The organism is Sporomusa acidovorans, from assembly GCF_900101845.1.
Lineage (GTDB): Bacteria > Bacillota > Negativicutes > Sporomusales > Sporomusaceae > Sporomusa > Sporomusa acidovorans.
Genome location: NZ_FNAM01000001.1, coordinates 115,344 through 173,014, shown reverse-complemented (window position 1 = coordinate 173,014; position 57,671 = coordinate 115,344). Strand labels below are relative to the sequence as shown.

Annotated in this window: 62 protein-coding genes and 2 riboswitches (2 of these 64 cut by a window edge); of the genes, 6 read left to right on the top strand and 56 right to left on the bottom strand. The window is 42.7% G+C overall.

Annotated elements, in window-relative coordinates:
- The 7 genes from BLR65_RS00945 to BLR65_RS00915 all read right to left on the bottom strand — a co-directional run.
- Window positions 1-50 carry the 5' portion of a 7-carboxy-7-deazaguanine synthase QueE gene (locus BLR65_RS00945; RefSeq protein ID WP_093791534.1) on the bottom strand. 676 nt of this gene lie to the left of the window's left edge, so 50 of the gene's 726 nt are visible here — the first part of the coding sequence; its start codon is at window positions 48-50; the stop codon falls past the left edge of the window.
- 2 nt (window positions 51-52) lie between these two features.
- Window positions 53-430 (bottom strand): 6-carboxytetrahydropterin synthase QueD, encoded by a 378-nt coding sequence (gene queD, locus BLR65_RS00940; protein WP_093791532.1) that lies wholly within the window; start codon window positions 428-430, stop codon window positions 53-55.
- Window positions 431-634: 204 nt separating this feature from the next.
- A complete protein-coding gene (locus tag BLR65_RS00935; protein WP_093791530.1) occupies window positions 635-1,918 on the bottom strand; it encodes a glycosyltransferase family 2 protein in 1,284 nt (427 codons plus the stop codon).
- Window positions 1,919-2,068: 150 nt separating this feature from the next.
- Window positions 2,069-2,740 (bottom strand): CDP-diacylglycerol--serine O-phosphatidyltransferase, encoded by a 672-nt coding sequence (gene pssA / locus BLR65_RS00930; RefSeq protein ID WP_093791528.1) that lies wholly within the window; start codon window positions 2,738-2,740, stop codon window positions 2,069-2,071.
- Window positions 2,737-3,378 (bottom strand): phosphatidylserine decarboxylase family protein, encoded by a 642-nt coding sequence (locus tag BLR65_RS00925; RefSeq protein ID WP_093791526.1) that lies wholly within the window; start codon window positions 3,376-3,378, stop codon window positions 2,737-2,739. Before BLR65_RS00925 ends, pssA begins: the two co-directional genes overlap by 4 nt.
- Window positions 3,379-3,460: 82 nt before the next feature.
- Entirely contained in the window at window positions 3,461-4,189 is a 729-nt protein-coding gene (locus BLR65_RS00920; protein ID WP_373657723.1) for a WecB/TagA/CpsF family glycosyltransferase, read from the bottom strand.
- 56 nt (window positions 4,190-4,245) lie between these two features.
- Window positions 4,246-6,231 carry a transglycosylase domain-containing protein gene (locus tag BLR65_RS00915; protein ID WP_093791524.1) on the bottom strand — a complete coding sequence of 662 codons (1,986 nt, stop codon included), beginning with the start codon at window positions 6,229-6,231 and terminating at the stop codon, window positions 4,246-4,248.
- 128 nt (window positions 6,232-6,359) lie between these two features.
- On the opposite strand from BLR65_RS00915, the gene BLR65_RS00910 reads away from it, so the two are divergent.
- Window positions 6,360-7,289, top strand: a complete 930-nt coding sequence (locus BLR65_RS00910; protein ID WP_093791522.1) for a polysaccharide deacetylase family protein — start codon at window positions 6,360-6,362, stop codon at window positions 7,287-7,289.
- Window positions 7,290-7,344: 55 nt separating this feature from the next.
- Here BLR65_RS00910 and guaB read toward each other — a convergent pair whose 3' ends face one another.
- A complete protein-coding gene (guaB, locus tag BLR65_RS00905) occupies window positions 7,345-8,799 on the bottom strand; it encodes an IMP dehydrogenase (protein WP_093791520.1) in 1,455 nt (484 codons plus the stop codon).
- 150 nt (window positions 8,800-8,949) lie between these two features.
- Here guaB and BLR65_RS00900 point away from each other — a divergent pair, with 150 nt between their 5' ends.
- Together BLR65_RS00900 and BLR65_RS00895 are read left to right on the top strand one after the other, a co-directional pair.
- The gene (locus BLR65_RS00900; RefSeq protein ID WP_093791518.1) at window positions 8,950-10,326 is read left to right on the top strand and encodes an FAD-dependent oxidoreductase; all 1,377 of its coding nucleotides are present in this window, start codon (window positions 8,950-8,952) and stop codon (window positions 10,324-10,326) included.
- Window positions 10,326-10,610, top strand: coding sequence for a ferredoxin family protein (locus tag BLR65_RS00895; RefSeq protein WP_245692267.1), 285 nt, complete (start codon window positions 10,326-10,328; stop codon window positions 10,608-10,610). Before BLR65_RS00900 ends, BLR65_RS00895 begins: the two co-directional genes overlap by 1 nt.
- Here BLR65_RS00895 and BLR65_RS00890 read toward each other — a convergent pair.
- The 7 genes from BLR65_RS00890 to BLR65_RS00865 all read right to left on the bottom strand — a co-directional run bounded on the left by BLR65_RS00890 (window position 10,607) and on the right by BLR65_RS00865 (window position 14,808).
- Window positions 10,607-11,098 (bottom strand): hypothetical protein, encoded by a 492-nt coding sequence (locus tag BLR65_RS00890; RefSeq protein ID WP_093791514.1) that lies wholly within the window; start codon window positions 11,096-11,098, stop codon window positions 10,607-10,609. The two genes, BLR65_RS00895 and BLR65_RS00890, sit on opposite strands and share 4 nt — an antisense overlap.
- A gap of 56 nt (window positions 11,099-11,154) precedes the next feature.
- Entirely contained in the window at window positions 11,155-11,340 is a 186-nt protein-coding gene (locus BLR65_RS00885) for a 2-hydroxymuconate tautomerase (RefSeq protein WP_093791512.1), read from the bottom strand.
- A 15-nt stretch (window positions 11,341-11,355) separates the two neighbouring features.
- The gene (locus BLR65_RS28875; RefSeq protein WP_143122462.1) at window positions 11,356-11,574 is read right to left on the bottom strand and encodes a hypothetical protein; all 219 of its coding nucleotides are present in this window, start codon (window positions 11,572-11,574) and stop codon (window positions 11,356-11,358) included.
- Window positions 11,575-11,810: 236 nt separating this feature from the next.
- Window positions 11,811-11,966, bottom strand: coding sequence for a VTT domain-containing protein (locus BLR65_RS30690; protein WP_245692266.1), 156 nt, complete (start codon window positions 11,964-11,966; stop codon window positions 11,811-11,813).
- A gap of 77 nt (window positions 11,967-12,043) precedes the next feature.
- Window positions 12,044-12,244 carry a hypothetical protein gene (locus tag BLR65_RS00875; protein WP_093791511.1) on the bottom strand — a complete coding sequence of 67 codons (201 nt, stop codon included), beginning with the start codon at window positions 12,242-12,244 and terminating at the stop codon, window positions 12,044-12,046.
- 283 nt (window positions 12,245-12,527) lie between these two features.
- Complete coding sequence (gene recG, locus BLR65_RS00870) at window positions 12,528-14,618, bottom strand: ATP-dependent DNA helicase RecG (RefSeq protein WP_093791509.1); 2,091 nt, start codon at window positions 14,616-14,618, stop codon at window positions 12,528-12,530.
- Window positions 14,602-14,808, bottom strand: a complete 207-nt coding sequence (locus tag BLR65_RS00865; RefSeq protein WP_093791507.1) for a DUF1858 domain-containing protein — start codon at window positions 14,806-14,808, stop codon at window positions 14,602-14,604. Before BLR65_RS00865 ends, recG begins: the two co-directional genes overlap by 17 nt.
- Before the next feature lie 193 nt (window positions 14,809-15,001).
- Between BLR65_RS00865 and rpmB the strand changes: the two genes are divergently transcribed.
- On the top strand, window positions 15,002-15,193 hold the full coding sequence (gene rpmB / locus BLR65_RS00860; RefSeq protein WP_093791505.1) for a 50S ribosomal protein L28: 192 nt from the start codon (window positions 15,002-15,004) through the stop codon (window positions 15,191-15,193).
- Between the two features lie 166 nt (window positions 15,194-15,359).
- A complete protein-coding gene (locus tag BLR65_RS29365) occupies window positions 15,360-15,527 on the top strand; it encodes a hypothetical protein (RefSeq protein ID WP_176772659.1) in 168 nt (55 codons plus the stop codon).
- 368 nt (window positions 15,528-15,895) lie between these two features.
- On the opposite strand, the gene hslO is transcribed toward BLR65_RS29365, so the two are convergent.
- The 31 genes from hslO to BLR65_RS00705 all read right to left on the bottom strand — a co-directional run bounded on the left by hslO (window position 15,896) and on the right by BLR65_RS00705 (window position 46,604).
- Window positions 15,896-16,768: an Hsp33 family molecular chaperone HslO gene (hslO, locus tag BLR65_RS00850; RefSeq protein ID WP_093791501.1), complete on the bottom strand. Its 873-nt coding sequence runs from the start codon at window positions 16,766-16,768 to the stop codon at window positions 15,896-15,898.
- An 18-nt stretch (window positions 16,769-16,786) separates the two neighbouring features.
- The gene (gene yfcE, locus BLR65_RS00845) at window positions 16,787-17,344 is read right to left on the bottom strand and encodes a phosphodiesterase (RefSeq protein WP_093791499.1); all 558 of its coding nucleotides are present in this window, start codon (window positions 17,342-17,344) and stop codon (window positions 16,787-16,789) included.
- 18 nt (window positions 17,345-17,362) lie between these two features.
- Complete coding sequence (gene ribH, locus BLR65_RS00840; RefSeq protein WP_176772658.1) at window positions 17,363-17,833, bottom strand: 6,7-dimethyl-8-ribityllumazine synthase; 471 nt, start codon at window positions 17,831-17,833, stop codon at window positions 17,363-17,365.
- Complete coding sequence (locus BLR65_RS00835; protein ID WP_093791497.1) at window positions 17,833-19,047, bottom strand: bifunctional 3,4-dihydroxy-2-butanone-4-phosphate synthase/GTP cyclohydrolase II; 1,215 nt, start codon at window positions 19,045-19,047, stop codon at window positions 17,833-17,835. Before BLR65_RS00835 ends, ribH begins: the two co-directional genes overlap by 1 nt.
- Window positions 19,048-19,097: 50 nt before the next feature.
- Window positions 19,098-19,754, bottom strand: coding sequence for a riboflavin synthase (locus tag BLR65_RS00830; RefSeq protein WP_093791495.1), 657 nt, complete (start codon window positions 19,752-19,754; stop codon window positions 19,098-19,100).
- On the bottom strand, window positions 19,717-20,853 hold the full coding sequence (gene ribD / locus BLR65_RS00825; protein WP_093791493.1) for a bifunctional diaminohydroxyphosphoribosylaminopyrimidine deaminase/5-amino-6-(5-phosphoribosylamino)uracil reductase RibD: 1,137 nt from the start codon (window positions 20,851-20,853) through the stop codon (window positions 19,717-19,719). Before ribD ends, BLR65_RS00830 begins: the two co-directional genes overlap by 38 nt.
- A gap of 114 nt (window positions 20,854-20,967) precedes the next feature.
- A riboswitch (FMN riboswitch) is annotated at window positions 20,968-21,104 on the bottom strand.
- A gap of 59 nt (window positions 21,105-21,163) precedes the next feature.
- Window positions 21,164-21,823: a ribulose-phosphate 3-epimerase gene (gene rpe / locus BLR65_RS00820; protein WP_093791491.1), complete on the bottom strand. Its 660-nt coding sequence runs from the start codon at window positions 21,821-21,823 to the stop codon at window positions 21,164-21,166.
- Complete coding sequence (gene rsgA, locus BLR65_RS00815; RefSeq protein ID WP_093791489.1) at window positions 21,824-22,699, bottom strand: ribosome small subunit-dependent GTPase A; 876 nt, start codon at window positions 22,697-22,699, stop codon at window positions 21,824-21,826.
- A gap of 21 nt (window positions 22,700-22,720) precedes the next feature.
- Window positions 22,721-24,610 carry a Stk1 family PASTA domain-containing Ser/Thr kinase gene (gene pknB / locus BLR65_RS00810; RefSeq protein WP_093791487.1) on the bottom strand — a complete coding sequence of 630 codons (1,890 nt, stop codon included), beginning with the start codon at window positions 24,608-24,610 and terminating at the stop codon, window positions 22,721-22,723.
- Window positions 24,611-24,622: 12 nt separating this feature from the next.
- Entirely contained in the window at window positions 24,623-26,059 is a 1,437-nt protein-coding gene (locus BLR65_RS00805; RefSeq protein ID WP_093791485.1) for a peptidoglycan D,D-transpeptidase FtsI family protein, read from the bottom strand.
- Window positions 26,059-27,315 carry an FtsW/RodA/SpoVE family cell cycle protein gene (locus BLR65_RS00800; RefSeq protein ID WP_093791483.1) on the bottom strand — a complete coding sequence of 419 codons (1,257 nt, stop codon included), beginning with the start codon at window positions 27,313-27,315 and terminating at the stop codon, window positions 26,059-26,061. The genes BLR65_RS00805 and BLR65_RS00800 overlap by 1 nt, the downstream gene beginning before the upstream one ends.
- 1 nt (window position 27,316) lies before the next feature.
- On the bottom strand, window positions 27,317-28,030 hold the full coding sequence (locus BLR65_RS00795; protein WP_093791481.1) for a Stp1/IreP family PP2C-type Ser/Thr phosphatase: 714 nt from the start codon (window positions 28,028-28,030) through the stop codon (window positions 27,317-27,319).
- 5 nt (window positions 28,031-28,035) lie between these two features.
- Window positions 28,036-28,443 carry an FHA domain-containing protein gene (locus BLR65_RS00790; protein ID WP_281241469.1) on the bottom strand — a complete coding sequence of 136 codons (408 nt, stop codon included), beginning with the start codon at window positions 28,441-28,443 and terminating at the stop codon, window positions 28,036-28,038.
- Window positions 28,444-28,523: 80 nt separating this feature from the next.
- Window positions 28,524-29,285, bottom strand: a complete 762-nt coding sequence (locus tag BLR65_RS00785) for an FHA domain-containing protein (RefSeq protein WP_093791477.1) — start codon at window positions 29,283-29,285, stop codon at window positions 28,524-28,526.
- 96 nt (window positions 29,286-29,381) lie between these two features.
- Window positions 29,382-30,428, bottom strand: a complete 1,047-nt coding sequence (gene rlmN, locus BLR65_RS00780) for a dual-specificity RNA methyltransferase RlmN (protein WP_093791475.1) — start codon at window positions 30,426-30,428, stop codon at window positions 29,382-29,384.
- A gap of 13 nt (window positions 30,429-30,441) precedes the next feature.
- Window positions 30,442-31,788: a 16S rRNA (cytosine(967)-C(5))-methyltransferase RsmB gene (rsmB, locus tag BLR65_RS00775; RefSeq protein ID WP_093792009.1), complete on the bottom strand. Its 1,347-nt coding sequence runs from the start codon at window positions 31,786-31,788 to the stop codon at window positions 30,442-30,444.
- Between the two features lie 91 nt (window positions 31,789-31,879).
- Window positions 31,880-32,650, bottom strand: coding sequence for a DUF116 domain-containing protein (locus BLR65_RS00770; RefSeq protein ID WP_093791473.1), 771 nt, complete (start codon window positions 32,648-32,650; stop codon window positions 31,880-31,882).
- A gap of 13 nt (window positions 32,651-32,663) precedes the next feature.
- Window positions 32,664-33,605, bottom strand: coding sequence for a methionyl-tRNA formyltransferase (fmt, locus tag BLR65_RS00765; RefSeq protein ID WP_093791471.1), 942 nt, complete (start codon window positions 33,603-33,605; stop codon window positions 32,664-32,666).
- A gap of 5 nt (window positions 33,606-33,610) precedes the next feature.
- Window positions 33,611-34,063, bottom strand: a complete 453-nt coding sequence (gene def, locus BLR65_RS00760; RefSeq protein WP_093791469.1) for a peptide deformylase — start codon at window positions 34,061-34,063, stop codon at window positions 33,611-33,613.
- Between the two features lie 75 nt (window positions 34,064-34,138).
- Window positions 34,139-36,565, bottom strand: coding sequence for a primosomal protein N' (gene priA / locus BLR65_RS00755; protein WP_093791467.1), 2,427 nt, complete (start codon window positions 36,563-36,565; stop codon window positions 34,139-34,141).
- A 225-nt stretch (window positions 36,566-36,790) separates the two neighbouring features.
- Complete coding sequence (locus BLR65_RS31665; RefSeq protein WP_373657728.1) at window positions 36,791-36,919, bottom strand: hypothetical protein; 129 nt, start codon at window positions 36,917-36,919, stop codon at window positions 36,791-36,793.
- Window positions 36,920-36,923: 4 nt separating this feature from the next.
- Window positions 36,924-37,127, bottom strand: coding sequence for a heavy-metal-associated domain-containing protein (locus BLR65_RS31660; RefSeq protein WP_425441006.1), 204 nt, complete (start codon window positions 37,125-37,127; stop codon window positions 36,924-36,926).
- Window positions 37,128-37,283: 156 nt separating this feature from the next.
- Entirely contained in the window at window positions 37,284-38,474 is a 1,191-nt protein-coding gene (gene metK, locus BLR65_RS00745; protein WP_093791463.1) for a methionine adenosyltransferase, read from the bottom strand.
- Window positions 38,475-38,541: 67 nt separating this feature from the next.
- A riboswitch (SAM riboswitch) is annotated at window positions 38,542-38,651 on the bottom strand.
- A 52-nt stretch (window positions 38,652-38,703) separates the two neighbouring features.
- Window positions 38,704-39,906, bottom strand: a complete 1,203-nt coding sequence (coaBC, locus tag BLR65_RS00740; RefSeq protein ID WP_093791461.1) for a bifunctional phosphopantothenoylcysteine decarboxylase/phosphopantothenate--cysteine ligase CoaBC — start codon at window positions 39,904-39,906, stop codon at window positions 38,704-38,706.
- A 9-nt stretch (window positions 39,907-39,915) separates the two neighbouring features.
- Window positions 39,916-40,122 (bottom strand): DNA-directed RNA polymerase subunit omega, encoded by a 207-nt coding sequence (gene rpoZ / locus BLR65_RS00735; RefSeq protein WP_093791459.1) that lies wholly within the window; start codon window positions 40,120-40,122, stop codon window positions 39,916-39,918.
- 23 nt (window positions 40,123-40,145) lie between these two features.
- Complete coding sequence (gmk, locus tag BLR65_RS00730) at window positions 40,146-40,781, bottom strand: guanylate kinase (protein WP_093791457.1); 636 nt, start codon at window positions 40,779-40,781, stop codon at window positions 40,146-40,148.
- Window positions 40,782-40,800: 19 nt separating this feature from the next.
- Window positions 40,801-41,067: an extracellular matrix/biofilm regulator RemA gene (gene remA, locus BLR65_RS00725; protein WP_093791455.1), complete on the bottom strand. Its 267-nt coding sequence runs from the start codon at window positions 41,065-41,067 to the stop codon at window positions 40,801-40,803.
- 55 nt (window positions 41,068-41,122) lie between these two features.
- On the bottom strand, window positions 41,123-42,007 hold the full coding sequence (locus tag BLR65_RS00720; protein WP_093791453.1) for a YicC/YloC family endoribonuclease: 885 nt from the start codon (window positions 42,005-42,007) through the stop codon (window positions 41,123-41,125).
- A gap of 148 nt (window positions 42,008-42,155) precedes the next feature.
- Entirely contained in the window at window positions 42,156-42,758 is a 603-nt protein-coding gene (locus BLR65_RS00715) for a hypothetical protein (RefSeq protein ID WP_143122460.1), read from the bottom strand.
- Window positions 42,759-42,979: 221 nt separating this feature from the next.
- A complete protein-coding gene (dapF, locus tag BLR65_RS00710; protein ID WP_093791449.1) occupies window positions 42,980-43,813 on the bottom strand; it encodes a diaminopimelate epimerase in 834 nt (277 codons plus the stop codon).
- 34 nt (window positions 43,814-43,847) lie between these two features.
- Entirely contained in the window at window positions 43,848-46,604 is a 2,757-nt protein-coding gene (locus BLR65_RS00705; protein WP_093791447.1) for a calcium-translocating P-type ATPase, SERCA-type, read from the bottom strand.
- Between the two features lie 147 nt (window positions 46,605-46,751).
- Between BLR65_RS00705 and BLR65_RS00700 the strand changes: the two genes are divergently transcribed.
- Entirely contained in the window at window positions 46,752-48,515 is a 1,764-nt protein-coding gene (locus tag BLR65_RS00700; RefSeq protein ID WP_093791445.1) for an Rqc2 family fibronectin-binding protein, read from the top strand.
- On the opposite strand, the gene pyrR is transcribed toward BLR65_RS00700, so the two are convergent.
- The 10 genes from pyrR to proC all read right to left on the bottom strand — a co-directional run.
- The gene (gene pyrR, locus BLR65_RS00695) at window positions 48,493-49,056 is read right to left on the bottom strand and encodes a bifunctional pyr operon transcriptional regulator/uracil phosphoribosyltransferase PyrR (RefSeq protein WP_093791443.1); all 564 of its coding nucleotides are present in this window, start codon (window positions 49,054-49,056) and stop codon (window positions 48,493-48,495) included. The genes BLR65_RS00700 and pyrR overlap by 23 nt on opposite strands.
- A gap of 4 nt (window positions 49,057-49,060) precedes the next feature.
- Window positions 49,061-49,978 (bottom strand): RluA family pseudouridine synthase, encoded by a 918-nt coding sequence (locus BLR65_RS00690; RefSeq protein ID WP_425441005.1) that lies wholly within the window; start codon window positions 49,976-49,978, stop codon window positions 49,061-49,063.
- Between the two features lie 45 nt (window positions 49,979-50,023).
- The gene (gene lspA, locus BLR65_RS00685) at window positions 50,024-50,437 is read right to left on the bottom strand and encodes a signal peptidase II (RefSeq protein WP_245692265.1); all 414 of its coding nucleotides are present in this window, start codon (window positions 50,435-50,437) and stop codon (window positions 50,024-50,026) included.
- Between the two features lie 159 nt (window positions 50,438-50,596).
- A complete protein-coding gene (locus BLR65_RS00680) occupies window positions 50,597-51,427 on the bottom strand; it encodes a TVP38/TMEM64 family protein (protein ID WP_245692264.1) in 831 nt (276 codons plus the stop codon).
- A 224-nt stretch (window positions 51,428-51,651) separates the two neighbouring features.
- Window positions 51,652-52,179: a nitroreductase family protein gene (locus BLR65_RS00675; protein WP_093791439.1), complete on the bottom strand. Its 528-nt coding sequence runs from the start codon at window positions 52,177-52,179 to the stop codon at window positions 51,652-51,654.
- 24 nt (window positions 52,180-52,203) lie between these two features.
- Window positions 52,204-52,536 carry a DUF5665 domain-containing protein gene (locus BLR65_RS00670; RefSeq protein WP_245692263.1) on the bottom strand — a complete coding sequence of 111 codons (333 nt, stop codon included), beginning with the start codon at window positions 52,534-52,536 and terminating at the stop codon, window positions 52,204-52,206.
- A 76-nt stretch (window positions 52,537-52,612) separates the two neighbouring features.
- Window positions 52,613-55,414 carry an isoleucine--tRNA ligase gene (gene ileS, locus BLR65_RS00665; protein ID WP_281241472.1) on the bottom strand — a complete coding sequence of 934 codons (2,802 nt, stop codon included), beginning with the start codon at window positions 55,412-55,414 and terminating at the stop codon, window positions 52,613-52,615.
- A gap of 358 nt (window positions 55,415-55,772) precedes the next feature.
- Window positions 55,773-56,225 (bottom strand): DivIVA domain-containing protein, encoded by a 453-nt coding sequence (locus BLR65_RS00660; protein WP_093791435.1) that lies wholly within the window; start codon window positions 56,223-56,225, stop codon window positions 55,773-55,775.
- A gap of 20 nt (window positions 56,226-56,245) precedes the next feature.
- Window positions 56,246-57,040, bottom strand: coding sequence for a YlmH family RNA-binding protein (locus tag BLR65_RS00655; RefSeq protein ID WP_093791433.1), 795 nt, complete (start codon window positions 57,038-57,040; stop codon window positions 56,246-56,248).
- Window positions 57,040-57,671, bottom strand: partial view of a pyrroline-5-carboxylate reductase gene (gene proC / locus BLR65_RS00650; RefSeq protein ID WP_093791431.1) — the 3' portion only. The gene runs 181 nt beyond the window's last position; 632 of the gene's 813 nt are visible here — the last part of the coding sequence; its start codon lies beyond the right edge, outside the window; its stop codon occupies window positions 57,040-57,042. The genes BLR65_RS00655 and proC overlap by 1 nt, the downstream gene beginning before the upstream one ends.

Below are 57,671 nucleotides of genomic sequence, written 5' to 3'. Positions count from 1 at the left end.
TATAAGCCTTCACCTTGAATTGAGGAAAATACTTCTACAATGTTGATCATTTCTACTCCTGCGGGCAATACTTGACAGCTGACCGAGGGGATTCCCATACTTGAACACAGCGTATGCTAATACCCTGTTGAAAAACGGAGTTATTAGCGAGTGTATCATATATATATTTTGCTATATATTCTGCGGTGGGATTAGTAGATTTAAATGCCGGTAAATCATTGAGGTAATAGTGATCAAGAGTGTCAACTACTTTGCCAACCTCGGCCTTTAGGTCTTTAAAATCCATAACCATACCTAAATGATTGAGTTCCTGGCCGCAAACGGTTACTTCCACTTTCCAGTTGTGCCCGTGTAAACGGCTACATTTACCCGGATAGTCGGGTAATTGGTGAGCTGCTTCAAACTCAGTAATAATCGTTAATTCATACATAATAATGCCTCCTTAGTATACCAATTCTTATTTATAGAGGTATATAGATATACTTTGGCACTGTGTGTCAAAGTATTCATTATCATTGGAAAAGGACTTGGCTTATGCCAAGTCTTTTAGAACGCCGGCAGATGCCGTAGTCGTTTGCTCTAGGGTAAGAATACTTTCTGTCTGGACAAAAAAAGATGAGCATTAACTCACCTTTTATTTAATCACTTGCTTACTTAGGAGGTTTTCCTTAGAAAATTCGTCTGAATTGCTTAAGAGTATATCGTGATAACTCAGACTACGGGTATGCGCGGTATGGCTCCAGTCACGTTCATGGCGGTGTAGAAACCCTAGGAAAGTTATCGGTATCCAACTGTAAATAAACAATGGATAGAATAGAGAATAAAACCAAGTTTTCCAGTTTGCACGAATTTTTAAAAGGATAATCGCCGGAAAGATATATTGCCCAATGGCAATAACTGTCCACACTTCAACAGGCAGAACCATATATAGGATATTTGTATAGAATGGGGTCACATGATAAAGATAGCTTAATAGGACAAATGTTGTCGATAAAAGTAAGAAATGGGGTTGAACCAGATGAAGTACACCATCTAAAATTCTAATATCACGCCGTTTTATTCCTTCGGCTATAAGTTTTGGAATAAAACGGCCGGCGACATCAAAATGGCCTTGAGCCCAACGTTTCCGTTGGTTCCAGGCTTGCTTAAATGTAAGTGGCTTTTCGTCATATACAATGGCATCATGTGCCCAGGTGGTGCGAATGCCGATTAATAGTACTTTCATTGTAAATTCCATATCTTCTGTAAGGCAGGTAGCACCCCAGCCAAATCTTTTGAGAATATCTGTCGAAATACACATGCCGGTACCGCCTAACACACTGGATAAGCCTAAGTTATATTTAGCTAGGTGCCAAACATGATTAACTACCCAGAATGAAATGGCAAAGGTAGCAGAAATCCAGGTGTCATTAGGGTTTTTGGCGTCAAGATAGCCTTGAATAACTTTTTCACCTTTGCACAAGCGGTTATTCATTTCTAAAAGAAAATTCGTATCTACCAGATTGTCAGCGTCAAATACAACTACAGCGTCATATTGCTTTTTTTGGGAAAAAAGTTTTTCAAACATCCATTCCATTGCATAACCTTTACCCCGCTGTTCGAGGTTAAAACGCTCATATACGATAGCACCGGCATTTTTTGCAATTTGAGCTGTCTTATCTTTGCAATTATCGGCAATGACATAAATGTCATAAAGATTCCGTGGATAATTAAGTACATGCAGGTTTTCAACCAACTGACCAATGACCTGCTCCTCATTGTGGGCAGCTACAATAACTGCAAATGTATTTTTTGGTGTGAGAATTTTGTCTTCATGCCGTTTGCAAATGCCAAAAAATGCGATGACAAAGTAGTATAGTGTAAAAAATACAATAATGAGTTGCATAGGAATCATTATGTAATCAAATATATAATTCATGGACTATTCTCCTTACAAAATCCTGTGTTGAGATGCGCATGACTGACAGGATGTTAACGGTTTTCCTGAAACTTTTCATATACATCATATGCAAAGTTTTGGGGTAAATGATTATTTTGTTGCTGGCAGACCTGGCAGGATAAACAATGATTAACGGTGATCAAAGACACCAAACAATGTATTTAAAATGCCAAATAGCGCATAAGCAAAAAAAGGAACAAACAAAAAAGCATTAAGTGTTAAGAATAGTATATATACGCCTATTGCCACAGTTATAACAACCGGAATTAATCGAATTGGTTCTCCATCTTTGCCTTTAAAATCAGGATAACGGATAGTACTGATCATTAAATAGGCAAAAACTGCTACCAATAAAGGGAAAAACCAACCAGACGGTTTCATACCCAGCATGACAAAGGTTGCTATTACACAGCCGGCAGCAGGTATTGGCAACCCCATAAAAAAACCTTTTACTTTGCTGGTATTAACATTAAATCTAGCTAACCGCAATGCACCACAAGTTGCAAAAGCAGCAGCGATAAAAGCGCCTGGTAACCCGAAATCTTTAAGTAAAAAGGCATAGGCCAGCATTGCAGGAGCTACACCAAAGGAAACCAGATCGCAAAGTGAATCAAGTTCTTTGCCGAAGTCGCCGCTGACACCAAAATAACGGGCAACCCGGCCATCTAAGCCATCAGCAATCATAGCGGCAACAATAAAATATGCCGCCATAGTAAAATGGTTTTGAAACGTAAAAATAATGGCAAATACGCCAAATACCAGATTGGATGCAGTTAATATATTAGGAATAGCGTTTTTCACTCTTCCTTTACCCTCCCTATTACCGTTTTTCCGCCTTTTACCCTATCCCCCTTTTTTACCAGGATTTCAACTGTTGTTGGTACAACAAGCTCAGTACAAGATCCAAATTTGATAAGTCCATAACGTTCACCCTGTTTCAGAACAGTTCCTAATGTAACCCAGGATACTATACGCCTGGCTAATATCCCGGCGATTTGCGTAACTAAAATGCGCATTTTGTTATTTTCCAGACCAATAGCATGACGTTCATTTTCACAAGATGCCGATTCTTTATATGCGGGTTTAAATCTGCCGCAAGTATATTGTTGGTATTTAATTTCACCTTGTACAGGACTGCGATTTACATGAACATCAAATATAGATAAAAAGATAGTGACTTTTATGCCTTTATCATTTAGAAACTGGTCATCATACACTTCCGTAACACCCATTACTTTGCCGTCAGCAGGAGATACAATTAAATTATCATTATCAGGTATGTCGCGAGTGGGATTACGGAAAAAGAAGGTAACAAAGGCTGTCAGTACACCCGGAATAATAGCCCACAGGGCACCCAGGGTTAGCGCAGCAATACATGTGACCAGTCCCAGTATGGCGATATATAAATATCCTTCTTTAACTATAGGAGTTCTTATCATCCATCCACCCCCCTGCCCAAAAACTTGTAGTATTGAAAAAGCAAGTTCAATATATCAGTATAGTATAAGTAGTTTACTTTGTCTAATATTTTTTCTTCCCTATGATTTTTAGAGCAAACTTTGGTAAGACTAGCATTCTGATTACGCGTTGCGGTTGACAAAGCAGACGAAATAACCATTCAAGGCTGGTGCGCTGCATCCATAGTGGGGCCCGTCTGACTGCGCCGGCCATGACATCAAAAGTCCCCCCCACTCCCATACACACAGGAACATTAAGTTTTGTTAAATTTCTAGCCAGCCACTTTTCTTGTTTGGGAACGCCCAAGGCGGCTAATAATATGTCAGGTTTTGCGGCAGTAATCGTGTTAATAATGTCAGACTCGTCCTCAGAGGAAAAAAATCCGTGTCTTGTCCCGCATATACATAAGCCCGGATAACGTTCTAAAGCCGCAGCTTTGGCCTTGTTAATAATTTCAGGCTGACTACCAAACATGAAGACGCGATATCCTTTGCTTGCAGCTTCTGATAAAATATTTTGCGTTAAATCGTATCCGGCTACACGTTCAAGTATAGTATATCCTTGATATCTTGCTGCCCATACTACACCAGCTCCGTCCGGTACTACTAAATCACATTGTTCAAGAATACAGGCCAGTTCTAGATCTTTTTGTGCCAGCATAACCATTTCGGCATTGGCAGTTGCTACTAAGTGCGGTGTTTTTTCTCGAATATACTGTTCAAGTATAGCTACTGCTTCTGACATGGTAACAGTATCGATTGTCACGTTTAAGACGGTTGCTTTCTTACTCACAGAAAAATGTTAACTCCTTGTTATATTTTACTATCCTAGCACATTGTACCACAAGTTTAAAATGACGGCAATCTCGACCAGGGCCATTTCCAGAAAGGCTGCCTCTTTTGTTCTTGATCAGGTGCTTGCGGTTTAGTCTCATTGGGAGTTGTTCCCTGCTTAATCCAGTCTTCTATTCTCGGTGCCGTTGGCTGAGTTCCCTGAATAAAGGCACTATATTCGACCTCCTTGCAGCCGCTTGTAGCTAGTTTACCGGTATTTGTACAAATAGGGATACCGGCTACCACATTAGGAGGTATGGGAAAGTCAGTAGGTGGCGTATTGGCAATTATTTTAGAAACCATTTTACCCCACATTGCCGAGACCTCAGTACCTGAGATGCCTACTGGTTTGCGGTTGTCATTGCCAACATAGATTCCGACAACTACATCGGGAGTGTAGCCAATAAACCAGGCAGTTTCATAATTATCTGTAGTTCCTGTTTTACCGGCAGCCGGGCGGCCAAGATTAGCTGGCGTTGCTGTGCCGTCTTGTAAGACTCCTTTGAGCATATCTGTTAAAATATAAGCTGTTTCAGGTTTAAGAGCCGCTTGTTGTTCTAGTTTAGCTTCCTCAAGAATTTGCCCATTTTCATCAAGAACCTTAACGATTGCTATTGGTTTGGATAAGATGCCGTTATTAGCAAAAGCGGTATACGCTGCTGTCAATTCCCATAGATTTACTCCTTTGGTGAGTCCGCCTAGCGCCGAAGCCAGATTGTTATCTTCAGGTGCCAAAGTAGTAATTCCCAGGTTTTGTGCAAGACTTAACGCTTGGCCGATGCCAATTTGTTGCCCGAGCTTTACTGCAGCTACATTAACCGACCAGCGTAATGCCTTTTTCATTGTGATTGGGCCACGATATTTTTTATCATAGTTAGTTGGCGAATAACCATTTATATTAACCGGTTCATCAATAATAATCGCATTGGCAGCGAGTCCTTGATTAAGTGCGGCTGCGTATAAAAAGGGTTTAAAAGCCGAGCCTGGCTGCCGGACTTCGGCAAACACCCGGTTAATTTGGCTTTCTTCGTAATTGCGTCCGCCAACCATAGCTTTTACATAACCTGTTTTCGGATCAAGAGCCAGTACTGCTCCTTGCAGTTGTCCCAAAACAGCTTCCGCTGCTTGCTGCTGGGCTATATCGAGGGTTGTATACACTCTAAGCCCGCCTTTATAGACCCGGCTAGTGCCATAACGGTCAACTAATTCTTTGGCCACATAGTCTAAAAAATAGGAAGCTTGTACTACTCGCCTTTTTTTGCCGGCAAGTTTAATAGGTTCATTTTTGGCATTTTGAGCTTCCTGAGCCGTTATATAGCCTTCCTTGACCATACCATCCAGGACTATTGCGCGGCGTGCTGTAGCAGCCTGTAAATCAATATATGGCGAGTAAATGTTAGGACCACGCGGTAGTCCTGCCAACATTGCACTTTCGGACAACGATAGATCTTTTGCATGTTTGCCAAAATACATTTGGGCGGCAGCCTCTACTCCGTAAGCCCCTTCGCCAAAATAAATCTGGTTCAGGTACGCCTGCAGGATTTCCTGTTTGGAAAACTTGTAATCAATAATCATGGCCAATAAGGCCTCTTTTATTTTACGAACAAATGTTCTATCTTGCGTTAAAAACATGTTTTTGGCTAGTTGCTGAGTTATGGTACTGCCGCCTTCCACCAGTCCGCCATGGCGGATATTGACCATTATTGCCCGAAGAATACCAATAGGATCTATACCGAAATGACTATAAAAACGCGTATCTTCATTAGCGATAATGGCTTGTTGAATATAGGGGGACATATTGTTAATCGTTACCACTACTCGGTTTTCTTCGAATAATTTGGAGATTAGCTGGCCATTTATATCAAATACTTGAGTAGCTGCCACTAGATTCAAATCATTTAAATTGTCGGTTCCAGGCAAGCCCCAAAATGCAAAACAGGTATTAGATAGCGTGATAAATAAGAGAGCAAGGATAATAATTCTATTACTAAAGTTTTTCATAAATAAACACTCCTCTTAGAAAATAGTATCCCCAAGCTTCCTTACTTTTACATGCAGGAATAGCCTGTTTGGCAGAGAATATACAAAAAATATACGCAGCTACTATATTATTCAAACAGGAGTGCTACATGAGACATAAAACGAAATTCTTTCAGGCAATTTGCGCGTTAAGTGCCGTGTGCCTTACTATATTAGTGTCTTCTCCTTTGGTTTTGCTGGCCTTTGCTGACTCTACCCTTTCAACTCCGGTAGCTGATATAACTTCTGATCAGGAAATTCCAATTGCTACAAATCATTATACCATGACTGACAATGCAGTTGATGCCTACTTTATGAACGAAAATCCTGAGAATCCTCCTCCAGCGGCAAAACCGGTATATGATCTTTTTACAATTGAGGAGAGGCAGGAAAAAGGATTAGAATTAGCAACACCAAAAGTAAGTCCGTATTACGGGCAAAGAGTAATTTACCTTACTTTTGACGATGGGCCTGAGCCGGAAAATACACCGGCTGTGCTTGATATTTTGAAAAAAAACGGCATAAAGGCAACCTTCTTTGTAGTAGGTACTCAAGTCGAAAAATATCCGGAGGTTTTGCGCCGAATTTATCAAGATGGTCACGCTATTGGTAATCATTCATACAATCATGTATACCGCGAGCTTTATCAGTCAACTAACGCTTATTTTTCCCAACTTCGTCACACTGATGAAATTATAAAAAATGTAATTGGCGTGCGACCGCGCATTTCCAGAGCACCTGGTGGCTCAGCCGGAAGTTTTACCAAAGAATATTGGGAAACCCTAAAAAAACTTGGCTATGTCGAAGTTGGTTGGAATGTTAGTTCAGGCGATGCCTCCAAGGCGAAAGCGAACGGGATAATAAATAACATAATTGCACAAATGGATAACAAAAATTTGTGGAGCCATGCGACATTGCTTATGCATGATGGCCGGGGACATGCCGAAACGGTGAAAGCTTTGCCGGATATTATAAAATTTTTTAAAGACCGTCAGTTTGAGTTTCGCGTGGTTAATTTTGAAACACCGTCGCCTTGGTAGAAAAATGCTTTGGACAAATGTCCAAAGCATTTTTTTAATGTATATAGCTTCCTTATCAGCCGCTGTAATTAGGGGCTTCTTTTGTTATGTTAATGTCATGCGGATGACTTTCTTTTAAACCGGCACCGGTAATCCGGATAAATTGAGTTTTGTCAATAAGTTCTTGAATATTGCGTACTCCACAGTACCCCATTCCGGCGCGAAGACCACCAATTAACTGAAATACCGTGTCTGCTACCGAACCCTTATAGGGTACTCTACCTTCTATGCCTTCAGGAACTAACTTGTCCATGTTTTCCTGGAAGTAACGGTCTTTACTACCTTCGGCCATGGCTCCCAGCGATCCCATCCCCCGGTAAACTTTATAGCTTCGCCCCTGATAAATAATAGTCTCGCCAGGACTTTCCTCTGTTCCTGCAAGCAGATTGCCGATCATAACAATCTGAGCACCGGCGGCAATGGCCTTAGCTACGTCACCTGAGTATTTGATACCACCGTCGGCAATGATAGGCACGTTGTATTCACGTGCGGCTTTAGCACAATTATAGATTGCCGTAATCTGAGGTACACCAATCCCGGCAATTACCCGAGTCGTACAAATCGAGCCTGGTCCAATACCGACTTTGACAGCATCGGCACCTGCTTCGATTAAAGCACAGGTGGCTTCAGCGGTGGCAACATTGCCGGCAATAAGATCAACATGAGGAAAAGCATTTTTAATTTTCCGTACAGAATTAAGTACCCCTATTGAATGGCCATGTGCTGTATCCACAACAATGACATCAACCTTTGCACCAACAACAGCTTCAACTCGATCCATCATATCTGAACCTACACCGATGGCAGCAGCTACTAACAAACGTCCCTTAGCATCCTTGGCCGAGTTGGGATATTTCTGCGCTTTCTCAATATCTTTGATTGTAATAAGCCCTTTTAAGTTGCCATCGCTGTCAAGCAACGGCAGTTTCTCAATCCGGTGCTCACGCAATATTTCCTTGGCTTCTGTGAGCGAGGTACCAACAGGTGCCGTGATAAGGTGTTCTCTGGTCATGCAGTCGGAAATTCTGCGGCTTAAATCGGTTTCAAAGCGGAGGTCACGGTTAGTTAAGATACCTACCAATCTGCCATTGTTGGTTACCGGTACACCCGATATATGATATTTCTCCATAAGGTCATGAGCATCCTGCAGGGTATTGCTAGGCGATAAGAATATGGGATCAACAATAATACCATGTTCAGAACGCTTAACCTTATCAATTTCGTTAGCTTGTCTGGCAATTGGCATATTTTTGTGAATAACGCCTATACCACCCTCACGCGCCATGGCAATTGCCATCCGTGCCTCGGTAACGGTATCCATGCCGGAGCTAATAATAGGAATGTTAAGCTTAATGTTTTTGGTTAATTGTGTAGATACTTGGGCTTCTCTAGGAAGTACTTCTGATTTTGCTGGCACAAGTAGGACATCATCAAAAGTTAAGCCTTCTGGGCCGAATTTGTTGTCAAACATTACTGAACTCCTTTCGTAAAACAGATCATAATAGGTGTTTCCCACTATAATACCATAAATAAACTTACCAAATCTACCACTTTTTATGTTTGTTTATGCTTTTTCCTATAATTTTATTGCGCAAAGTGTAAACTAAAGTTGGGTGAGTATATGTTAAAACATTGGTATGACGCTAAAAAGCCACATAAAATAACCGGCAATGCAATTGTTAGGCAGCCAGAGGCTAGCGTGACAGAAAAAAAATATGATGTTATTGTTGCTGGAGCCGGTCCTGCAGGACTAACAGCAGCCTACTTTCTGGCGCGTGACGGACTTAATGTCCTTGTCATCGAACGTGGGCCTTGCGCAGGAGCAAAAAACTGTGGCGGAGTTAGTATTATGGCTGAGCATACGCATAAACTTTTCCCAAACTTTTGGGAGGAGTGTATTTGTGAACGACTCATTACCGATCAATCCTATTGGTTAATGACGGAAGACTCTGTTCTTTCCTCAAGATTTCAAAGTACACAACTTGCTGCTGCACCTTATAATCGGTTTTCAGTTAAACGAGTTAATCTTTATAAATGGTTGGCGGATAAGGCGGCTAAAGCCGGTGCTCAACTGCTTTTCAATCATACTGTGGAACAAGTCTTATTTAATGATAAAAATCAAGCTGTTGGTGTTCAAATGCTGGATACCGATAAAAACAGTTTTTGGTCTGACATTACTATTTTGGCAGACGGCGCTAATTCTCTGGTAGCTGAACGGTCAGGTCTTTCACCCCGGGTAACGCCGGAGGACATGTCTTTATATGTGAAAGAGACGATTGCTTTACCAGCAAATATAATTGAAGAAAGATTTAATTTGCTGCCAGGCCAGGGGGCGATTATTGGGTTGATTGGTTATCCAACAGCCGGGTTTAATGGAACCGGCTCCATACATATTTTTAAAGAAAGCATAAATCTTAATGTTGGCATGTCAGTAGCCAATTTTGCCCAGGCTGGACTAAACCCCAACGATCTTTTAGAACGCATAAAAAAACACCCCTATATACAGCGACTGATTGCCGGGGGCGAAACGATCGAATATGGCGGAGCATTGATTCCTGAAGGAGGATTTTATGCCATTCCCCAGTTAGTGCATTCAGGTCTTGTAATTGTGGGTGATGCAGGCGGACTGGTCAATGGCACCCATGGTATAAACCTTGCTATGTGGTCAGGATTTTATGCAGCTAAAGCCCTTTATAGGGCAAAAATTAAGCGGGATTACTCTGTGAATAACTTATCTTTATATTCAAAATTGCTCACGGAAAGCTTTGTCATGCAGGATTTAAAGGCTAATGCTGGTGCCGCTAAGCTAATGCGCGATATCCCTTACGCTTTTGATTTATATTCCCGGATGGCAAATGAAACGGCATACCAGATTTCAAGGGTATATCCAATGCCTAAACGGGCTAAGCGTATGTTTGTGTACAAAAAGATAACAAGTATGCAGCCAGTCCTTAAAATATTCTCAGATATCTGGAAGACATTGAAGGTGATTCGCTGATGCAATTACAGGATAAAATCGTATTAATTAACTTTAATCCGGATAACGATTTTCAGCATGTTGCTGTCCAGGATCAAGAACAATGCAATAAATGTATAGAAAAACACTGCCTTACTATTTGTCCTTCCGGCGTATTTAAATGGGACTACCAACCAGATAGTCCCATAATGGTATATTATAAGCAATGTATTGAATGTGGCGCCTGTCGATTGGCCTGTCGATTCGATAATATCCAATTCACGTATCCTATAGGCGGTATGGGGGTGGCTTATCGGCAAGGTTAGTCTTTGCCTAACAAAAACGGCGCAAAGCCTAATTCTCCCCAATAGTGATTATCATATATTTTAATAAGACCACCTAGTCTCATAAGCAAAATTTTTTTGACATGGCTGAGAGAATTAAAGAACAGGCGGGTTTGCGGCTGGACGCTATTAGCTGCGGCTTGTTGATAAAATTGAATTGATTTATTAATTAGGGCGTAGACAGACCAAAGTCTTGTGCTCGTTCGCAGGCTATTGCTAGCGACTACGGTATTTTCTACAGCTTTCTGCCAGTTGCTGTCAGGCCCAAGCAGCAGACTTTCGTCGACAACTGGATATGTAGCAATGTCACTATCGATTTGGTTTGCCATAGATAAAAATTGTAAAAGTTCTTTTTGAAAATTATTAATCAACGAGATTGCTTGTGTGTTCACAAGATGCGCAGCATCTAGTTCCATTATTTGCTTGCTTATTGAATTTTCAAGCTCAAGTGCAAATTGTAATGGCAGCATACTATAACCACCTTTTTATAAATTGGCCATTTCATTTACGAAATGGCCTGTTTAAACTATCTGTCCGATGCTAGTACGCCAGCCTTGGCAATATGCTGGGTAGGTGCTTCGCGCAATACAATCGTTACTGCTTCCGGTGGGCACTTGGCTGTTTCTACTATGGCTTGGGTTACTTTTTTGACTAAATCTCTTTTTTGTTCCAACGACCGGCCCTCAAGCATATCAATTTGTACAATTGGCATGATATCCCTCCTTGTTCAATGAATAGAAACTTCGTCATCTATAGAAAAATCCCTGCCTGCAGAAACTGGCATTACAAACCAGCTTTCCACTTTTGAGGTTCGTGCTACCAATATTATTTTGACGGCACCATTAAGCATAAACGGTACTACCATCATTTCTCTTGGTCCGCTGTCGACACGTATCTTTGGTGGTTGAACAGGGTGAAGCATGCAGGCAAGAGAATTTGAATCCATAGTAAATAATATAAAATACCCACCAAAAGGATTTGGTACGCCAAATTCTTTTTATTTATATTATTCACGAATAAGACGGTTTTTACGCGATTTATACCACCACATACCACCATATATTACGACTACCAGAAGAACAATTATAACAAGTCTTGACATATTTTCAGCTGCAAAAACAATATCATGTCCGAGTAAGACTTTTATTACTACAGGTGGTAGTTTCCCTATAATTGTTGCTCCTAAAAAGTCCTTGAAAGAAATCCGGCTAATCGTGCAACAGCTGTGATAATACCAAATGGCGCCAGTGGTAATAATCTGGCGATCAAGAGAGCTTTAAAACCATTTTCGGCACTATAATCATCAACTTGCTTTAAATAGCGGCTTTTGATAATCATATTTTCAACGGAATACCTTCCTAGTTTTTATTCTTATTTTTTAAAAAACAGCGCTGTAAGTGCAGCGCTGTTTTTGGTTAATGCCATTGGACAATTTCTTTCCGAAAAATATTGCATGTACCGCTTAGCCAGTGAACACAGTCAGGGCAACGCCTAACATAATTATCCGCAGATACATTAAGAAGCGAATAACCGTAACCCATAGCAGTGATAATATGCTCAAATTCTTGACATTCCTCGGCAATGGTTCTTAGTTGTTCTTCCGAAAATTTATCCATTGTGCAACACACTCCTTGCAGTTGTTTGCTTTAGTGTGTGCGCAACAGAAGAAAAAAATAAAAAAAGGAGACTGGAATTTTTGTAGAAAATTTTTTCTTCTATGTATAAAGAACAGTATTAATGTCAATATTATTAATGTAAATTTTCTCCTCTCCCATAATTGACGGCTTTCGGGCCGTCCCTTTTTTATTTGGATTAAAAATTATAATTTAGTTGAATAGAGATCAATGCTAAAAACACAGTTGATCCGGAAATCCTGCATAGCTATACAGACAGAGACGCTCATCTACAAAATATCATGCTGAATTTTTCGCCAAACCAATTTTGAAGCGTCTGCCATACTGTATCTAAATACTCCGGTGTACATACGGTGTGCTGGGCCGCGCTTCTGGCTTCCAGCAAAATATCTGTATCTGTTACGATATTAGCAATTTTTAAATCAGGTAAGCCATGTTGATTGGTCCCAAAAAATTGGCCCGGCCCTCTTAGGAGTAGATCCCTGTCAGCAAGTACGAATCCGTCATTTACCTCTGTCATAATTTTAAGTCGCTCCAAAGTCTCTTCGTTAGTATTGTCTGATAATAAAATACAATAGGATTTGTATTTGCCTCGGCCGACACGGCCGCGTAGCTGATGGAGTTGCGCCAGACCAAAACGGTCTGCACCTTCGATAATCATAACAGTAGCATTTGGCACATTAACTCCTACTTCAATTACTGTCGTTGCAATAAGTGCTTTAATATCACCACAGGAAAATGCAGTCATAATCGCCTCTTTTTCCTGTGGTTTCATTTTGCCATGCAAGAGCGCGCAAGGTATATTTTTAAAAAAGGTAGCAGATAGCTCTTCGTATATTTTTACAGCAGATTGTGCTTCAATTTTGTCTGACTCTTCAACAAGTGGGCAGACAACATAGACCTGCCGGCCCGCCTTAATTTGTTCGGCAGCAAAAAGATAAACTTTGTTTCGACGGGTATTACTGCGGGAATAGGTAGCGACTGGCTGGCGGCCGGGGGGAAGTTCACGGATAATTGATACGTCCAGGTCACCATAGACCGTAAGTGCCATGGTTCTAGGTATCGGAGTTGCCGTCATAATAAGCACATCTGGTTGGTTGCCCTTGCTCTCCAGCCGCGCACGTTGGCGTACACCAAAGCGGTGTTGCTCATCTGTAACTACCAGACCAAGGTGCGCAAATTCTACATCATCTTGTATCAGTGCATGGGTACCGACAACTACGTCAATTGCACCGTCTTTGAAATGTCGTAAAACTTCATCTCTAGTCCGGCGCGATAATTTACCGGTTAATATCGCCAGTTTTATACTGTGTGGTGCTAACAATTGAGCCAATGTATGATAGTGTTGTTCTGCTAGTATCTCTGTCGGGGCCATCATGGCGCCCTGATAGCCGTTTTCGACTGTTTTGGCCAAGGCGATAGCAGCAATAACTGTTTTTCCTGAGCCAACATCCCCCTGTACTAGCCGCTGCATTGGCGTAACATCTTCCATATCGGCTTTAATTTCACGGAGTGTTTTATTTTGATCATTGGTCAGTTTAAAGGAAAGATGGTTCTCAACCTTTGCTACCAATACTCCGTCTGGAGCGTGCTTAATTCCTTTAGAATTATATTTATTCCGTTGCTTTAAGTAGGCTAACCCGCATTGTAGTAAGAATAGTTCTTCAAACACCAAGCGTCGCCGGGCTTTAACTAAAGTCTCCATATCGACTGCAAAATGGATATTTACTAGCGCCTGCTTACGGGTAAGCAGGTTATGTTTATCGATTATACTGGTGGGTAGAGATTCAATTTCTTCGGGAGTTACAGAATTTTTTAATAGATTTATCGCTTGTAGTATAAGAGAACGCAAGCGCCATTGAGGAACATCTTCAGTGGTTGGATAAACGGGGATAATGCGTCCACTACCAGCGTAAAATTCACTAGCAGGTTCAATGTCCGGCTTAGTTACTTCAATAATATTGGCATGTCGCTGAATTTTTCCCGATATAATAAGTTCCATACCCGGTTTATATTTATTTTTCATGTAGGATTGGTTAAACCAAGTAAGTTGTGCCACGCCGGCTTGATCCTGGACGGCAATTTTGATGATCTTAAATCCGCGACGGGATTTTAGTTCATTAACATGAATGACTACCGCCCGGAAGCTTTCATACTGTCCGTCAGTCAACTCAGTAATTGATTTAAGCTTACTTCGATCTTCATAACGGCGCGGGTAGTGTTCGAGGAGCTGGCCAATAGTGAGAATTCCCAGTTTGCTAAGTTTCACAGCATTGGCAGGTCCTACGCCTTTTAAAAACTGAATTTTAGAAGATAATAATTTGTGAATAAGAATCACCTTAATTTTGTTGGTCATGCACCAGCAAGTTATTTAATTCCACCAGCAACGCTTCGACATCAATATCATGCATAGCGGCACCGCGTTCTATGGTTTCGGTTGTCGATCCCATACAGCCAATGCAACCCATGCCATGTTTGGTGAAAATCTCGCGAGCTTTAGGATGCGCTCGTAGCGCCTCAATTATCGGAGTGCTCTTAGTGAACATAGTTAAGCCCCCCTTCATTTACTTATATCTATTTTCAATATAATACGCTCAAATCCTGCTGATGCACACTAGAAGCTAGGTATTTATAAGATTTATAATGAAAACTTTATTGGGCCTTGCATACTATAAGTAAATTGTGCTAAAATAGTGACGTTGAGTACATGAGGATAAATCCTATGGGAGGTGGAAATAGATGGCAAATTTTTGTGAAATTTGTGGTAAAGGTGAGCGTTCCGGTTTTAATGTCAGCCATTCACACCTAAAAACCAAACGCACGTGGAAACCTAATATACAAAGAGTTAAGGCATTAGTTAAAGGTGAAGTTAAACGGGTTAATGTATGTACCCGCTGCCTGCGTTCTGGTAAAATCCAACGCGCGGTATAATTAGTGAACAATAAAGGACTTGGCACAAGCCAAGTCTTTTCTTAATGTATCAGAAATTATAAGTTTTGCGCGGTGCTGAGATCTTATAAAACAAAGGTGTCGGGTACAAGGCCCGGCGCGGGCGGCCGTCATACAACGCTCCGCCGCTAGCGCTTAACCTCCGCTTATGCATAACGGCCGCCCGCGCCTCAGTACGGTGTACGCCCGGCTTGAGCAAGGAGAGGGTGACCCCGGCAACCCTGGTAACTCCCGTACCCCTCCGGCCTTTGCCGGAAAAAGCGTTCCGCAGGAGAAAAGCCGGGCGGTATTCCGTAAAAAAATCCGTACTGTTTGAGCGTAGCGAGTTTACGGATTTTAGGAATACCGCCCGGCTTTTCAGCTTTTGGAGGTTTCGGGCCTAGACCTTTTTTACTTTTGGGGCAATGCCAAAAGTAAAACCCCTCCCCTTGTATTACGGGATTATTTGACGTGCGCAAAGCTAAAGGACCGCGCCAGCGGTTTTTCTTATGCCGAAAAGCCAGCGGTGTTTTTAACGCTGGCTTTTTTCTTTTAACTTTTAACATATATGAAATCCAATAAAGATTTTCATCAAAGCAGGGTGTTAGTAACGCTTCGCCGCTGGCGCTTAACCTACGCTTTTACTAACACCCTGCCTGTAAATCTTTATTGGATACTATATAGAAGGCATTTTCATTCAAATTGTTATTTCTTAGCTTCAATTTGTTTCAAGATAACAGCAAGTTCATGGGCATTAAAATGATACTTTTCGCCGCAAAAATGACAACAAACTTCGGCTTGGCCGTCGTTGATCATTTCTTTAATTTCTTTGGCTCCAAGACTGATGAGCATATTCTCCACTCTTTCACGGGAACATTGGCAATTGAATCTAAGCTCCAAAGGGTCATACGCCGTAATGGGAAGTCCGGAAAACAACATTTCCAGTATCCCATTAGCGCCTTTTCCCATGTTAACCATTTGAGAAACCGGCGGCAACTGCTGCAGATTATTTTCAAGCTGAGTGATTGCCGAATCTTCCGCACCCGGCAACGCCTGAATAAAAAATCCTCCTGCTGCGGCAACTGTTGCATCAGGTGCAATCAGAACCCCTAAAGCAACACTTGACGGAGTTTGTTCTGAAACGGTAAGGTACTGAGTTATATCTTCTGCTATTTCGCCTGAAACGAGTGCCGCGCTGCCGGTAAAAGGCTGTTTGAGACCAACAAAGCGGGTAACGTAAATATGTCCCTTGCCGATTGCCTGCCCAACCGCCCATTTTCCCTGATTCAGTGGCAAATCGACAAAAGGATTTCTTACATAACCGCGTACTGACCCATCCGGATAAGCATCGGCAACTACTTCTTTTAACGGTCCGTCGCCAGATATCCTCACAGTTATGCTTTCTGCTGTTTTTAAATTAGCGGCTAATAATAGTGCGCCGGTCATGGTGCGCCCCAGTGCAGCGGTAGCTACTGGAAAACAATCATGTCGTTGGCGTGCCTCTTCTACCAGATTGGTAGTAACGGCAGCAAAGGCACGAAGCCCGGGCGCTGTTGCCCTGATAAGATGGTCACGCATTGTGCAAACCTCCGAATACTAGGCCAAAACTTCAGAAAAAAGCGGCTGGCCTGTCGCAATATCTAGTATTTCAATTTTGTTGTCGTTTATCCAGGCTACGGTACCACAGCCGTCCGGGCGTTTGCTCATGCCAGGCGAGCCTGGATTTAGATAAATCGTTTCATTATGTTTTGCCAGTGCGGCAATATGAGTATGACCGGTAATAAAAATATTGGCTTTTAGGCGCTGGGCCAGTTCCTGTTTGGCATCTTCCGTAAGATTGTGACCATGAGTCACAACAATTCTTAAGCCATTAAGCATTAAATAGGTATAAGGAGAAAGAATAGGCAAGTTAAGGACTATACTGTCAACTTCGGCATCGCAATTCCCACACGCGGTTATAATGGGGATTGGGCAGTTGTTCAGAACTTCTGCCAGTTGCTTCGGATTATATTCGGCAGGAATAGCGTTACGCGGCCCGTGATAAAGAACATCACCGGCATGGATAATTAAATCGGTACCTTGAAAATAGGTGTCAAAAACATGTTTCCAGGTATCAAGACACCCGTGAGTATCGCTAATTATACCAATTTTCATAGTACTCCTCCCCGTCGTTTATAACCCTTTAAGCAGATTGGCCATTTCAATAGCGGAAACGGCAGCGTCAAAGCCTTTATTGCCTGCTTTGGTACCAGCCCGCTCAATGGCCTGCTCGATTGTATCGGTGGTTAGTACACCAAAAATCGTTGGAATACCACTCTCTAAGCCGACGAGTGCTACCCCTTTGGATACTTCAGCACAAACATAATCATAATGGCTTGTACTGCCTCTAATTACCGTACCAAGGCAAATGACGGCATCATATTTTTTGCTTAAAGCAAGCTTTTTGGCGGTAAGGGGAATTTCAAAAGCGCCAGGTACCCAGGCAATTTCCACCTTATCCATGGTAGCCCCATGGCGTTTGAGTGCGTCCAACGCGCCTCCCAGCAACTTGCTGGTGATAAATTCATTAAATCTAGCAATAACGATCGCGAATTTTAATCCTTCAGCGACTAGTTTTCCTTCATATGTCTTAATTGTTTCCATTAGTTATTTGCCTCCCCATATTGTTTTAATAAATGTCCAAGTTTGGATTTTTTGGCCATTAAATAGCGGTTATTGAATTTGTTAGCCGGTATTTCCAGTGGCACTCGTTCACTAATTGTTAAACCATAGCCTTCGAGCCCCACCCGCTTGCGAGGATTATTGGTAAGCAAGCGGATACTGGTTAACCCTAAGTCGGACAAAATTTGCGCACCAATGCCATAGTCCCTAAGATCAGGGGCAAAGCCTAACAATTCATTAGCCTCAACCGTATCTTTGCCTTTATCTTGGAGGGCATAGGCCCGAATTTTATTGGCAAGTCCGATACCTCGGCCTTCCTGCCGCATATACAGTAATACGCCGCAACCTTCTTTTTCAATGCGTTTTAAGGCGTGTACCAACTGATCGCCGCAGTCACAACGCAGCGAACCTAAGACATCACCTGTCAAACATTCTGAGTGGACTCTAACTAATACATTTTGCTTATTAGCAATATCACCTTTCACAAGGGCGATATGACATTGCTTATCAAGTTGACTTTCATAGGCTATCAATTTGAAGTTACCATATTTAGTCGGTAGATTGGTTTCAGCGGCTCTGGTGATAAAGCGCTCATGTTTCTTACGATATTTTATCAGATCGGCAATAGTAATAATTTTTAAATCATGCTTTTGGACAAACTGCATTAACTCTGGTGTCCGTGCCATCGTGCCATCTTCATTCATGATTTCGCAAATTACACCTGCAGGATACAGACCAGCTAGTTTAGCTAAATCAACAGCCGCTTCGGTATGACCGGTACGTCGCATAACACCGCCTTCACAGTACCTAAGCGGGAAAATATGACCAGGTCGTCTAAGATCACTGGCGACTGTGCTTGCGCTTAACACGGTTTGCACCGTCATTGCCCGTTCATAGGCGGAGATGCCTGTTGTCGTATTTTTAGCGTCAATAGATACCGTGAAAGCTGTTCCATGGTTATCTGTATTTTCGACTACCATTTGGCCGATATCTAGCTCATCCAGGCGGCTGCCAATAACTGGCATGCAAATCAGTCCGCGAGCATGTGTCGCCATAAAATTGATAACTTCCGGCGTTGCTTTTTCAGCGGCTACAAGCAGATCCCCTTCGTTTTCGCGGTCTTCATCATCAATAACCACGACCATTTTACCATTCTTTACGTCTTCAATAGCTTCCTCAATCGTATTGAATTTCATGTAAACTCCTCCGTTTTTTCTGCCATCCGCATTTAAAGCGTTTAGCTTACTTATAAGGTAAATCCATGCTGTTCTAGAAAACCAAGAGTTATTTTTTCAACAGGTTGGGGGCTTTGTTGCTTTAGCCCTAGCAGTTTTTCTACGTATTTGCCAATGATGTCTGCTTCTAAATTGACAGGTTCCCCGGTCGCTTTCAGTCCTACCGTAGTCATTGCGGCAGTATGGGGAATGAGCGATACAGTAAACCAGTCGCCGCCAAAATCGACAACGGTAAGGCTTGTGCCGTCAACAGCAATAGAGCCTTTGGCAATAATGTAGCGCATAACCTCAGGACCTGCCCCGATACGGACAATGATAGCGTTGTCATATTGTTCTTTCGCTACAATTGTCCCCACCCCGTCAATATGCCCGCTGACAATGTGTCCGCCTAGCCGGTCCCCAACTCTTAAGGTGCGTTCAAGATTCACGGTATCACCCGGCTTGAGACCGGCCAAAGCAGTGCGATCTACCGTTTCAGGCATAACATCAGCGGTAAACCAATTACGGCTGAAATCAACAACTGTCAGACAAGTACCATTTACGGCAATACTATCACCCAGTTTGACCCCTTCTAGTACTTTGCCGCCGAAAACCGAAAGGCGAACAGATTTTGCTCCTCTAATAATTTGTTTAATTGTCCCTAATTCTTCCACAAGTCCGGTAAACATCTCGTCCCTCCCGTCCGGTTACGTAACCGCTTATTAGAATATCTGAACCGATTGTGTGGGTATGGATATCTTCCAGCATAATAGCCTGGTCTACAGCAGACACGCCCATCCCGCCGACTGGTCCGGGCGCATTTTTACCGCCAACTATTTTTGGGGCTATAAAACTGTAGACCTTGTCGATCAGATTCTCAGCTAACAATGAGGCGTTGACGGCTGCACCGCCTTCAACCAATATGCTGCTAATCTGGCGTTCGCCTAAAATCTTATATAATTGCCGTAAATTAAGACCTAAAGGTGTTTGTTCCAGTAACAGCACTTCTACACCACTTTTCTGCAAGGCGGTGATTTTCTCCTTAGGAGCTGACCGGCTTACTGCAATAACGGTTTGTGACTGTTGGTCCTTTACCACATTGGCAGTCAAGGGAGTTCGGGCCATGCTGTCAACAATAATTCTTAGCGGATTTTTTCCCCCTGCCGGTAAGCGGGTAGTCAATTGAGGGTCATCGGCCAACAAGGTACCAATACCTACTAGAATAGCATCATGCGTATCGCGCAGCGTGTGAACATACTCTCTGGCCGCTGAACTTGTTATCCATTTAGAATGGCCGGTATAGGCAGCAATTTTTCCATCAAGTGACATGGCAGTTTTAAGGCTGGCAAACGGGAGACCGGTAGATATCCATTTAATAAAGACTTCATTGAGCTTTGCGGCTTCTGCCGCTAACACACCTTCTACTACCTCAATACCGGCCGCCTTAAGCCGGGCAAGGCCATTGCCGGCAACCTTGGGGTTGGGATCAGTCATGGCTACCACCACTTTCTTCACCCCGGCCTTTAGCAAAGCATCCGTGCAAGGGCCGGTTCGGCCATGGTGCGAGCATGGTTCAAGTGTGACATAAATGGTTGCCCCTTTAGCTAATTCACCGGCTTGTGCTAATGCATGAATTTCCGCATGGGGCGTACCCGCTAGGCGGTGCCAACCCTGGCCGACTATGTGCCCAGCTTGAACAATAACGGCACCGACCATGGGGTTGGGACTTGTACGTCCCCTGGCATATTGCGCTATAGTGAGTGCCTGACGCATATAATACTCGTCCATAGAAATCCTCCAATACATGCAGCCTATCGGGAAAATAAAAAAACTGCTGAATAGCTTTGGGGCTATCAACAGTTCAATCGGCAATATGGTTAGGAAATGCCATCACGGCAGAACTTTCGCCTTTTACCATCCAGACTATACTGTCGGCTCTGGAATCAAACCAGATCAACCGTGATAACGGCTCGCGGGCTATACCGCCGGTCAGGAATTAAAAGAGATTGACTCTTTTTCACCTTGCCCCAAAGGCTAACTGTATACTTTTTATTCTCGTAGATATTATCTATTACCTATGTTACCACTAAGCGGTAAATTAATCAAGTCCTCGAATGGCTTTAATTGCCTGAGACGTATCCGGTGCACCGTATATCGCTGAGCCGGCCACAAGTATATTGGCACCGGCAGCAGTTACTTGGCGGGCTGTATCAGTGTTAATGCCGCCATCAACTTCGATATCTACGGTAAGATTGCGCTCCAGAAGTTTTGTCTTTAAACGGGCGATTTTATCGGTAGCACCGGGGATAAACTGTTGACCGCCATAGCCCGGATTAACACTCATAATAAGAACCATGTCCAAATCATTTAGTACTTCTTCAATTACAGCAAGTGGTGTTGATGGATTTAGTGATACTCCTGCCTTTTTACCATATTCTTTAATTGTTTGAATTAAGCGATGCAAATGAGGGGCCGTTTCGGCGTGCACAGTAATAATATCGGCGCCTGCGCGCACAAACGCATCAATTAAATCCTGCGGATTAGTAACCATTAAGTGAACATCAAACGGCAGTTTGGTTACTTTACGCAGAGCAGCGACAACCGGCGGGCCAAAGGTCAAATTAGGAACAAAATGACCATCCATAACGTCAATATGAACCCAGTCGGCACCTGCTTTTTCTATTTTTATAATCTCATTTGCCAATTGAGAAAAGTCAGCAGATAAAATGGAAGGAGCAATTTTAATATTGGTACTCATTTAGAAGCCTCGCTTGCTTGCTTTAATTTCGGTCAAAATATCAAGGTAGGACTGATATCGTTCGGTGTGAATAAGCCCTTCCGCCACGGCTTGTTTTACAGCGCACTGTGGCTCTTTATAATGAATACAGGTATTGAATTTACATGTAGGGGCTATTTGGGCTATTTCAGGAAAGTAATCCATTAAATGAGCCTCTTCCATTTCCGAAAAATCAGTAAAACTAAAACCCGGAGTGTCTACAACAAAACCGCCGCCATTAAGAGGTAAAAGTTCAGCAAACCGGGTGGTATGTTTACCTCGTCCGATTTTGTGACTGACTTCGCCGGTAGTTAGTTCGAGTCCCGGCTGAACAGCATTAAGAATGGTAGATTTTCCAGCGCCTGATGGACCGGCAAAAACCGAAATCTTATCATGAAGATATTCTTGTAATTTTGCTATGCCAATACCTGTTTTGGCAGCGACGGTGAACATTCTGTAACCAACTTGTACGTAGCGCTCTACTAAGCTAGCTATTGTATCAATGTTTGCTAAATCAATCTTGTTAATACATATAATTATGTCAAGTTCTGAGTACTCGGCAATAACTAAGAATCTATCAATCAAGGCTGGGTTAATGTCAGGATTAACAGCGGCAAAAGTTAAAACAACCTGGTCTACATTGGCGACCATTGGCCGCTTAAGCATGCTACGTCGAGGCAGTATGTCTTCAATGATGCCTTTTTCCGGGCCGGTTAAAGTATAAGTTACCTCATCGCCAACAATAAGGGAGAAGCGTCCTTTTTTAAACCGGCCACGTAAATGGCATGTAATAATTTTGTTGCCTGACTGTAGATAGTAGTAACTATTATAGGCCTTTACTACAATACCTTTCAGCACACGTTACCTCCTGAGAAGTGTCTAGATTGTTTGTTCTTGAAGCAATTTTTCATTAATATAAACTTGAACACGAACCTGACCTGCACCTTCTACTGTTTTTTCAATTCGCTCGCCAGGTTTATGCGTACCTTCATAAGCGACTCGCCGACCGTTAGCATCTGTGACTACGATTTGTAGAGACTGGCGGCTTGGACCGTCAGGGACGGTTATCTGAACAACGGCTCGCTTAACGGCACCAGGCACACCCTTGGCAACAGAAAAGTCAATCGAACTCCCCTCCGTTACTTCAGAAGACGGTGGCGGATTCTGACTAACAATAGTACCCGGAGGATACTTATCGTTAGGTACTTCTGTTATTTTTCCTTGTTTAAGTTTTAAACTTTCTAGTTGAGCTGCTATGGTACTAAGAAGAGAACCCTGGAAATCAGGCAATACAACTTTCTTGGGGCTAGTTCCCTTGCTTATGACGATATCAATTGCTGTACCTTTAGTTACTTGAGCTGGCGGGCGCGGGTTTTGATTGATAACCGTATTAGGTGGAGCGTCATCAGAAAATTGCTCATCAACACGTCCTAACTTTAGTCCGGAGTTCTTTATTTGAAGTTCAGCATCCCGGCGGTTAAGGCCGCGTAAATCGGGTACTACTGTGATTTCGCCACCTTTGCTTACTATAATGGTTATTGTTCGCTGTTCTTTAACTGTTGTTCCCGCTTCCGGCTGCTGCGAAATAACATATCCCGCCGGAACTTTCTCATTATAAGCTTCTGAGACAGAAACTCTAAGGTTATTGCTGATAAGGATATTACGGGCGGTATCTACCTGTTTCCCCACTACATCCGGCACGGTAACTTCATTAAGACTCCAAAACTTTCCGAATGCTAAAAAGGCAGCTAATGCTGAAGTAAACAGTACGAATAATAGTAGTCCCCAAAGCCAAGGTTTAGAAATTTTAGCTCCGTTTAGCCGAGGAGTAGTGCGGTTAGGGGTTTGATCTGTGTGATTTACACTATCTTGGTTTAAGGATGGTGTAACCGGGGGTAATATTTGGGTAGGAAAGTCATTATTTGATAACCGGCGTGTATGGTCATCTCTTAAATAATTTTGCGCCAGTTTCAGGTCAGCGATCATTTCGCCGATATCAGCAAACCTGTCTGCCGGATTTTTATGCATTGCTTTTGCGATTATGGCCTCAATCAAAGGCGGTATATCCGGGTTTAGTTCCCGGGGCGGTTTGGGTTCTTCCTGCAAATGTTTAAGTGCAATGCTGATGGGGGATTCACCGGTAAAGGGAACCTGACCGGTAAGCATCTCGTAAAGTACAACACCTAAGGAATAAATATCAGATTTTGCCCCAACCGAGGTGCCTTTAGCCTGTTCTGGAGAAAAATAATGTACTGAACCAATGATTGTTCCGGAATTTGTCATGGTGGAAGAAGTAACAGCCCTGGCTATTCCAAAATCAGTTACTTTAATTCGCCCTGAGCGAGTCACAAGAATATTATGTGGTTTGATGTCGCAATGCACTAAATTATTTTGGTGGGCATGTTCAAGCGCTTCCGCTATCTCCATGGCAACACGCACTGCGGTTTCCACAGGTAAAGGCGCTTCCCGGTCAATTTTATCTTTAAGTGTTTCGCCGGAAATATACTCCATAATTATATAATATGCCTGTTCATCAAGCCCAACATCGTAAATGTTAACGATATTGGGATGAGAAAGCTTAGCCGCAGCCTGGGCTTCACGCCGGAAGCGACTAACAAATTCTTCGTCATCTGTGAATTGTGAACGCAATACTTTTACTGCTACGGAACGGTCCAAAAGCTTGTCATGAGCGCGGTATACATCGGCCATGCCACCACCGCCAACTCGTTCTAAAATTGTATAACGATTATCTAATGTACGATTGAGCATTGATTCACCCCCTTAACGTAATGCCTGTGACAAAACCTGCCGGGCTAATGGCGCGGCTGTTTTGCCACCAGAACCAGCGTTTTCAACGATGACGGCAATAGCAACTTGTGGATTGTCAGCTGGCGCAAAACCAATAAACCAAGCATGGGGATTGCCGTGAGGATTTTCTGCAGTTCCTGTTTTACCGGCAACCTGTATACCACGTAATGCTGCTCCAGAGCCTGTACCCTCGTTTACTACACTTACCATCATAGCGGCAACCTGGCTAGCCCAGTTACTTTCTGACGGTGTCAACCATTTCTCTGGTGTAGTTTCTTTAATAATAGAACCATTTGGTGCAATAATTTTTTGTACTAAATAGGGTTTCATTATAATTCCTTTGTTGGCAAAAGTAGACGCCAGCATAGCCATTCGGAGCGGTGTGACCAGGAGACTCCCCTGCCCTATACCGGTTTGAGCTAAATCGCCATCACTTAACCGGGCAAAGTTTGGCAGCTTACTTACGGATTCCTGAAAATCACTGTTAATTTGCTGGGTAAATCCATATTGTTCAAAATACTTGGCCATTTTAGTACGACCAAGATCAAGCGCTAACTGACCAAATGTGACATTGCAGGAGACGGCGAGAGCCTGCTCAAGATTTAGTTTACCATGAGCCTGATTGTTAGCTTCCGGCAATATGTAATCAGGACCGATTTTAAGAGAGCCGGTACAAGTAAATTGACGGTTCTTATCGGCTAATTTTTCAGCTAAAACGGCTTGGGCAACCAGAACTTTGATAATAGAACCCGGCGGATATAAGCCTTGAGTTGCGCGATTAAGGAGTAAACTGTTGGCAGATTGTGAAACATTTTCCCAATCTGTTTCAAGGGTGTTGGGATCAAAACTCGGACGACTGACCAGCGCTAATATCGCGCCGGTTTTAGGTGACATGACTACAATAGCGCCACGGTTGTTGCCAAGAGCCTGATAGGCCACTTGCTGTATCTGGGCGTCAACTGTAAGCATAACCGTATTACCGGCCCCATTTGAGAATAAGTGACTAATCGCGCCCAGACGTCTTTCGGGATTTATCTGTCCTGAAAGATATCCATCATAAACACTTTCAATACCTGTTTTACCATACTTGGGATTGTCATAGCCCACAACGTGAGCAAATATTTTATCATAAGGATATTCACGTTGGTAGTATTTTTGGTCGGCAAGCTTACTTACAGCCAATATTTTTCCATGAATGTCCGTGATTTGACCACGTTCTACCTTGCGAGACGCTTCTGCTGTGCGGCGGTTAAGCGGATGAAAGGCAAGAGTATCGCTTTCGATAATTTGAATATAAGTTACATAACTTAATAGAACTAATAGCAGACCAATAGAAATTAATGCTGTTTTGCGGATACTTTTGCGGATACTTTTGCGGATCGCCTTATGGGAATTGTCGTTAGTGTTCATTAGGTGGTGGTCGCCTCCGATATGGCAAATAACATCCCCAGAAGGATAAAACTTGAAACCATAGAACTACCTCCATAACTTATCAGAGGTAGTGTTATTCCTGTCAGCGGTAAAAATTTTGTGACACCGCCAATAATAATGAAAACTTGTAAAGCGGTGAGAACACCAAGTCCACCAGCGAGTAGCATGGTAAACGGTGTTTGGGCAGTAAGGGCTGTTCGAAAAGCCCGGTAAACAATGAGTATATAAGCAATGATGACAGCAGCCGTGCCGGCAAGTCCTAATTCCTCACCAATTGCGGCAAAGATAAAATCGGTGTGAACTTCCGGAATAATATTGGGATAGCCAAAAGTCAAACCGCTGCCCAGCAGTCCTCCGGACCCTAGGGCAAACAGTGATTGAACAATTTGATACGAACGCCCCGTAGGGTCTGCCCAAGGATTTAACCAGATATCAATTCTTACCTGGACATGGGGAAATAAAAGATAGCAAAAGGCCGAACCTGTAAAAAACAAACAAAGTGCCAGCAATACATAACTCCAGCGGCTACTTGCCATATATGCCATAATAACTATTGTGCCAAAATAAAGTAAAGCGGAGCCCAAGTCGCGCTGAACGATGAGCATAGCCATAGTTAATGCCCATAAAGCTAACAATGGTGCAACAAAACGAGGATGAGGAAAAGTCAGCGGGCCATAATGCCGGGTGGCATAGGTTAATAATTGACGGCGTTCACTCAGGTAGGCAGACAGAAAAATAATAATCAATAATTTCGCAAATTCGGAGGGCTGAAACCTTACCGGTCCTAGAATAATCCAGTTTTTATTGCCACCGATTTCAACGCCAAAAAGAATTGTTGCCAGTAACAAGGCAACCCCTGTTATACCACAAAGATACTTGTAGCCCGCAACCTCCTCCGGTTTTCGAAAAATGACAACAGTAATAATAAATGCAAACAGGCCTGCTGCTAGCCACATGGCTTGAGGAAAGAATAATTCTGGCCGCAGTCTAAAAATAAGTGTTAACCCAATAGATGCTAAAAATACGGCTAAAGGCAATAATAAAGGATCTGCCTTTTTTGAAAAGTAACGAAGTAACAGGGCAGTCAGCGTCCAAAGAAAAATTAAACCAATGACTACACCAATCCCCTGATAAGAAAACTTATGACTAGCTAAAGAAACAGCAAGATAACCGTTTATTAATATGAGACCGGCTAATAATAAGAGCCCAATTTCGGTTAATTTTGTCTGTCTCATGTTAATTCCTATGCTGTAGGAGAATGGCGGTAATGTTGTCATAACCGCCTGCCTGCTTAGCCTGGTTGATAAGAGTATTTATAATAGTCTGCGGAGCACTGGACTCAATACAAATACTAAGAATAGTTTCTTCACTGAGCATGTTAGTTAGCCCGTCAGTACAAAGTAATAAATTATCTCCCGGCTCCCACATAAAACTACCGGAATCTACACTAATTGTTTCACTGGTACCTACCGCTCTTGTCAGTATGTTGCGATGCGGATGAACTTGTGCTTCTTCGCTGGTGATACTGCCATTTTTCATAAGCTCCCAAACAAGGGAATGATCGCTGGTTATCTGCTGAAGTTCATTATTTTTAATATAATACAGTCTGCTGTCACCTACATGACTCCAATGAATTTGTGAATGATCAAGATATATGGCTGTAACGGTGGTTCCCATGCCTTGACAGTCGCTCTTGGATTGAGACATTTGATATATCTTGGTGTTTGCCTGAATAATTGCTTCTGTTAGGATCTGATCCCAGTTTGACGGTGATGTGATTTTTTCAATATAGCTACGAATGGTTTCGGCTCCAAGGCTGCTGGCAATCTCTCCGGCAACGTGCCCGCCCATACCATCGGCCACAACGAACAAATGTGGCGGTAAAAAAACATAACTATCTTCATTGGTTTTTCGTACCATACCAATGTCTGACTGTGCAAATGCCAGCATGGATGTCACCTCTCAAATTTAAGAGTAACTGCCCCCAACTTAATTACATCACCATCTGCTAGGGCAGTTTCATCTTTAATTCGTTGACCATTAACAAGTGTACCGTTCGTACTGTTTAAATCAGTCAGCAGATAGTTGTGTTTCGATTCAGAGATACAGGCATGTTCATGAGAAATAAAATTATCATTAATGACGATAGTATTATGCTGACTGCGCCCAATGGTTACATTGTCGCTTATAATAAAGACAGACTGGGATAGCAGCCCCTGTTGATCCTCAACCACTATTAACCTGGGCGGACGCTCTAAACTTCCTTTTTCCAGTTTATCGTTATCGCGGACAAATGAAACCTCTGGCATATCTATGGTCAGCCTGGTTAAGTCGTATCTTACTGTTTTAACTATGCGGTACAAAAAATAATAGAGCAGTATTACCAGCGTGTACTGTAAGCCTACAACTAAAACATTGATCACCTGAATTTTACCTGGCAATTCTACTTCACCTCATACAAAATAACAGTACTGCCAACTTTTATTCTATCCCCATTATTTAGGTGCTTATGAGTAATCCGGTTACCATTGATATAGGTGCCATTAAGACTTTTGGCATCATGGATAACATGTGTGTCCTCTTCATAAACAATGTATGCATGCAAACGTGAGGTATTCATGTCAGTAAGCGGCAGTTCGTTTGTATTACGGCGGCCGATGTTTACTCTATTGGCGGTGCAATCAACTTTTAAGCCGGCATCTACCCCATCAATAACTGTTAAGGTTCCCTGGAGAGTTTGTTGTGAAGGGTGTAGCGTTGGTTCCAGTTTGGTAAACACTCTGGTATCGTTGACTGCCGACGTATTTTTCGTTTGACTAACATTCTCATCATGTGGGACTTCCGTAAAATCAGAGGTAACTCGAAAATCATGATTTATTAATTTTTCATCAGCAAAAAGTTCTATTTGCGGTCCACCAGCCATTGTGTAGCCCTTGCTGCGGCTTTCCTCAACCAAGTAGGAGGACAATTCGCTGCATACGTCTTCAGCATACGGTTCCAGCCGACTATAGTCCTCATGGTTAACATATACAGTATAATGGTTGGGTACGTAAACGTGAGAAACACCAACCGTACGCTCATCTTCCATCTCACGGGCTAATTGTTTGGCTATTTCAATGGGCTGTAAATTACTGGCTAACTTTTTATTGAAAAAACCTTCGATATATTTTTCAATAAAACTCTCAATATTGCGGACAAACTTCAATTTTAACACTCCCGCTAAAACGGTGTAATAGTAAAGAGCTACCGATACAAATCAAGTCTTTTTTTATTATACGCGATATTGGCTGTCTAGTCAAAATCAACCATCATTTCGACATACTTTATAACGCAGTTGTCCACAGGCGGCAGCAATATCAGCTCCCATCTCGCGTCTGACAGTTACATTAATATGTTCATTTTTTAAAAGTTGTTCAAATTTGCCAATATTTTCTAGTGAAGGTCGCAGCAAACCACGTTCCGCTACCGGATTAATAGGAATTAGATTAACGTTTGCCAACTTGCCTTTAAGGAGGGTTGATAATTCACGGGCATGTTCGGGTTGGTCATTAACTTCCGCAATCAAGCTATATTCGTAAGTAATGCGTCTACCGGTGGCGGCAGCATAGCGGTCACTGGCCGCAATAACTTCTTCAATAGGATAGCGCCTATTAATTGGCATGAGCTTGGTTCTCAAAATATTGTTTGGTGCATGTAAAGAAATGGATAGTGTGATCGGCAGTTTTTCGCCGGCCAGCCTGTCAATTTCCGGGACAATACCTGAAGTCGATAGTGTTATATGGCGATAACTCAAGTTCAGGCAATAGGCTTCATGAATAAGTCGAATAAAACGCAAGACATTGTTGTAATTGGCTAATGGTTCACCTGAGCCCATGATTACAAGTGAATCTACTTTTTGCTCTTCCCGGTTTAATATTTCAGAAATAAATAATACTTGAGCCAGAATTTCGCCACCACTCAGGTTTCGCAGCAGACCACCAAGTGTCGAAGCACAAAAAATGCAGCCCATTGCACAACCTACTTGTGTTGATACACAAACACTATTGCCATAAGGCTGGCGCATTAGCACAGTTTCAACTGCCATATTGTCCGGGTATGACAGCAAAAATTTACTCGTTTTACCATCTATCGAGTGCTGCACAGCTTTTCGACTAACCTGCAGCATAGAAAAATTTTCTGCTAACTTTTTACGTTGCGCTTTAGTCAGATTAGTCATTGAGTCAAAACTATGTACAATATGTTTATATAACCACTCTGCAATTTGTTTGCCACGATAGGATTGGAACCCCAGTGGCTTTGTCAATTCCGTAATTTCAGATGCAAATAAGCCAAATAATTCTGTTGTCATGTTAATTACCGCCTTAATTTCGCCGTCTCATACGGGCAATAAAAAATCCGTCAACGTTATCGATATGTGGCCAAAGCTGAAGCATGTTGTCAGCGGTTTTTTTATCCATCGGCAGATATTGACCCGCAGGCTCCAAGCTAAATGCCGGATTTTCCTGTAAAAATGAATTGACAATATTTTGGTTTTCCTCGGGCTCAGTTGTGCAGGTGCTATATACTAAAACACCATCGGGTCTTACGCACTGAGCAGCGCTAGCCAAAATCGCTGCCTGCAGTTTTGGTAGATCCTGTAGTATGTCCTTGGTTTTGCGCCAGCGGGAATCAGGCTTACGTCGCAATACGCCAAGGCCTGAACAAGGAGCATCAACCAAAACTTTATCCGCTTTAAGCGGATACATACTGCCTAGATTGACGGCGTCAAGAACCTTGGTTTCAATGTTAGACAACGATAGTCTTTCAGCGTTTTCTCGGGTTAGTGCCAATTTATGTTCATAAATATCAGTAGACAAAACCTTGCCGGTATTTTTCATTAAAGCAGCGATATGAGTAGTCTTGCCGCCAGGTGCTCCGCAGGCGTCAATAATAAAATCGCCTGGCTGAGGGCCGAGGATATGCGCTACCAGCATGGAGCTTTCATCCTGCACTTGAAACAGACCTTCTTGGAGAGAATTAAGAGTTATAAGACTTGGATGCTCGTGCAAGAGGATTCCCTCGGGAGTCCACTTGGATGCCTGGCATCGCACCCCTTCTGCCGTTAAACGTGTAAGCAGTGCTTCCCGTTCTATTTTTAACGTGTTTGTACGGACCGAAAGCACCGGTGTAGTATTATTGGCTTGACACAAGTCCTCGCAAACTTTTATGCCTAAACGGTTAACCCAGCGTTCAATCAGCCATTCAGGATGATAGTATTTTAGAGCTAGATATTTGACAGGATATTTATCTTTTTCGGGAAATATAATTTTTTCCGGGCAGCGGGCCGCATTTCTTAAAACCCCATTAACGAATTTAATTGTTCCGGCGTGGCCGTATTTTCTTGCCAATTCAACGGCCTGATTACAGGCCGCTGAGGCAGGGACTTTTTCGAGATAAAATAATTGGTACATTCCCAGTCGCAGGATATTTTTAATAATAGGCGCTACTTTGGCAAGTGGGCGGCTCAAAAAACAGCTAAGCATCCAGTCCAAAGTAGCGCCAGTTTTAACAGTCCCATAGACTAGTTCGGTAATGAATCGCCGATCCTGGTTTGTTATTTTTTCCTGCAATGCCCGCCGGTTTAATTCTTGTGCCAAGGCAATATTCGCATAAGCTCCCTTGCCTTCCACCTCATTTAATACTTTTAGTGCAATTTCGCGGGCATCCATTTTGTTTTTAGTCATGTGCAAGCACCATCTTTAGTTTTTTGTAAACCTTAATGATATTATCTTATATATTTTATATTTATTTTTAAATCATTTATTGTTTGGGAGTTAAAAAATCTTTGATAGCTTGTTCAACTTTTGAAATATCGACCCGAGTATTGCAGCAAGGGCCAAATGGTCGGTCATTGAGTACGCCAATCACTGGTATGGGGAAAACATCCTGAATACCGCTCGTAAGATCGCGTTCACAAGCAATGGCCAGCACTGCCTGTGGCCGTATTGTCTTTATAATTTTTCGGGCCAAAGTGCCACCCGTTACCACTGCCAAATGAACGCCGTACTGCTCAGCAAGATTTTTTAAATCACCAATTTGACATTGGCCGCAGCAACGGCAATTGGATACGTTCCGCGTAATTTTATGCGGACAGGCCTCCTGTTGTAAACAGTGAGGTGTCATAATTAATAGCTTTGTGGGCTGCACCACGATTTGTTTTTGTCGGATTAGATGGTTACTAACTTCAATAAAGGAGCGTTCAACACGTTCTTTATCAACATCGAACAGCTTGCCGATACAAATAGCTATTGGAAATAATAGATTGATGGCCGACCATGCAAGGCCTTGGAAAATTCCCAGTGTTCTAAATCCTAAAATAGCCAAAATGATCCCGATAATTCCCGCGGCGGCGGCTAAGATAACTGCCGCTAAAAACATTCCGAATATCATGGGCAGGTAGCTGCTAATATTGGTTAATCCCGGCAAGCTTACGACCCATAAACCATAACTGGATAAAGTAGTTAACAACAAGCTAATAAGGATCAAAGCTAAAAAAAGACGTTTGCGGGGTCTGTGTACTATTTCAATCATTACGGCACCTTCTTTATTCTAGCATCATGCCTTCGCGCAAACAGTAGCCGCAAACACAATCGCTTGCTTTCATCCGTCGTTTGGATTCAGGCTGTACTTCCAAAAGTTCGATTGTTCCTTTACCGGTTTCAACAACCAGCCCGTTCCTGGTTATTTGGGCAATCTGTCCCGGTCTGGAACATAGTTCTGATTCATTATATATTCTAGTTTGCCAGATTTTAAGTGATTTATTTTGGTATTTACAATAGGCTACCGGCCAAGGATTTAATCCACGCACCAGATTGTGAATTGCTGTTGCGCTCTGATGCCAGTCAATCCGTTCCGTAGTGCGACAGAGCATGCGGGCATATGTGGCTTCCGCATCGTTTTGTGGAGTACGGGGCGCAGTTCCGGCTGCTATCCGCTGTAAAGTTTCTGATAATACGCCAGCACCTAAATTTCTCAATTTGTCATGTAAACTACCAGTTGTATCAGCAGGCAAAATGGGAACTTCGCCCTTTAGAATCATATCGCCGGTATCCATACCGATATCCATATACATAGTGGTTATACCGCTTAGTGTTTCTCCATTAATAATAGCCCAGTGTATGGGAGCGGAACCACGATATTTGGGTAAGAGTGAAGCATGTACATTGATGCAGCCATGGGTGGGCAATTCTAGTAATTTTTTGGGTAGAAGCTGACCAAAAGCGACAACGACGATCACGTCTGGTGCGAGAGCAGCAATTTGGTGGTAAAAATCATCATTTTTTACGTTTTCAGGCTGTATTATGGAAAGATTATAGTGTAAAGCTGCCTCTTTAACCGGCGAGAAGGCCAGTTTTTGGCCACGCCCCCTTGGCCTGTCCGGTTGAGTGACAACAGCAGCTATATAATACCCTTCTTTCACTAACATGTCTAAACATGGTACGGCAAAATCCGGCGTTCCCATAAAAATTGTTTTGAGTTTTTTCATGCAGATTACCCCTTGTGTAAGGTTTTAGCCAGTTCAATGAATAAGATACCCTTGAGATGGTCTGTTTCATGCTGTAGAGCTCGCGCCAACAGGCCGGAGCCATTTATCCGGATTTTTTTACCTGACCGGTTTAAGGCTTCCACCGTTACAGCAGCGTATCTTTCAACCTCACCGTACATGCCGGGTACACTTAGACAACCTTCTGTTCCAACTTCACTGCCTTCATAGGCAATAATTTTCGGGTTAATAAGTTCAATAATCCCCTCGCCAACATCAATTACTACTAACTGTAATGATACACCAACCTGCGGTGCGGCTAGTCCAACACCGTCTGCTGCATACATGGTTTCGGCCATATCGTCAAGCAATTGTTTGATTTTACGGTCAATCTTTTCTATCGGCGCGGCAACCTCTTTTAAAATCTTGTCGCCTGCCTTTCTGATTTCTAAAACTGGCATTCGTTTTACCTCCTAGCCTGGTAAGCATAAAAATTATTACCACAATTTATTTTATCACAAAAGTCGTGCTGTAAACTAAAGAACATTTACCGGGTCAATATCTACAATAACATTGTTGCGGCTAACTATGTTCATGCTGTAAATTTCTTTGGTTATGGCAGCTAAATTTTGGGTTTTAATGAGGATATTAACTCTGAAGATATCTTTTATTTTATTCACCGAAGCCGGAAACGGCCCGATAATTGCAGTGTCTGCTATGCTAAGTTTTTGAGTAAGTTCTGCCGCTAATTGGCTTGCTTGGCGATGGACAGTTAGCTCATTATCTGATTGCACTGTGATTTTTATCAGACTCGTGTAAGGTGGATAACACAATTGTTGACGAAAACCGATTTCATTTTGATAAAATTTCGAATAATTATGCTCAGCGCCGGCAATAATGGCATAATGTTCCGGATTATAAGTCTGCATAACCACTCGCCCGGTTTTGCTGCCACGCCCGGCTCTTCCAGCCGCTTGTGTCAAAAGAGCGAAGGTTTTCTCTGCTGCCCGAAAATCAGGTAAATTAAGAGCGGTGTCCGCTGAAATAATTCCTACAGCAGTTACATTGGAAATATCATGGCCCTTGGCCACCATCTGGGTGCCCAAGAGAATATCATAACTACCAGCTGCAAATGCGGAAAGAATCTTAGCGTGAGCCATTTTGCGACTGGTTGTATCTTGATCCATGCGAATAATTTTAGCTAAAGGAAACAAACCTTTCAAAGCCTCTTCTACTTTTTGAGTGCCTGTACCAAAGTATTTGATATACCGGCTGCCACATTCGGGGCAAACATCCGGTACAGCTTGTTTTTCCTGGCAGTAGTGGCAGCGTAAAATTTTACTGGGAGCATGGTAAACAAGGGAAATATCACAATGGCGGCACGTAAGAACATGGCCGCACTCACGGCATAATACAAATGTTGAGTAACCACGCCGGTTTAGCAGAATAATTGCCTGTTCTTTTTTGGCTAAGGTTTCAGTCAGCATATCTTGTAAGGGTAATGAGATAACACTTCGCCTGCCCTGTGCTAATTCTTGACGCATGTCAACAACAGTTACAGACGGCATGGGGGCATCGTCCACACGCTTTTTCATTGACAGTAACTTATGCCTTCCTTGAAGCGCCTGAAAGTAAGTTTCAATAGAAGGAGTTGCACTGCCTAATATAACAGTAGCAGCGGCAAACTTGGCTCTGGCTAATGCTACTTCCCGGGCATGGTAGCGGGGTGCCTCTTCTTGTTTATAGGTAAATTCATGTTCTTCATCAATAATTATCAGGCCTAACTGGTTAACTGGCGCAAATAGCGCTGAGCGTGCACCAATAACAATTCCTGCCTGTCCAGTTTGCAGTCGGCGCCAGGCATCATATCGTTCGCCTACTGACAGCTTACTATGGATAACGACTATGTCATTGTCAAAGGCAGCTTGGAAACGGGCAATAATCTGGCTTGTCAATGCGATTTCAGGTACTAAGACAATGGCCTGCTTATTAAGTCGCCGGGCTTCGGCCACTGCTTGTATATAAACCTGCGTTTTACCACTGCCGGTAACACCATGTAGTAAAAAAGAGGAATATCTTTCATTACGGATTGCAGGAATTAATTCCTGTAAAACTTGTAGCTGCTCAGCGGTTAACGACAAGTTGGCAGCTTGCCGATTAAGCCCGGCATAACTATTACGAAATACGGGGACATTGCGAACCGTAACTAGGCCTTGGTCTGCCATTTTTTTTACAGTATTTGGGGCAATCGCCAGCCGGCGCAGTTCAACTGTCGTAAGTTCCTGGGTATGCAGTAATGCCTGTAACAATCGGCGCTGAGCTGTATTGTTTTTAGGTAGAGCTTTTTCAGTATCGGCAGCTACTTCCCGGCTGACGGCCAGGTTAATGACTGTTAAAGAAGCAGCCTGGCCACGCTTGTTTATAGAATTGGCAGTAATGATTAGCTTGTGTTGTAAAAAAAATTTTATTATCGGATTAATCTGAGAAGATAGTTTGGTAAGGTTATTCAATGTGACTGGACCATGCTCATAAATGTACGTTAGAATTGTGCGGTATTCCGCTGGTTTTTTGCTTAATAAAATTGCGGCATGTTCCCAATCCAGTTCGGCAGGAGTTTGATAGCTTTTTTGAATTTTAATTCCTGACTGGCCAGGAATAAACAATCGCATGGCTTCAGCCAATGAGCAGAGGTAATACTCGCTTAGCCACTTAGCGGTTGCCAGCATATTATTATCAAACCAGGGGTAATTATCTAACGCCTCAAGGATAGGTTTTAACCCTTGGGTACTTTCAATTTCTAGGCCAACGACAAAACCTTCTACCCTTCTGTTGCCAAAAGGCACAAGAACACGCCACCCTATTGTTATCGCTGATAAATGGGCGGGAATGACGTAAGAAAAGGGCTTGTCAATTTTTCGGGTAGGGATATTTATAATTACTTGCGCAGTAGCATTATCTGGCATTTTTCCACCTAACTAAAACACTTCTTTGGGATTTTGGATATAAGAAAAGACTTGGCTTGTGCCAAGTCCTTAAGGACACCGGCAGAAGCCACCTGTACCCCTTTAGGGGGTATAGTCGTTCTTACTTATTATCAGAAAGGTTAACCTTTCTGATAATGTAAGAGAAGGGGACTTGTTCAGTCCCCCCTTTTTAATTAACTATTATTCTATATTCGCTTTTATCAATCAAATACCTGCTACCGGTTTTTCATAGTATAGTGTGGTGGTTTCCCAATCAAGTCCGGTATCCATTGGCAGACGTTTATAAAAACGCTTGACTCTTTTCCTTCTTAGCGGAGAAAAATGAAGCTTCATTAGCTCACTCCTGACCTTGGATTGAATAACCGAGTGATTGTAGTGTCTCTTCAATATATCCGCTAGAAGTTCTGGACTCATCATGGTTAACCGAAACCTGTTTGGCACTTAAATCCACCTTAACTGACGAGACGCCATCAAGATGGGACAGCGTATGCTCAATACGGTCCCTGCAATGGTCACCTTTTAGACCGCCGACACGGTACACAGACTGTTTCGTATTTTGCTGAGTAGGCAATGGAATACCTCCTTTTTACTGAATTAAGCTCCAGCACTACTAGTATTACCATTGACCATTAATTAATAAGTTGATTCAACCACTAAACCTCTCTACGTACCCTTTGCCTGGTATATCTAATTGTTTTTATATATTAGCTTCCTTACGAAGAATGTCAGCTTTATCGATATGTTCCCAAGGTAAGTCAACATCGGTTCGGCCAAAATGACCATAAGCGGCTGTTTGACGATAAATTGGGCGCCTGAGGTTAAGCGATTGGATAATTCCGGCTGGCCTTAAGTCAAAATGCTTGTTAATCAGTTCAACAATTTTTTCTTCGGCAATTTTGTTCGTGCCAAATGTTTCCACCATAACTGATACCGGACGGGCAATACCGATCGCATAGGCTAATTGGATTTCACATTTGTCAGCTAAGCCGGCAGCAACTACATTTTTGGCAACATAGCGGGCGGCATAGGCAGCTGAACGGTCAACTTTTGTAGGATCTTTGCCGGAAAAAGCGCCGCCGCCGTGACGAGCCATGCCGCCGTACGTATCAACAATTATTTTGCGTCCGGTTAATCCGGCATCACCCTGCGGACCGCCTACCACGAATCTTCCGGTTGGGTTAATGTAATATTTAGTTTTGGAATCTAACAGTTTTTCTGGAACTATCGGCGTTATAACCTTAGAAACTAAATCTTTCTCAATTGTTTGGCGGTCAGCATCCGGACTATGCTGGGTGGATACAACGATTGTATCAATACGTACCGGTTTGCCATCTTCATATTCAACAGTAACTTGAGTTTTGCCGTCCGGACGGAGATAACTGAGTTCACCGTTTTTACGGACTTCTGACAACCGGTGTGCCAGTTTATGGGCTAGGGAAATTGGCAGCGGCATAAATTCAGGGGTTTCGTTAGTCGCATAGCCAAACATCATTCCCTGGTCACCGGCCCCAATCGCCTCAATGGTATCCATTTCACCCTGTTTAGCCTCAAGAGCTTTATCTACGCCCAAAGCGATATCCGGGGATTGTTCGTCGATAGATGTTAAAACACCGCAGGTTTCCCCGTCAAAGCCATATTTGGCACGCGTATAACCGATGCTTTTAATAGTTTCGCGCACAATTTTAGGAATATCGACATAGCATTTGGTAGTAATTTCACCTACTACATGTACGATACCAGTGGTAACTAGTGTTTCACAGGCTACGCGTGCCTCTGGGTCTTGCGCTATGATAGCATCAAGTACACTATCGGATATTTGATCCGCGATTTTGTCAGGATGGCCTTCTGTTACAGATTCAGATGTAAAAAGCATCCTTTTTTTTTCCATACTACAATCCCTCCTAGTTCAACTATTAAAAAAAAGAAAACTCCCGCTTGGGAGATGTGACGTTTCACTCCCATCTTGCGGCTTTGCCGCCGGAATTAGCACCGTTTTAATACCTGCCGTATTAAATGGTTGCCGCGGTTTCATCGGGCCAGTCCCTCCACCAACTCTTGATGAGTATAGTTTATGCAATTTCACAACAAAAAAATTTTAACATGAATATAGTAAAAAATCAAATAGATTTTGTCAACATTATACAAATTTTGTCCAAGATAATTTCGGCAATTTGCTGTTTCCTCAATTGCGGCAATTCTTCAATAGTGCCGTTTTTATGTATAATTTTCACTATATTGGTGTCAATGTTGAAGCCCGCACCGGGCAATGTTACATCATTGGCAACAATCATATCAAGATTCTTTCTTGTTAACTTTTCCCGGGCGTGAGTGATAAGATCCTCCGTTTCGGCGGCAAAGCCTACTAATAGTTGTCGCTTTTTTTGTTGTCCCAATTCGCGCAAAATATCAGGATTCTTTACCAGATTAATAGTTAACGTATCACCGGTTTTTTTTATTTTTTGCTCAGCTATCAGTTCTGGGCGATAATCAGCCACAGCTGCAGCTTTAATGACAACATCAACTGTATCGAATTCGCTGAGTACTGCGGCATGCATTTGTGCGGCCGTTTCCACTTTTTTTATGGTTACTCCTTGTGGAATAGGCAGATTTGACGGACCTGAGACAAGGATAACTTCAGCACCGCGTTTTGCTGCTGTTTCGGCCAGCGCATAACCCATTTTACCACTCGATCTGTTACCAACATAGCGAACAGGGTCAATCGGTTCGCGCGTACCTGCCGCAGTGATCAATATCCGTTTATTTAGTAGATCCTGGCGTTTGTGTAAGAGGGAAAGCACTTTATCCACAATAACCGGTGGCTCCGGCAAACGGCCCTGACCTACGGCACCACAGGCCAATATACCTGTGGCAGGTTCAATAATATGATATCCTAAACCTGCAAGCTTAGTTAGGTTTTGCTGGGTAACAGGATTGAGAAACATATTTGTATTCATGGCCGGTGCAAGAACCACCGGTGCTGTTGTAGCCATAACGGTAGTTGTCAGCATATCATCAGCAATTCCATTGGCTATTTTACCAATAACGTTGGCGGTCAGCGGCGCAATAAGAAACAAATTTGCGCAGTTAGCCAACGCAATATGCTGTACATTCCATGTTTTGGGCTCTTCCCACATAGTAGTTACTACCGGATTGCCGCTTATTTCGCGAAAAGTCAGTGGCGTAACAAATTCCGCAGCAGATTTTGTCATAATAACGTGAACCGTACAGCCTGCTTTTTTTAGCCGGCTGACAATCTCTACTGCTTTATAGACTGCGATGCCACCGCAGACTCCCATAACAACATTTAGACCTTGAGACATGTTTTACTCCTATTTAATACCAGTTTTAGTGCGCTCATAAGTAATCTTACCTTGAGCAACTTCTTCCAGCGCAATTGTTACCGGCTTATTGGATTTGGATTCGGCCAGTGGCTGTTGTCCGTCCATAATCTCACGTGCTCGTTTGGCAGCTAATACTACCAAGGTATATTTACTGTCAACCTTTTTTACAAGTACATCTAATGATGGATTAATCATAATGTTTCCCCTTACTTATTATTTTACATATTGAAGGCTTTTTTATCGATATAACCTGCTTGGTAAAGGTGATCAATCAAAGTGGTATTCCGTTCTGCCTTTAATTTTTCGGCAGCAATAATGGTTTCAATTTTTTGTACAGCTGCCGTTACTTGGTCATTTACCACAATATAGTGATAATTTTGAGCCAGAGACAGTTCACTGCTGGCACAATTTAAACGCTTCTTTATGACATCAAGACTGTCTGTTCCACGCTTAAAAATTCTGTCAGCAAGCTCATCCAACGAAGGTGGAATAATATAAATATAAACACCATCTGGAAATTTCTCTTTTACCTTCATCGCTCCCTGAGTGTCGATTTCTAAAACAATGTCAAATCCTTTATTTAGTTGTTCAAGCACATAATGACGGGGTGTTCCATAGAAATTGCCGTAGACTTCGGCCCACTCGAGTAGGTCGTCAGCCACAATCATGGACTTGAATTTTTCTTTGGTGATAAACAAATAGTTTACACCGTCAATTTCGCCTTCTCTTGGTTGTCTGGTAGTAGCAGATATTGAGTATTTCAAATGGGGATTGTTTCGCAGTAACTCCCGACAAATAGTGCCCTTGCCTGTGCCGGAAGGACCGGAAACAACAATCAATATACCCTGTGCCATCGGCAATCTCCTTCCACGCTTATTCCGGTGTATCATCGCTCGTATCTTTGCTGGTTAAGCGGTGAGCTACCGTTTCAGGCTGTACTGCTGATAAAATGACATGGTCGCTATCGGTGATGATAACAGCGCGCGTACGGCGACCATACGTAGCATCTATCAGCATACCACGGTCTCTAGCTTCTTGAATAATACGTTTAATGGGAGCCGACTCGGGGCTGACAATAGAAATAATCCGATTAGCCGAAACAATATTGCCAAAGCCAATATTAATTAATTTTATATCCATTATGACTCCTCCTATACATTTATAGGCTATTTTAAAATGCAATGCTCTTTTACTACTACTCTATGTTTTGGATTTGCTCTCTGATCTTCTCGATTTCACTTTTAATTTCTACCACAATATTGGCAATAGTAGAATCGTTGGCTTTGGAAGCAATCGTATTTGTTTCACGATTTATTTCTTGAACAATAAAATCCAACTTGCGTCCTACAGCTTCGGAAGATCTCACTGTTGTATGGAATTGGGACAGGTGGCTTTTGAGTCTGACAATTTCTTCCGTAAAATTAGTCCTGTCAGCAAAAATGGCTGTCTCCTGCAGCAATCTGGATTCATCAGGATCTGCCCCTACAGAGGCTAACAGTTCACGTATGCGAGACAACAGTTTTTCACGGTATTCAACGAGAATTTGCGGCGCACGGTCTTCTATTGCGGCGATTAATAGGTTGAGCTTGTCGATTCGTGCCAGTAAATCGTGTTCAATATTAGTTCCTTCGGCTTCCCGCATTTTCATCAGATTACTGATTGCGTCATTAATGGCGGTTGCTAATTTGGGCCACAACTGTTCTACATCTTCACTAACTTCCACCACTTTAAGTACTTCCGGATATTTTGATATATGGTAGATACTATCGGTAGCCGGCATTTCTAATATCTGAGCTAATTCTCTCATTGCATTATGGTAAGCGATTGCTAATTCTTTGTCAACCCTTACCGTTCTTTTCTTTTCCCCATATTCATCAACTGTGATAAAAGCATCTACCCGTCCGCGTAAAATACTGCTGGCAATTGTGCGACGGATCTTATCCTCCAAGCTGCCTAAAGTCTTAGGCATCCGGATAACGATTTCATTATAGCGGTGGTTGACCGCTTTAATCTCAGCGACAATATGATAATTTAAGTCGATATACTCACCCCGGCCAAAACCGGTCATACTCTTGAGCACGAACTTTGCACCTTCCTTTGCGTATGTTATTATTAGCGGATAACACGATTTTAACCGTAGATTTTTTCATTTACTTCGCTTTGCTTATCCTAAATCCCTTTTCTATAAAAAAAATAAATGGAGATAATCTCCATTTATTGATAAAATTTTATTTAAAATTAGGTAAATTGAAATAAAAACGGTGTTCTTGTTTATCTTTGGTTGTTACTGTCAAGATAATAGGGTTATCTAAATTTATTTCTTGTTCGCGAAAATAAAAATAGGAGTAATTAATAAATTGGGGCTCCCCGGAAGGCCAGGATGTTTTGGCAGGAGCATTGATTAAAGAATGGTAAGGTCTAATTATTTTCTTGTCTTGCTTAATGAAAACTCGCATACCATTACTAAAATTTTCACTATTACCGTTAATTGTTAAGCTAAACACCAGGCAACCGGCATAATCAGCCAGAATTTTTTCACTGTCGGCAAGCTGGACTGATTGATTGTTTCTCGCTTTATCGCGAGCATCGTTGGCTAAGAGTAAAAACGGAGTGTACAAATAAGCCCTCTCTGTTTTAGCATTAATAACAGATGCCTGTTCTTCATAAGCAAGCCAAGGCTGAAGAAAATCGGTAAGGGCTAATTGCTTGTGTTTGGTGCCATACTCCTGCGCCTCCAGGATAACGTCCCTGTTTACTAAGGCGATTGCATTAGTTGACAAAGGAATAGACAGTAAGATGATTAAGCTGAGAATACCAGTAATGAGTTTCATCTCAACACCTCCGCTGACAATATATCTTGCCGTATAAATATTAGGCGCAGGCATAAAAAATTCCTTTTTTTCTGAAATTAAAAATCAACTAATAATAAGCGGCTCCATAAGAGCCGGCTTATTATGCATTATTAGCAATATAACCTTTCTGAGATAGTATGTAAGAACGACTAGGGCGTTGCTAGCACCCTAAAAGGCTTGATACAAGCCCCCGTCTTTTCTTATAGCAAATATTCGCCGCGAAACACTTCTACGGCCGGTCCTGATTTATAAATATGGTTATTGTCAGCCCACTCAATAAGAAGGTCACCACCGTCCAATTTAACCGTGGCTTGACGGTCAGTGTGCTTATTTAATACTGAGGCCACTAGCGCGGCACTGGCACCAGTACCACAGGCTTTGGTTATGCCGGCGCCCCGTTCCCATACCCGCATTCTAATTGTTTGGCGGTTAAGAACTTGGATAAATTCAACGTTAGTTTTTTTGGGAAACAAGGAATGTGTTTCAATTTTCGGTCCGATATGTGCTATATTGATTTTGCTTATATCGTTGACAAAAATGACGCAGTGCGGGTTCCCCATAGAAACACATGTGATAGTAAAAGTCTCTCCTTCTACTGTTAAAGGCATGTTTACTATTGGTTCTTCGTAACTACCAACAACCGGAATTTCAACCGGCCTTAATCTCGGTTCTCCCATATTTACTTTAACTGTTTGCAATACGCCATCTTTAAATACAAGTTCAGGGGTAATAATCCCCGCTAAGGTATCGAGCGTAATTACTGTTTTATTAATAAGACCATTTTCATAAAGATAACGGGCGACACAGCGAGTGGCATTGCCGCACATATCGGCTTCGCTGCCGTCTGAGTTGAAAATGCGCATTTTAAAATCAGCAATCGCTGATGGCAGCAGCACAACAAGTCCATCAGCGCCGATTCCAAAGTTTCTGTCACAGATAGCCAGTGCCTGCTTTTGATAATCCGCAATATGTTCTTTCATGCCATTGACAATGACAAAATCGTTGCCTAATCCATGCCATTTAGTAAACTGCATAGTTTTTTCCCTCCTGGTAGTAATATTGAAATTTTTATCGACTTTGGGGTATAACGGCACGGCGGGACGGACGATGTCTGAATAAATGCTTAAAGGCGTTTAAGATCAGCGTCCACCCTGACACTAATATGATAAGGGTCCAGTGAAACCAAGATAAAGGTACAGTTGAAAAAATCGCGCTTAAGAAAGGTATGTACATTACGGAAAGTTGCATAATTGTTGAAAAGGTTACGGCGGCCAGCAAGAATAGATTTGTTGTAAATTTAAGTTCAAAGATGGTAACTGTCTCTGAGCGGCAATCAAATACATGAAACATTTGGCAGTATACCAAAGTAGCAAATGCTGCCGTACGGGCTAATGCCAAATCGTTCTGTAGATAGTATATCACACTAAACACAAAAAGTGTGCTTAAACCAATTTGAATACCACGCCCGATAATTTTGCGGCTTAGTCCACGCGAAAAAATACTCTCTCCCGGAGGACGGGGCGGTTGTTGCATAATTGTGGGATAACTGGGGTCAACACCAAGCGCCATAGCCGGTAATCCGTCGGTGACAAGGTTGACCCAAAGAATTTGTACAGGTAAAAGGGGCATCGGCAACCCCAAAAGTGTTGCGAGAAACATAGTGAGTACTTCACCAATATTACAGGATAATAAGTAACGGATGAACTTGCGAATATTTTCGTAAATACCACGGCCTTCTTCAACAGCTGCCACAATTGTGGCAAAATTATCATCGGCCAAAACCATTGAGGAAGCTTCTTTAGTTACATCGGTGCCGGTAAGGCCCATCGCTACGCCGATATCGGCTTCTTTAATTGCGGGTGCATCATTAACACCATCACCAGTCATAGCAACAATATGCCCCTGGCGCTTAAGCGCCCGCACAATCCGTAGCTTATGGGAAGGAGAAACACGAGCGTACACGGTAACCCGGTTAACGATAGCGTCAAGTTCCCTGTCGGTTAACGCATCCAATTCTTTACCTGTTAGGGCTTTATGCTGCTGTTCTTTATAGATACTCAACTCCTGGGCAATTGCAATTGCCGTATTTTTATGGTCGCCGGTAATCATAATTGTTTTAATACCGGCTTCGCGACACATAGCGATTGAGGCTTTAACTTCTTCACGCGGTGGATCGATCATCCCGATCATACCGGCAAATATTAGATCATTCTCTAAAGACTCATCAGGAGTTTGTGCTTGAGCCGGTGTTAGTCGGCGGTAAGCGACTGCCAAAACTCGTAAGGCTTGTGAAGCCATTTGGTCATTTATACTATTTATACGCGAAATATGATCGGCGGTAAGTGATGTGGGTCCTGCTGCCGTCTGATAATAGCGGCATAATTCTAAAATAACGTCAGGAGCGCCTTTAACATAAAGAATATTATTATTATTGGTATCACGATACACTACTGACATGCGGCGGCGTTCGGATTCAAACGGAATTTCAGCCACTCGCTTTTGCTTCTTCTCAATCTCGGCCTGCCAAATACCCGCTTTAGCTGCGGCAACAATAATAGCGCCCTCAGTCGGGTCTCCTGCCACTGTCCAGTTGGGTTCACTTTTGTTTCGCCATATACCGGTAATTGCAATATTATTTTGTTTTATAACACTGTTATTACACAGGGCGCCTATTGTCAGGCATTGTTGTAAAGCTTTATCTTTAACTACATCAAAAGGTTGTTGATTGAGCAGGATATCACCTTTTATATCATACCCCGCACCGGTAATTTCATAATGATTGTTGTCAACAAAAACCTGACGTACCATCATGGCATTTTGCGTTAAAGTGCCAGTCTTATCAGAGCAGATGACTGTAGTACACCCCAGCGTTTCAACAGCCGGCAGCTTACGAATGATAGCTCGTTGTTTAATCATCCGCTGCACTCCAAGCGCCAAAGCAACTGTGACTATTGCCGGCAGACCTTCGGGAATAGCGGCAACTGCCAAGCTTATACCGGCCATACACATAAGAAACAAAGACTCGCCTTTTGCTACTCCGGTTATTACAACAACCAAACAAATAGTCAAACAACCCCAAACCAACCATTTTCCAAGATGGTCAAGACGCCGTTCGAGCGGCGTGGTTTCTTCCGCTGTGGCCTGTATCATACCTGCAATATGACCAACTTCTGTGCTCATGCCGGAAGCACAGATAACGGCTTTTCCCCGTCCTTTGACTACGCTGGTACCTGCAAAGACCATATTTTTTCTGTCCCCTAAAGGTACGTCTTCGCTAAATTGACGGTCAGCAACTTTACGAACCGGCAAGGATTCACCTGTTAAGGCAGCCTCTTCTATTTCTATGCTATGGACATCAATCAGGCGACCATCAGCTGAAAGTTTGTCACCGGTTTCAAGTACTAAAATATCGCCAGGTACAAGATCTCTGGCAGGAATTTGTTGAATCATCCCGTTTCTAATTACCCTAGCAGTAGGCGATGCCAGTTTTTTTAGGGCTGCTAGCGACTGTTCTGCCCGATATTCCTGGATAAAACCTAGTATAGCATTCATTAGTACAATAGTTAAAATAGTAATGGCATCGGCATATTCACCCAAAAATGCAGATATCAGTGTGGCTCCCAATAAAACCAACACCATAAAATCCTGAAATTGTGCCACAAACTTTTTCCACCAGGCAGTTTTCTCTTTTTCCACTAATTCATTAAAGCCAAACTTTTCCAGTCTGGCTTTTGCTTCAGCAGAAGATAATCCGTCGACAAAGCTGGTTTGCCAGAATTGAACTACTTCATCTGACGTACGTGTATACCATTTTTCCTTATCCATGCAGCCACCTCGCTACCATGTGTTTTGCTATATTAATCATAGTATTCTGGCGGCTGTAAAATTAGACCGGGTTTGACCGTTTATTGCGATGAGTGTTATACTATTGGCAAATTGTTACACGTTTTGTTAACTGGCGGAGGTTACATTATGAATATTGATGGATTGTCGCTTGCACCGCTTGTAGGTGAACTTAATGCAGCATTGACTGGCGGGCGCATTGATAAAGTATTTCAACCTGATCCTTTTTCGCTTTTGTTATGGGTGCGCCAGCCAGGAGAAACGCTGCGTTTTCTTCTTTCAGCAAACCCGGAACGACCTAAATTGTTTATCACGACGGAAATCCCGGAAAATCCGGCTGTAGCTCCTAGTTTTTGTATGCTGCTCAGAAAGCATCTGGAAGATGGGCGGATTGCCAGCATTGAACAGCACAGCCTTGACCGTATAATCAATATTAATATTGATGTGCGTGGTGAACGCGGTTTAATCTATACGAAACGCTTAGTTATTGAAATAATGGGGAAATACAGCAATATTATTTTGCTTCAGGACAACACGATAATTGATGCCATCAAGAGAGTGAGTGCTCATGTAAGCCGCCATCGTCAGGTTTTGCCTGGTAAAGAGTATCTTTATCCACCAGGGCAAGATCGCTTGAGTATCTTAAAGACTGATTCTGAGGAGTTTTGCAGGCAAGTAATGGCCTCGTCTGCCGCTTTCCTCAGTAAAGCTATTATTGCAACCGGAATTGGCATTGGTCCGCTAACTGCAAAAGAAATTGCCTGGCGGGGCGGGTTTTCTCCAGATATCAGTATAAACAATCTTGATATCTCCGATCTAGAAGCATTAAGTGAAGCAGTTGCCAGTATTGCCAGGCAGATAAAAGGCGGTTCCCCTACCCCCACTGTTGTGGTTGAGGGAGAAAATAAGCCACTGGCGATTGCCGCGTTTATTCCTGAACATCTTAGTCAGTATAATCTTCATCAATTTCCCACAATGAGTGCTGCTGTCGACTTTTTTGATAAATTTAAAGGGCGTCCGGCATTACCGGCAAAAGACCTGTTGACGAAATTGGTTTCAGCAGAATTAGCAAAGTTGACCCGCAAACAAGCCGTGCTAGCCGATGAATTATCGCAAGCTGAACATGCTGACGAATATAGAAAATGCGGAGATATTATCATGGCTAATCTGTATGCTGTCACTCCTGGCTCTGACAAACAGACGTTAGTGGACATCTACAGTGAGATGGATGAACCGCAAGAGGTTACCATTACCCTAAACCCTGCATTATCACCCGTTGAAAATGCGCAGCAATATTATACGAAATACAATAAGGCCAAGCGGGCTGAAGAGCATTTAGCAAGTCAGCTTAAAGAATGTCAGGACGACATTCTTTATTTAGAAAGCATTACAGTAGCCTTGTTCCATGCCCATGTAAGTGCGGAAATTAACGAAATTCGCCAGGAACTAATTACAGCCGGATATATAAAAACAGCCGACAAACGACATTTGCCAGCGGTTTCCATACAACCACTTTCCGGGCGTACTAGTGACGGTTTTACCGTTATTATCGGTAAAAATAATCGACAAAATGACACAGTTACTTTTAAACAGGCTCGCCCTGATGATATTTGGCTGCACACAAAAGATATTCCTGGTTCCCATGTTATTCTTCGCAGTGAAAACCGTGAGGTTTCGCCCCAGGCAATTAAAGAGGCCGCGCTGTTAGCCGCATACTACAGCAAAAGTCGGCAATCAGCCAATGTACCCGTTGATTATACCAAACGCCGTTATGTACGCAAACCTGCAGGAACTAAACCGGGGTTTGTTATTTACGATCATCAAAACACGATTTATGTTACCCCGGAAGAGACATTCATTTCAAGGTTTCTTAATTCTCAACAAGTTCCTTGATGACAACCTGTTCATTGTTATCTGTTGAAGTCAGCTGTACGCTGACTATTTCTTTGCGTGAAGTCGGTACATTTTTACCGACATAGTCAGCTCTAACGGGAAGCTCACGATGACCACGATCAATGAGTACAGCCAACTGAATGGCTGATGGCCGGCCAATATCAATGATGGCATCAAGCGCCGCCCGTACTGTGCGTCCAGTAAACAACACGTCGTCAATAAGCACAACCTTCTTATCGTTAATAGAAAATGGGATAAGTGTTTCATGAACAATGGGTTGATACGCTAACGTGGATAAGTCATCCCGATATAAAGTAATATCAAGCACGCCGACAGGCAAATCAACTCCTTCGATTCGCTTGATTTCCTCCGCTATTCGCTTAGCCAGCGGAACACCGCGTGTCCTGATGCCGACAAGTACTACATCGCTGACTCCTTTGTTGCGTTCAACAATTTCATGAGATACCCGGGTTAAGGCACGTTTAATGGCTTGTGCATCCATGATGGTCGCTTTATCTACCATATTAACTAGTTTTGCCATACATTTATATCTCCTCTCTTTTCATTGCCTGTAATTGTTTGAGTATGTCAGCCATATCTGATGGCATTGGCGTAGTAAACAACATATCTTGTTTCGTCACCGGATGTTTTAACGACAGTTCTGCCGAATGCAGGGCTTGGCCTTTTATGGTAAAATGCTTTTTTTCGGGACCGTATTTGGGATCGCCAACAACAGGGTGGCCGATATATTGCATGTGAACTCTGATTTGATGAGTGCGACCTGTTTGTAATTTGCACTCGACCAATGTAAAATTGGTAAATCTCCCAACAACGCAAAAGCGAGTTATTGCTTGTTTACTATGTTCGAACGTAACGGCCATTTTTTTGCGATCTGATGGATGCCGGCCAATGGGGGCATTAATTATTCCCTGTTCTTCCGCAATATTGCCATGAACAATAGCAATATATTTGCGGCTTGCTGTACGATTTTTAATTTGTTCAGCTAAGTTAAGATGGGCATAGTCATTCTTAGCGGCGACCATAACGCCAGAAGTATCCTTATCTAAGCGGTGTACGATACCTGGCCGAATTTCACCGTTTATTCCTGAAAGATCCCGACAATGCTCAAGTAATGCATTGACCAGCGTGCCCTGGTAATTGCCGGCGGCGGGGTGAACAACCATGCCGCGTGGTTTATTAATAACAATTATGTCAGAATCTTCATAAAGAATGTCAAGCGGAATATATTCTGGTAAAATTTCAACTGGTTTTGCCGCAGGAAAAATTATAATTACACTATCCTTAGCTTGGACTTTATAGTTTGCTTTGGCCGTTTTGCTATTTACTGTTACCAGACCATCCGCAATAAGCTTTTGTATATGTGAACGTGACAATTCAGTAAATTGGTTTGTTAGCAATACATCAAGCCGAAGGCCCTGTTCTGCTGCTGCGACTTCAACTATTGATGTGATAGTGTCGTTATTTTGATTTTGCTCCACAGTATCCTCCTATCTTGAGCTTTCTTGATCTTCGGTCGGAAAGGACATAAAAACGAGGGTATATATGACACAGCCAACACCAGTTACAATCGCCATATCGGCTAAGTTAAATACCGGCCAAATACGAAAGTCTAAAAAATCTATTACATAGCCGGTTTGCACACGGTCAATAACATTGCCAATCGCTCCACCGGCAAGCAAACTTAACCCTAACCGCATAAGCATAAATTTTTTGGGAATGTGTTTAAAAAAATAAAAGGCAAGCCCCAACATAAACAATGCAATAACAATGAAAAATACGCGCTGATTTTCTAAAATGCCAAAGGCAGCTCCAGGATTTAATACATAAGTGATATGAAAAATCCCGTCAATCACGGGTATAGACATACCTGGGAGCATATGGGCTTGAATATACTGTTTCAACCACTGGTCAAGGATGACAACTACTGCAGCAATGGTTGCTAATAATGATATCGGCACCAGTCTTCTCTCCTATCCTGATCTATTATATAAGCTATATAACATGATACCGGAATTTTTACCAAACGTAAAGCGGCACAACATGAATTGCTGCGCCGTTACTTATTTATCATTGTAAGAAGTAAAATAGCGCTCAATAGTGCTACGATAGTAATAAACAACCAAACCGGCAAGAACCAACAGCGAGGTAATCATTACTACTGATTTTACACTATGGGAAAGGTTTTGGCCTAATATGGAATAGAGTATTATGGCTGGTGTTTGGCCGATCGCAGTTGCTGCAGCAAATTCATATAGGGTGAGTTGAGTTAGACCCGCGCCATAACTGATTACTTTAAAAGGTATTAATGGCACCAAACGTGTAATAAACACAGCAAATATGCCATGCCTTTTAAAAAATCTATCTGTAAAATTTAAGAATTTGGCACTGATAAATCTTTCAACTACCGGCCGTCCATACCAGCGGGCAATACCAAAATCCAGAGCTGCGCCTAAAAGGGCTCCAAACCACGAATAAAGGGCGCCATATTTCCAGCCAAATATCCAGGCATTTGAAATGGTGATAATAAGTCCCGGAACCAGAGGTACTATAGACTGTAATGTCATTAAAGCAATACTTGTTACGGGAGCCCATAGACCATAAGATAAAATAAATTGCCGTAATCCCCCAAAGTTACGATGTTTTAAGTATGTAATACCCTCTGTAGCAAATTCTTGTACTCCGGGAAAGCAAAAATAGGCGGCAATAGCCAGTCCTAAAACGCCAATTCTGGTTAGTAACACCATATAGTTTATCTTGGGACAGGTCATCAAGCCACCTCCTAGCCCATAGATCTTTTTATACAAAATATTCATCACATTCATCGTTTTTGCATGCGGTGAGTAAGGTTGCAACCTAAATAGTATACCCAGTACCTTTTTATAATTAAACAAGAAAAATTAGAATCCTTCATAATTAGAAAACCCGGCCGTTTTCTAGCTTTGGTGAAATGTTCGGCAGAAACCTTATCGACCTTATTTATTATCTTACATGCTATACTGGCTGCTAATGTAAAAAGTAAACCAAGCGGATAACCGCTCGGTTTACTTTTTGGTTAGAGGTCCTTTAGGCTTTAAGGGAGTTTGTCATGTCGGCAAAAGCTAAGTGTTCATTACTATTAATGGATAAATTTGACGACCTCTTTTAAGCGTAGTCGCTCTTTATAGTCTTTTGGTGATTCATCACTATAACCTAAACAAATCAACGCAACAGCCCTGAGACGTGGTGGAGCTTCTACGGCTTCCTGAACTTTTTTTTCGTCAAAGGCACCGACCCAGCAAGCGGCAATTCCCAATCCCTCGGCGGCTAAAAGAATATTTTGCGCGGCGGCGGCTGAGTCTTGGAGACAATATAGCTGAGCACCACGCTCACCGTACTTTTCGTTGGACCGGGCAGGGTCAGCCAGAATAACCACAACGGTTGGTGCGTCAATAATTTGGTTTTGGTCAAAAGCTGCGCTAGCAAGCTTCTCTTGTACAGATGGATCTTGTACCACATAAAAATACCAAGGTTGCAGGTTTCCGGCACTGGGGGCCATATTACCGGCCTCCAGAATTCTTGTAAGAGTAGGCTCGGGAATTTGCTCTGACTGGAAATTTCGAACACTGTGACTATCACGAATGCAATCAAAAATATCTTTTGTCATAGGCCACCTTCCCTAAATTGATAATTAAAATGTTCCTTTCTTAGCTTCAACAAACCGGACAATATCAGCTATAAAGCCACCGATACCAGGTATATTAAGCAGAATCAGTTGCTTTAGAAAAGAGAGCAAGAGGGCAAACACTAAGCTGGCACCAATTGCAATGCCTAAACCACGGGCAATACCGGCAACAAAATTAGTAAAAATCAGTCTGGCCGGCCGTTCCAACAATTCCATATAATCGGCAATTCGCATGGCCTCCAATCGGTTTACAAGCCTTTCTAGTTGTTTGGCTACAAATTCGGACTGATTATTATCTGTATTTTCATTAGTAGTATTTACCCGATGTTTATTGTCCATACAACCGTCCTCCACCTGTATTATTATTACCCGGCAAATGAAAATAAACCGGGATTTAGCTCCCGGTTTATCAAACTTACATGTTTTTTACTACAGTAGCACAGCGCTGACAAAGAGCCGGATGCTCATTATCCAGGTTCACTGTCGGGCTATAAATCCAACAACGTTCGCATTTGATGCCTTGTGCCGGAGCCACGGCAATAGCGAGTTGCATCTCGGCAACCCGGTAGGCTTCACCCGGAGCTTGTTCAAATCTGTCAGATAAAGTTACGTTAGAGACAATGAGTAACGTAGCTAAATCATCCTGGATGGCAGAGAGTGCAGTTAGTTCTTCACCGGCAGCATAAAGGCTGACCGCAGCATCTAATGAATGACCAATTACCTTATTGCGCCTTGCTGTTTCCAAAGCCTTAGTAATTTCACCACGCATTTCCAGTATCTTCGCCCATTTAGCTTCCAGCGCAGTATCAAGATATTCAGGATGAGCTAGCGGCCAACTGGCTAATTGTACGCTCTCGGGTTGATTTTTTCTTTTAGGCATATATTGCCATACTTCTTCTGCGGTGAAAGTTAATACAGGTGCAACCAGTGTTACCAGGGTATTAAGAATTTCATACATGGCTGTTTGCGCGGCACGGCGCTCAATCGAAGCGGGCAATGCGGTATAAACGCGGTCTTTAAGAATGTCCAGGTAAATCGAGCTTAAATCTACGGCACAGAAGTTATGAACAGTATGATATAACAGATGGAATTCATATGTTTCATAGGCTTGGGTGACTTTGGAACGGACTTGTTCCAAACGCATAAGTGCCCAACGGTCAATCTCCAGCAATTGATTAAAAGAAACTTTGTCAGTATCGGGATTGAAGTCATGTAGGTTGCCTAGAATGTAACGGAAGGTATTGCGAATTTTGCGGTATACTTCGGACAATTGTTTAAGAATATCATTGGAAATGCGAATATCGGCTTTATAGTCGGCTGATGCCACCCACAGACGCAGAACATCGGCACCATATTTTTTAATAACTTCCTGCGGATAAATAACATTCCCAATCGATTTAGACATCTTACGCCCTTCGCCGTCCACAACAAAACCGTGGGTTAGGACCGCTTTATATGGCGCTGCGCCCTGCGTGGCTACCGAAGTTAATAGCGAAGATTGAAACCAGCCGCGATGCTGATCACTGCCTTCCAGGTATAAATCCGCCGGCCACTGAAGTTCCTCACGCTGCCTGAGAACAGCCGCATGGCTGGAACCACTATCAAACCATACATCCATAATATCGGTTTCTTTTCTGAATTCTCCATGGCCGCAATGTGGGCATGTGAAGCCTTGAGGGAGAATTTCCTCCGGTTTTTTGGACCACCAAGCATCGGAACCTTCACGCCGGAAAATTTCCTTAACCGCAGTAATTGTTTCATCGTTTATTATATGCTCATTACATTTGGCACAGTAGAAAATCGGTATGGGAACTCCCCAAACCCGCTGACGTGAAATACACCAATCATGCCGGTCGGCAACCATATTGTGGATGCGATCTTCACCCCAACTGGGAATCCATTGAACTTTATGGGCAATTGTTTCCAGTGCTTCGCTTCTAAATCCGTCAACCGAAGCAAACCATTGTTCTGTCGCACGATAAATAATCGGATTTTTGCAACGCCAGCAATGTGCATATTGATGTTTGACCGAACCTTTGCCCAATAACCGTCCATGTGCCGCCAATTCTTTTATGACCGGCACATTAGCATCAGCAACAGTCATGCCGGCAAATTTACCGCCCTCCGCAGTAAATTTGCCAGTAGGATCAACCGGGCAAATTATCGGCAGATCATATTTCATACCTACTTCAAAGTCTTCCTGGCCGTGTCCGGGAGCAGTGTGTACGCAACCGGTACCGGCTTCTAACGTTACATGCTCGCCTAAAATAATAGGCGACTCCCGTTCAATAAACGGATGATGGAATACCATACCTTCAATTTTTTCACCTTTCATCGTTGCCAGTATGGTATATTCCCCTAAGTTGTTAGCTTTGACAACAGTTTCTACTAACTCGCTGGCTAAAAGATAAATTTCATCACCTGTTCTTACCCAGGCATATTCAATCTCAGGGTGAACGCAGATTGCCACATTGGCCGGCATTGTCCAGGGGGTTGTCGTCCAGATGACGGCATACACTTTTTCCCGGTCAACACCGGCAGGCAAGTTGCCTTTATCATCAATTAACGGAAATTTTACATAAATGGAATGTGATTTCTTTTCCGCATATTCTATTTCGGCTTCTGCCAGTGCTGTTTCACAGGAGGTACACCAGTAAACCGTCTTTAATCCTTTATAGATATAGCCCTTTTTGGCCATTTCGCCAAAGACTTTGATTTGTTCGGCCTCATATTCAGGAATTAATGTTATATATGGATTTTCCCAGTCACCGGCGACGCCCAGACGTTTGAAGTCTTCCCGCTGAAGGTTAAGGCATTTCAGTGCGTACTGCTTACATTCGCGACGCAGATCAAGGGGGTTGAGTTCATGACGGTTTAAGCCGAGAATTTTGATAGCCGCATGTTCAATAGGCAGGCCGTGTGTGTCCCAGCCCGGAACATAAGGCGCATCGAATCCCTGTAATGATTTGTATTTTATAATAATATCCTTAAGAATTTTATTTAATGCCGTGCCGATATGAATATTACCATTGGCATACGGCGGTCCGTCGTGTAGGATGAATTTTGTTTTTCCCTTGCTTTGGGAAAGTTTCTTCTCATAAATTTTTTGTTCATGCCAGTATTCCAACATTTTGGGTTCCCGTTCAGGAAGATTAGCCCGCATCGGAAAATCTGTCTGCGGCAGATTCAGTGTTTTGCTATAATCCAAAATTAGCACCTCCAATAATAAATAAAAAAACTCTCATCCCTAAAAAGGGACGAGAGTTAAAATTCCCGTGGTACCACCCTACTGACTTTATTATAAGTCACTTGAAAACGCAATAACGGGCGTCAGGCGGCGAAGCTTACTTTAAATGTTCAGCCTGCAGTTCGGGAGAGATTGAAAAAGCTATGATATTGATTACCGGGCTTACACCATATCCCGGTTCGCTGTAAACCGCCATCAGAGCACGTCTCCGTCATTACTGATACCATATTATCATATACCCATATATTATACATGATTGACGAGTAAAGTCAAATATAGGGCGCGAGTGCGGCAAAAAGGCCAATAGTAAGTCCATGATCAGGCAAAACTAATTTTCATCCTCTTCGACTGTATTGAGCATTTCCATTTGGGCTTCCAAAAGAGTACGCAGACGAGTACGGAAAATTTGCGATTGCTTTTGAAGTTCCTCATATTCACCAGTCATTCTGCGAACTTTAGCCAGAGCTTCCTCGACTAGTTTTTGCGCACGGATTTCTGCTTCCTTAAGAATCAACTCAGTTTCTTTTTTGGCATTAAGTTTTACTTCCTCAGCTGTTTCTTGTGCAATGACAAGCGTACTGTGGAGAGTGTTCTCCATATGTTGATAATGTTCGAGTTTGCTGTTAAGACGTTCAATGGTATCTTTCAATTCTATATTTTCGCGGTAAAGGGTTTCATAGTCTTTGATAACATTATCCAGAAACTCGTCGACCTCTTCTTCATTATAGCCACGAAAACCGCGCTTAAACTCTTTATTATGAATGTCTAATGGCGTAAGCATAACTCTCCACCCCTATTCTATTACATAAATCGCTTAAGTAAAATGCTGTACCTACCTTTTTTGGTTTGCCCGGGAACTTCAATCACTTCGATCCGGCCGCGGCCACGCATTGAAATTATGTCGCCAACCTTTACGGCCTGCGATGGGCTTTTGGCTTCTTGCCAGTTTATTTTGATTTTAGCAGCCGTGATATCTTCGGCCATTCTCGTCCTTGAGGTCCCAAAACCGGACGCAGCTACGGCATCCAATCGCAAAGAAGCTACCGTTGCCCGGATTTCCTTAACTTTTTCCTCTTTTGCCGGAATCATGGCAAGAGCACACTCGGCAACAGACACGACAGCCTGTCCGACTTCGGTTAAATTCTGGATTATATAGGCGGCCATAGCTGAGTCGGCTATGAGATAACACTGATCTCCGGCCATAATAATATCACCTAAAACCTCTCGCTTGATTCCGAGCCCCATAAGCGCTCCCAAAACGTCACGGTGTGACAGATGGTAATAGCGGCTGTCACATTTTATTAAGATTGCTGCCAAATCAAATGCGAAAGAATCAGCATATTCAAGAAAATCAGTATCAACAAAAGCCGCTTTAACCCGTTCCGCTCCGGGATAGCCACCGCTTGTTTCCAGTGCCAATCTTTCATAGTGCGCAATAATAGTTTCGGCAATACTTAATCCATAAGGATCAAGAAAGTCACTGACTTTATATTTTTTTGTTTTAAGGGCAATTTCTGCCAGATCCAACAGTTTTGCCGCTAACTCAGCATCACCTGAGGACCGGTAATAACGTAAAATTTTATCACGTTCGTTCATTACCGTCTCCCCATCTCACGTGAGCGGTTAGTAGCGGCAACAACAGCGTCGATAAGAGCAGCTCGTACCCCGTTTTGTTCTAAGATATGAACACCTGTAATGGCAGTACCACCCGGCGATGTTACCATATCCCGCAGTTTGGCGGGATGCTCTCCGGTTGCAAGCACCATCTTAGCGGCTCCTAGTAAGGTTTGTGCTGCTAACAGAACGGCTGTTTGGCGTGAAAAACCTACTCTGACACCCGCATCTGTGAGAGCATCAATCAAAACAAAGGCATAGGCCGGACCACTGCCTGACAGACCGGTAACGGCATCCATCGTGTCTTCACTGACCGTAACAACTTGGCCAACAGAAGAAAAAACCTGAGCCACAGGTTTACTTACTTCTGTGGTCGCATATTTTCCCAGTGCCATGGCAGACATGCCTTCGCCTACGGCAACCGGTGTGTTGGGCATAACACGAATGATCGGTACTCCCGGCATCTTGTTTTGATAAGTGCTGATTGTTACGCCGGCAGCCACCGTTACCAGTACGGTGGATTTGGACACTACCGGAGCAATTGTATCAATAACGCCATTAATGACCTGAGGTTTTACTGTTAGAAATAAAATATCAGACTGCCTTGCTGTTT

Excerpts from the sequence above, each read along its gene's own strand:
- hslO (WP_093791501.1), bottom strand. The coding sequence starts at position 16,768 with ATGCGTGACCATCTTATCAGGGCAACAGCGCCCGGGCTTCGTGCCTTT.
- pknB (WP_093791487.1), bottom strand. The coding sequence starts at position 24,610 with ATGCTCAATCGTACATTAGATAATCGTTATACAATTTTAGAACGAGTT.
- BLR65_RS31665 (WP_373657728.1), bottom strand. The coding sequence starts at position 36,919 with ATGAAGCTTCATTTTTCTCCGCTAAGAAGGAAAAGAGTCAAGCGTTTT.
- BLR65_RS00715 (WP_143122460.1), bottom strand. The coding sequence starts at position 42,758 with ATGAAACTCATTACTGGTATTCTCAGCTTAATCATCTTACTGTCTATT.
- BLR65_RS30690 (WP_245692266.1), bottom strand. The coding sequence starts at position 11,966 with ATGATTATCAAAAGCCGCTATTTAAAGCAAGTTGATGATTATAGTGCC.
- BLR65_RS00675 (WP_093791439.1), bottom strand. The coding sequence starts at position 52,179 with ATGACAAAAGATATTTTTGATTGCATTCGTGATAGTCACAGTGTTCGA.
- BLR65_RS00890 (WP_093791514.1), bottom strand. The coding sequence starts at position 11,098 with ATGCTGCCATTACAATTTGCACTTGAGCTTGAAAATTCAATAAGCAAG.
- recG (WP_093791509.1), bottom strand. The coding sequence starts at position 14,618 with ATGACCAACAAAATTAAGGTGATTCTTATTCACAAATTATTATCTTCT.
- BLR65_RS28875 (WP_143122462.1), bottom strand. The coding sequence starts at position 11,574 with ATGGATTCAAATTCTCTTGCCTGCATGCTTCACCCTGTTCAACCACCA.
- BLR65_RS00915 (WP_093791524.1), bottom strand. The coding sequence starts at position 6,231 with ATGAAAAACTTTAGTAATAGAATTATTATCCTTGCTCTCTTATTTATC.
- guaB (WP_093791520.1), bottom strand. The coding sequence starts at position 8,799 with ATGTTTGACAACAAATTCGGCCCAGAAGGCTTAACTTTTGATGATGTC.
- dapF (WP_093791449.1), bottom strand. The coding sequence starts at position 43,813 with ATGCAGTTTACTAAATGGCATGGATTAGGCAACGATTTTGTCATTGTC.
- BLR65_RS00705 (WP_093791447.1), bottom strand. The coding sequence starts at position 46,604 with ATGGATAAGGAAAAATGGTATACACGTACGTCAGATGAAGTAGTTCAA.
- gmk (WP_093791457.1), bottom strand. The coding sequence starts at position 40,781 with ATGGCACAGGGTATATTGATTGTTGTTTCCGGTCCTTCCGGCACAGGC.
- BLR65_RS00925 (WP_093791526.1), bottom strand. The coding sequence starts at position 3,378 with ATGATAAGAACTCCTATAGTTAAAGAAGGATATTTATATATCGCCATA.
- priA (WP_093791467.1), bottom strand. The coding sequence starts at position 36,565 with ATGCCAGATAATGCTACTGCGCAAGTAATTATAAATATCCCTACCCGA.
- def (WP_093791469.1), bottom strand. The coding sequence starts at position 34,063 with ATGCCAGTTTTAGAAATCAGAAAGGCAGGCGACAAGATTTTAAAAGAG.
- pyrR (WP_093791443.1), bottom strand. The coding sequence starts at position 49,056 with ATGGCAAAACTAGTTAATATGGTAGATAAAGCGACCATCATGGATGCA.
- BLR65_RS00805 (WP_093791485.1), bottom strand. The coding sequence starts at position 26,059 with ATGAACACTAACGACAATTCCCATAAGGCGATCCGCAAAAGTATCCGC.
- rpe (WP_093791491.1), bottom strand. The coding sequence starts at position 21,823 with ATGAGTACCAATATTAAAATTGCTCCTTCCATTTTATCTGCTGACTTT.
- BLR65_RS29365 (WP_176772659.1), top strand. The coding sequence starts at position 15,360 with ATGCATAACGGCCGCCCGCGCCTCAGTACGGTGTACGCCCGGCTTGAG.
- BLR65_RS00770 (WP_093791473.1), bottom strand. The coding sequence starts at position 32,650 with ATGATTGAAATAGTACACAGACCCCGCAAACGTCTTTTTTTAGCTTTG.
- queD (WP_093791532.1), bottom strand. The coding sequence starts at position 430 with ATGTATGAATTAACGATTATTACTGAGTTTGAAGCAGCTCACCAATTA.
- BLR65_RS00935 (WP_093791530.1), bottom strand. The coding sequence starts at position 1,918 with ATGAATTATATATTTGATTACATAATGATTCCTATGCAACTCATTATT.
- BLR65_RS00660 (WP_093791435.1), bottom strand. The coding sequence starts at position 56,225 with ATGCTTACGCCATTAGACATTCATAATAAAGAGTTTAAGCGCGGTTTT.
- BLR65_RS00885 (WP_093791512.1), bottom strand. The coding sequence starts at position 11,340 with ATGCCAATTGTACAAATTGATATGCTTGAGGGCCGGTCGTTGGAACAA.
- rlmN (WP_093791475.1), bottom strand. The coding sequence starts at position 30,428 with ATGACAACAGAATTATTTGGCTTATTTGCATCTGAAATTACGGAATTG.
- BLR65_RS00800 (WP_093791483.1), bottom strand. The coding sequence starts at position 27,315 with ATGAGACAGACAAAATTAACCGAAATTGGGCTCTTATTATTAGCCGGT.
- coaBC (WP_093791461.1), bottom strand. The coding sequence starts at position 39,906 with ATGTCTCAAGGTCTAAATGTTGTTATGGGAGTCTGCGGTGGCATCGCA.
- BLR65_RS00830 (WP_093791495.1), bottom strand. The coding sequence starts at position 19,754 with ATGTTTACCGGACTTGTGGAAGAATTAGGGACAATTAAACAAATTATT.
- ribH (WP_176772658.1), bottom strand. The coding sequence starts at position 17,833 with ATGGAAACAATTAAGACATATGAAGGAAAACTAGTCGCTGAAGGATTA.
- remA (WP_093791455.1), bottom strand. The coding sequence starts at position 41,067 with ATGGATATAAAATTAATTAATATTGGCTTTGGCAATATTGTTTCGGCT.
- BLR65_RS00655 (WP_093791433.1), bottom strand. The coding sequence starts at position 57,040 with ATGAACGAACGTGATAAAATTTTACGTTATTACCGGTCCTCAGGTGAT.
- BLR65_RS00865 (WP_093791507.1), bottom strand. The coding sequence starts at position 14,808 with ATGTTCACTAAGAGCACTCCGATAATTGAGGCGCTACGAGCGCATCCT.
- BLR65_RS00900 (WP_093791518.1), top strand. The coding sequence starts at position 8,950 with ATGTTAAAACATTGGTATGACGCTAAAAAGCCACATAAAATAACCGGC.
- ribD (WP_093791493.1), bottom strand. The coding sequence starts at position 20,853 with ATGGACGAGTATTATATGCGTCAGGCACTCACTATAGCGCAATATGCC.
- BLR65_RS00875 (WP_093791511.1), bottom strand. The coding sequence starts at position 12,244 with ATGGATAAATTTTCGGAAGAACAACTAAGAACCATTGCCGAGGAATGT.
- rpmB (WP_093791505.1), top strand. The coding sequence starts at position 15,002 with ATGGCAAATTTTTGTGAAATTTGTGGTAAAGGTGAGCGTTCCGGTTTT.
- rpoZ (WP_093791459.1), bottom strand. The coding sequence starts at position 40,122 with ATGATTAATCCATCATTAGATGTACTTGTAAAAAAGGTTGACAGTAAA.
- BLR65_RS00700 (WP_093791445.1), top strand. The coding sequence starts at position 46,752 with ATGAATATTGATGGATTGTCGCTTGCACCGCTTGTAGGTGAACTTAAT.
- BLR65_RS00910 (WP_093791522.1), top strand. The coding sequence starts at position 6,360 with ATGAGACATAAAACGAAATTCTTTCAGGCAATTTGCGCGTTAAGTGCC.
- fmt (WP_093791471.1), bottom strand. The coding sequence starts at position 33,605 with ATGAAAAAACTCAAAACAATTTTTATGGGAACGCCGGATTTTGCCGTA.
- BLR65_RS00835 (WP_093791497.1), bottom strand. The coding sequence starts at position 19,047 with ATGAAATTCAATACGATTGAGGAAGCTATTGAAGACGTAAAGAATGGT.
- yfcE (WP_093791499.1), bottom strand. The coding sequence starts at position 17,344 with ATGAAAATTGGTATAATTAGCGATACTCACGGGTGTCTTGATACCTGG.
- BLR65_RS00895 (WP_245692267.1), top strand. The coding sequence starts at position 10,326 with ATGCAATTACAGGATAAAATCGTATTAATTAACTTTAATCCGGATAAC.
- rsmB (WP_093792009.1), bottom strand. The coding sequence starts at position 31,788 with ATGGATGCCCGCGAAATTGCACTAAAAGTATTAAATGAGGTGGAAGGC.
- BLR65_RS00670 (WP_245692263.1), bottom strand. The coding sequence starts at position 52,536 with ATGGACAATAAACATCGGGTAAATACTACTAATGAAAATACAGATAAT.
- metK (WP_093791463.1), bottom strand. The coding sequence starts at position 38,474 with ATGGAAAAAAAAAGGATGCTTTTTACATCTGAATCTGTAACAGAAGGC.
- BLR65_RS00795 (WP_093791481.1), bottom strand. The coding sequence starts at position 28,030 with ATGCTGGCATTTGCACAGTCAGACATTGGTATGGTACGAAAAACCAAT.